At 67.3% G+C, this 54,135-nt stretch carries 61 protein-coding genes and 1 tRNA gene (2 of these 62 running past the window's edge); 34 read left to right on the top strand and 28 right to left on the bottom strand.

Features of this window, described 5'->3' with window-relative positions; genetic code table 11:
• Positions 1-301: the beginning of an aromatic ring-hydroxylating oxygenase subunit alpha gene (locus tag G524_RS0102165; protein ID WP_027442235.1), read on the bottom strand. The gene continues 860 nt to the left of window position 1, outside the view; only the first 301 of its 1,161 coding nucleotides appear in the window; the start codon lies at positions 299-301; its stop codon lies off the left edge, out of view.
• A gap of 88 nt (positions 302-389) precedes the next feature.
• Between G524_RS0102165 and G524_RS14715 the strand changes: the two genes are divergently transcribed.
• Positions 390-2,117, top strand: coding sequence for an AmpG family muropeptide MFS transporter (locus G524_RS14715; RefSeq protein WP_051220838.1), 1,728 nt, complete (start codon positions 390-392; stop codon positions 2,115-2,117).
• Here G524_RS14715 and G524_RS0102155 read toward each other — a convergent pair.
• The 12 genes from G524_RS0102155 to radC all read right to left on the bottom strand — a co-directional run bounded on the left by G524_RS0102155 (position 2,114) and on the right by radC (position 12,944).
• Entirely contained in the window at positions 2,114-3,415 is a 1,302-nt protein-coding gene (locus G524_RS0102155) for a bifunctional folylpolyglutamate synthase/dihydrofolate synthase (RefSeq protein ID WP_027442234.1), read from the bottom strand. The two genes, G524_RS14715 and G524_RS0102155, sit on opposite strands and share 4 nt — an antisense overlap.
• Positions 3,416-3,421: 6 nt before the next feature.
• Positions 3,422-4,273 (bottom strand): acetyl-CoA carboxylase, carboxyltransferase subunit beta, encoded by an 852-nt coding sequence (gene accD, locus G524_RS0102150; RefSeq protein ID WP_027442233.1) that lies wholly within the window; start codon positions 4,271-4,273, stop codon positions 3,422-3,424.
• Positions 4,270-5,064 (bottom strand): tryptophan synthase subunit alpha, encoded by a 795-nt coding sequence (gene trpA / locus G524_RS0102145; RefSeq protein WP_027442232.1) that lies wholly within the window; start codon positions 5,062-5,064, stop codon positions 4,270-4,272. Before trpA ends, accD begins: the two co-directional genes overlap by 4 nt.
• Entirely contained in the window at positions 5,061-6,275 is a 1,215-nt protein-coding gene (trpB, locus tag G524_RS0102140; protein ID WP_027442231.1) for a tryptophan synthase subunit beta, read from the bottom strand. The genes trpA and trpB overlap by 4 nt, the downstream gene beginning before the upstream one ends.
• Positions 6,272-6,901, bottom strand: a complete 630-nt coding sequence (locus G524_RS0102135; RefSeq protein ID WP_027442230.1) for a phosphoribosylanthranilate isomerase — start codon at positions 6,899-6,901, stop codon at positions 6,272-6,274. Before G524_RS0102135 ends, trpB begins: the two co-directional genes overlap by 4 nt.
• A gap of 11 nt (positions 6,902-6,912) precedes the next feature.
• Positions 6,913-7,428, bottom strand: a complete 516-nt coding sequence (locus G524_RS0102130; protein WP_027442229.1) for a GNAT family N-acetyltransferase — start codon at positions 7,426-7,428, stop codon at positions 6,913-6,915.
• Positions 7,429-7,430: 2 nt separating this feature from the next.
• Positions 7,431-7,793 (bottom strand): bleomycin resistance protein, encoded by a 363-nt coding sequence (locus tag G524_RS0102125; RefSeq protein WP_027442228.1) that lies wholly within the window; start codon positions 7,791-7,793, stop codon positions 7,431-7,433.
• A 9-nt stretch (positions 7,794-7,802) separates the two neighbouring features.
• Positions 7,803-8,477 (bottom strand): orotidine-5'-phosphate decarboxylase, encoded by a 675-nt coding sequence (gene pyrF, locus G524_RS0102120; protein WP_027442227.1) that lies wholly within the window; start codon positions 8,475-8,477, stop codon positions 7,803-7,805.
• On the bottom strand, positions 8,474-8,848 hold the full coding sequence (locus tag G524_RS14710) for a LapA family protein (RefSeq protein ID WP_051220837.1): 375 nt from the start codon (positions 8,846-8,848) through the stop codon (positions 8,474-8,476). Before G524_RS14710 ends, pyrF begins: the two co-directional genes overlap by 4 nt.
• Positions 8,849-8,934: 86 nt before the next feature.
• Entirely contained in the window at positions 8,935-10,245 is a 1,311-nt protein-coding gene (gene purB, locus G524_RS0102110; protein WP_027442226.1) for an adenylosuccinate lyase, read from the bottom strand.
• A gap of 78 nt (positions 10,246-10,323) precedes the next feature.
• The gene (locus tag G524_RS16210) at positions 10,324-12,207 is read right to left on the bottom strand and encodes an acyltransferase family protein (RefSeq protein ID WP_051220836.1); all 1,884 of its coding nucleotides are present in this window, start codon (positions 12,205-12,207) and stop codon (positions 10,324-10,326) included.
• A 2-nt stretch (positions 12,208-12,209) separates the two neighbouring features.
• Entirely contained in the window at positions 12,210-12,944 is a 735-nt protein-coding gene (gene radC / locus G524_RS0102100) for a RadC family protein (RefSeq protein WP_027442225.1), read from the bottom strand.
• 74 nt (positions 12,945-13,018) lie between these two features.
• On the opposite strand from radC, the gene G524_RS0102095 reads away from it, so the two are divergent.
• The 8 genes from G524_RS0102095 to G524_RS0102060 all read left to right on the top strand — a co-directional run bounded on the left by G524_RS0102095 (position 13,019) and on the right by G524_RS0102060 (position 19,624).
• Positions 13,019-16,213, top strand: coding sequence for an intermembrane phospholipid transport protein YdbH family protein (locus G524_RS0102095; RefSeq protein ID WP_027442224.1), 3,195 nt, complete (start codon positions 13,019-13,021; stop codon positions 16,211-16,213).
• A gap of 107 nt (positions 16,214-16,320) precedes the next feature.
• The gene (locus G524_RS16475) at positions 16,321-16,488 is read left to right on the top strand and encodes a YnbE family lipoprotein (protein ID WP_084625005.1); all 168 of its coding nucleotides are present in this window, start codon (positions 16,321-16,323) and stop codon (positions 16,486-16,488) included.
• A gap of 31 nt (positions 16,489-16,519) precedes the next feature.
• A complete protein-coding gene (locus G524_RS0102085) occupies positions 16,520-16,903 on the top strand; it encodes a YdbL family probable chaperone protein (RefSeq protein ID WP_027442223.1) in 384 nt (127 codons plus the stop codon).
• A 179-nt stretch (positions 16,904-17,082) separates the two neighbouring features.
• Positions 17,083-17,409 carry an AtpZ/AtpI family protein gene (locus G524_RS0102080; RefSeq protein WP_027442222.1) on the top strand — a complete coding sequence of 109 codons (327 nt, stop codon included), beginning with the start codon at positions 17,083-17,085 and terminating at the stop codon, positions 17,407-17,409.
• A gap of 48 nt (positions 17,410-17,457) precedes the next feature.
• Positions 17,458-18,237 carry a F0F1 ATP synthase subunit A gene (locus tag G524_RS0102075; protein WP_027442221.1) on the top strand — a complete coding sequence of 260 codons (780 nt, stop codon included), beginning with the start codon at positions 17,458-17,460 and terminating at the stop codon, positions 18,235-18,237.
• 45 nt (positions 18,238-18,282) lie between these two features.
• Entirely contained in the window at positions 18,283-18,510 is a 228-nt protein-coding gene (locus tag G524_RS0102070; RefSeq protein ID WP_027442220.1) for a F0F1 ATP synthase subunit C, read from the top strand.
• Between the two features lie 87 nt (positions 18,511-18,597).
• Positions 18,598-19,092, top strand: a complete 495-nt coding sequence (locus tag G524_RS0102065; RefSeq protein WP_027442219.1) for a F0F1 ATP synthase subunit B family protein — start codon at positions 18,598-18,600, stop codon at positions 19,090-19,092.
• Positions 19,085-19,624: a F0F1 ATP synthase subunit B family protein gene (locus G524_RS0102060; RefSeq protein WP_245561264.1), complete on the top strand. Its 540-nt coding sequence runs from the start codon at positions 19,085-19,087 to the stop codon at positions 19,622-19,624. The genes G524_RS0102065 and G524_RS0102060 overlap by 8 nt, the downstream gene beginning before the upstream one ends.
• 75 nt (positions 19,625-19,699) lie before the next feature.
• Here G524_RS0102060 and G524_RS0102055 read toward each other — a convergent pair whose 3' ends face one another.
• From G524_RS0102055 to aroA, 6 genes are all read right to left on the bottom strand, one after another.
• Positions 19,700-20,680: an NADPH:quinone oxidoreductase family protein gene (locus G524_RS0102055; RefSeq protein WP_027442217.1), complete on the bottom strand. Its 981-nt coding sequence runs from the start codon at positions 20,678-20,680 to the stop codon at positions 19,700-19,702.
• Between the two features lie 4 nt (positions 20,681-20,684).
• Complete coding sequence (gene gloB / locus G524_RS0102050) at positions 20,685-21,440, bottom strand: hydroxyacylglutathione hydrolase (RefSeq protein ID WP_027442216.1); 756 nt, start codon at positions 21,438-21,440, stop codon at positions 20,685-20,687.
• Positions 21,441-21,541: 101 nt separating this feature from the next.
• Positions 21,542-23,245, bottom strand: coding sequence for a 30S ribosomal protein S1 (gene rpsA / locus G524_RS0102045; protein ID WP_027442215.1), 1,704 nt, complete (start codon positions 23,243-23,245; stop codon positions 21,542-21,544).
• A gap of 241 nt (positions 23,246-23,486) precedes the next feature.
• Positions 23,487-24,113 carry a (d)CMP kinase gene (locus G524_RS0102040; RefSeq protein WP_027442214.1) on the bottom strand — a complete coding sequence of 209 codons (627 nt, stop codon included), beginning with the start codon at positions 24,111-24,113 and terminating at the stop codon, positions 23,487-23,489.
• Entirely contained in the window at positions 24,110-24,373 is a 264-nt protein-coding gene (locus G524_RS0102035) for a CBU_0592 family membrane protein (protein ID WP_027442213.1), read from the bottom strand. Before G524_RS0102035 ends, G524_RS0102040 begins: the two co-directional genes overlap by 4 nt.
• Positions 24,370-25,692: a 3-phosphoshikimate 1-carboxyvinyltransferase gene (aroA, locus tag G524_RS0102030; RefSeq protein WP_027442212.1), complete on the bottom strand. Its 1,323-nt coding sequence runs from the start codon at positions 25,690-25,692 to the stop codon at positions 24,370-24,372. The genes G524_RS0102035 and aroA overlap by 4 nt, the downstream gene beginning before the upstream one ends.
• A 176-nt stretch (positions 25,693-25,868) precedes the next feature.
• Between aroA and G524_RS0102025 the strand changes: the two genes are divergently transcribed.
• The 14 genes from G524_RS0102025 (at position 25,869) to G524_RS0101960 (ending at position 36,603) form a co-directional block, all read left to right on the top strand.
• Complete coding sequence (locus G524_RS0102025) at positions 25,869-26,210, top strand: TIGR02300 family protein (RefSeq protein WP_027442211.1); 342 nt, start codon at positions 25,869-25,871, stop codon at positions 26,208-26,210.
• A gap of 88 nt (positions 26,211-26,298) precedes the next feature.
• Positions 26,299-26,374, top strand: a tRNA-Ala gene (locus tag G524_RS0102020).
• A 131-nt stretch (positions 26,375-26,505) separates the two neighbouring features.
• Positions 26,506-27,984, top strand: coding sequence for a signal recognition particle protein (gene ffh, locus G524_RS0102015; protein ID WP_027442210.1), 1,479 nt, complete (start codon positions 26,506-26,508; stop codon positions 27,982-27,984).
• A 54-nt stretch (positions 27,985-28,038) separates the two neighbouring features.
• Entirely contained in the window at positions 28,039-28,452 is a 414-nt protein-coding gene (gene rpsP, locus G524_RS0102010; RefSeq protein ID WP_027442209.1) for a 30S ribosomal protein S16, read from the top strand.
• Positions 28,453-28,463: 11 nt separating this feature from the next.
• Entirely contained in the window at positions 28,464-28,967 is a 504-nt protein-coding gene (rimM, locus tag G524_RS0102005) for a ribosome maturation factor RimM (protein WP_027442208.1), read from the top strand.
• Positions 28,968-29,168: 201 nt separating this feature from the next.
• Positions 29,169-29,969 carry a TIGR04222 domain-containing membrane protein gene (locus G524_RS0102000; protein WP_027442207.1) on the top strand — a complete coding sequence of 267 codons (801 nt, stop codon included), beginning with the start codon at positions 29,169-29,171 and terminating at the stop codon, positions 29,967-29,969.
• 23 nt (positions 29,970-29,992) lie between these two features.
• Entirely contained in the window at positions 29,993-30,943 is a 951-nt protein-coding gene (locus G524_RS0101995; protein WP_027442206.1) for a carbon-nitrogen hydrolase family protein, read from the top strand.
• Positions 30,940-31,683 (top strand): tRNA (guanosine(37)-N1)-methyltransferase TrmD, encoded by a 744-nt coding sequence (gene trmD / locus G524_RS0101990; protein ID WP_027442205.1) that lies wholly within the window; start codon positions 30,940-30,942, stop codon positions 31,681-31,683. Before G524_RS0101995 ends, trmD begins: the two co-directional genes overlap by 4 nt.
• The gene (rplS, locus tag G524_RS0101985; RefSeq protein WP_027442204.1) at positions 31,680-32,048 is read left to right on the top strand and encodes a 50S ribosomal protein L19; all 369 of its coding nucleotides are present in this window, start codon (positions 31,680-31,682) and stop codon (positions 32,046-32,048) included. Before trmD ends, rplS begins: the two co-directional genes overlap by 4 nt.
• 172 nt (positions 32,049-32,220) lie before the next feature.
• On the top strand, positions 32,221-34,452 hold the full coding sequence (locus tag G524_RS0101980) for a S9 family peptidase (protein ID WP_027442203.1): 2,232 nt from the start codon (positions 32,221-32,223) through the stop codon (positions 34,450-34,452).
• An 81-nt stretch (positions 34,453-34,533) separates the two neighbouring features.
• Positions 34,534-35,559, top strand: a complete 1,026-nt coding sequence (locus tag G524_RS0101975; RefSeq protein ID WP_027442202.1) for an aspartate-semialdehyde dehydrogenase — start codon at positions 34,534-34,536, stop codon at positions 35,557-35,559.
• A gap of 5 nt (positions 35,560-35,564) precedes the next feature.
• Positions 35,565-35,753 carry a hypothetical protein gene (locus G524_RS17140; RefSeq protein ID WP_027442201.1) on the top strand — a complete coding sequence of 63 codons (189 nt, stop codon included), beginning with the start codon at positions 35,565-35,567 and terminating at the stop codon, positions 35,751-35,753.
• Positions 35,754-35,780: 27 nt separating this feature from the next.
• Positions 35,781-36,134: a hypothetical protein gene (locus tag G524_RS17135; RefSeq protein WP_027442200.1), complete on the top strand. Its 354-nt coding sequence runs from the start codon at positions 35,781-35,783 to the stop codon at positions 36,132-36,134.
• Positions 36,106-36,603: an SAM-dependent methyltransferase gene (locus G524_RS0101960; protein ID WP_051220835.1), complete on the top strand. Its 498-nt coding sequence runs from the start codon at positions 36,106-36,108 to the stop codon at positions 36,601-36,603. Before G524_RS17135 ends, G524_RS0101960 begins: the two co-directional genes overlap by 29 nt.
• A gap of 3 nt (positions 36,604-36,606) precedes the next feature.
• Here G524_RS0101960 and G524_RS0101955 read toward each other — a convergent pair whose 3' ends face one another.
• Genes G524_RS0101955 through G524_RS14700 form a run of 3 tightly spaced genes read right to left on the bottom strand, consistent with a single transcriptional unit; the run spans position 36,607 to position 39,740 of the window.
• Positions 36,607-38,190 carry an MDR family MFS transporter gene (locus G524_RS0101955; protein ID WP_027442198.1) on the bottom strand — a complete coding sequence of 528 codons (1,584 nt, stop codon included), beginning with the start codon at positions 38,188-38,190 and terminating at the stop codon, positions 36,607-36,609.
• Position 38,191: 1 nt separating this feature from the next.
• A complete protein-coding gene (locus G524_RS0101950) occupies positions 38,192-39,304 on the bottom strand; it encodes an HlyD family secretion protein (RefSeq protein WP_027442197.1) in 1,113 nt (370 codons plus the stop codon).
• On the bottom strand, positions 39,297-39,740 hold the full coding sequence (locus G524_RS14700; RefSeq protein WP_036857094.1) for a MarR family winged helix-turn-helix transcriptional regulator: 444 nt from the start codon (positions 39,738-39,740) through the stop codon (positions 39,297-39,299). Before G524_RS14700 ends, G524_RS0101950 begins: the two co-directional genes overlap by 8 nt.
• Positions 39,741-39,818: 78 nt before the next feature.
• On the opposite strand from G524_RS14700, the gene G524_RS0101940 reads away from it, so the two are divergent.
• The 6 genes from G524_RS0101940 (at position 39,819) to G524_RS14695 (ending at position 45,487) form a co-directional block, all read left to right on the top strand.
• A complete protein-coding gene (locus G524_RS0101940) occupies positions 39,819-40,583 on the top strand; it encodes an alpha/beta fold hydrolase (protein ID WP_027442196.1) in 765 nt (254 codons plus the stop codon).
• 64 nt (positions 40,584-40,647) lie between these two features.
• Positions 40,648-42,522 (top strand): M2 family metallopeptidase, encoded by a 1,875-nt coding sequence (locus G524_RS0101935; RefSeq protein ID WP_036857091.1) that lies wholly within the window; start codon positions 40,648-40,650, stop codon positions 42,520-42,522.
• A complete protein-coding gene (locus G524_RS0101930; RefSeq protein WP_245561263.1) occupies positions 42,519-43,514 on the top strand; it encodes a YncE family protein in 996 nt (331 codons plus the stop codon). The genes G524_RS0101935 and G524_RS0101930 overlap by 4 nt, the downstream gene beginning before the upstream one ends.
• Before the next feature lie 35 nt (positions 43,515-43,549).
• Complete coding sequence (locus tag G524_RS0101925) at positions 43,550-43,981, top strand: ATP-dependent zinc protease family protein (protein WP_342662439.1); 432 nt, start codon at positions 43,550-43,552, stop codon at positions 43,979-43,981.
• Positions 43,982-44,005: 24 nt separating this feature from the next.
• Positions 44,006-44,911, top strand: a complete 906-nt coding sequence (gene rimK, locus G524_RS0101920; protein ID WP_027442192.1) for a 30S ribosomal protein S6--L-glutamate ligase — start codon at positions 44,006-44,008, stop codon at positions 44,909-44,911.
• Between the two features lie 63 nt (positions 44,912-44,974).
• Positions 44,975-45,487: a YbjN domain-containing protein gene (locus tag G524_RS14695; protein ID WP_051220832.1), complete on the top strand. Its 513-nt coding sequence runs from the start codon at positions 44,975-44,977 to the stop codon at positions 45,485-45,487.
• A gap of 54 nt (positions 45,488-45,541) precedes the next feature.
• Here G524_RS14695 and G524_RS0101910 read toward each other — a convergent pair whose 3' ends face one another.
• The 4 genes from G524_RS0101910 to rpsF all read right to left on the bottom strand — a co-directional run bounded on the left by G524_RS0101910 (position 45,542) and on the right by rpsF (position 48,324).
• Entirely contained in the window at positions 45,542-46,978 is a 1,437-nt protein-coding gene (locus G524_RS0101910; protein ID WP_027442191.1) for an AMP nucleosidase, read from the bottom strand.
• 138 nt (positions 46,979-47,116) lie between these two features.
• Complete coding sequence (rplI, locus tag G524_RS0101905) at positions 47,117-47,722, bottom strand: 50S ribosomal protein L9 (RefSeq protein WP_027442190.1); 606 nt, start codon at positions 47,720-47,722, stop codon at positions 47,117-47,119.
• 12 nt (positions 47,723-47,734) lie between these two features.
• Positions 47,735-47,959: a 30S ribosomal protein S18 gene (gene rpsR / locus G524_RS0101900; RefSeq protein WP_027442189.1), complete on the bottom strand. Its 225-nt coding sequence runs from the start codon at positions 47,957-47,959 to the stop codon at positions 47,735-47,737.
• Positions 47,959-48,324 carry a 30S ribosomal protein S6 gene (gene rpsF / locus G524_RS0101895; RefSeq protein WP_027442188.1) on the bottom strand — a complete coding sequence of 122 codons (366 nt, stop codon included), beginning with the start codon at positions 48,322-48,324 and terminating at the stop codon, positions 47,959-47,961. The genes rpsR and rpsF overlap by 1 nt, the downstream gene beginning before the upstream one ends.
• Before the next feature lie 223 nt (positions 48,325-48,547).
• On the opposite strand from rpsF, the gene G524_RS0101890 reads away from it, so the two are divergent.
• The 5 genes from G524_RS0101890 (at position 48,548) to G524_RS0101870 (ending at position 52,039) form a co-directional block, all read left to right on the top strand.
• On the top strand, positions 48,548-49,495 hold the full coding sequence (locus G524_RS0101890) for a DUF808 domain-containing protein (RefSeq protein WP_027442187.1): 948 nt from the start codon (positions 48,548-48,550) through the stop codon (positions 49,493-49,495).
• A gap of 11 nt (positions 49,496-49,506) precedes the next feature.
• Positions 49,507-50,154, top strand: coding sequence for a glutathione S-transferase family protein (locus G524_RS0101885; RefSeq protein WP_027442186.1), 648 nt, complete (start codon positions 49,507-49,509; stop codon positions 50,152-50,154).
• Positions 50,155-50,238: 84 nt separating this feature from the next.
• Positions 50,239-50,736 carry a helix-turn-helix domain-containing protein gene (locus G524_RS0101880; RefSeq protein WP_027442185.1) on the top strand — a complete coding sequence of 166 codons (498 nt, stop codon included), beginning with the start codon at positions 50,239-50,241 and terminating at the stop codon, positions 50,734-50,736.
• Positions 50,737-50,884: 148 nt separating this feature from the next.
• Entirely contained in the window at positions 50,885-51,490 is a 606-nt protein-coding gene (locus G524_RS0101875) for a hypothetical protein (protein WP_156893976.1), read from the top strand.
• A 30-nt stretch (positions 51,491-51,520) separates the two neighbouring features.
• Positions 51,521-52,039 (top strand): hypothetical protein, encoded by a 519-nt coding sequence (locus G524_RS0101870; RefSeq protein WP_156893975.1) that lies wholly within the window; start codon positions 51,521-51,523, stop codon positions 52,037-52,039.
• A 204-nt stretch (positions 52,040-52,243) separates the two neighbouring features.
• On the opposite strand, the gene G524_RS0101865 is transcribed toward G524_RS0101870, so the two are convergent.
• Positions 52,244-52,876: a class I SAM-dependent methyltransferase gene (locus G524_RS0101865; RefSeq protein ID WP_027442182.1), complete on the bottom strand. Its 633-nt coding sequence runs from the start codon at positions 52,874-52,876 to the stop codon at positions 52,244-52,246.
• Positions 52,877-53,003: 127 nt separating this feature from the next.
• Positions 53,004-54,135: the 3' portion of a class I adenylate-forming enzyme family protein gene (locus G524_RS0101860; RefSeq protein ID WP_027442181.1), read on the bottom strand. It continues 410 nt past the right edge of the window; 1,132 of the gene's 1,542 nt are visible here — the last part of the coding sequence; the start codon falls outside the window, past its right edge; the stop codon is at positions 53,004-53,006.

Genomic DNA, 54,135 nt, shown 5'->3' with positions numbered 1-54,135 from the left:
TGAGGAACACATGCGCCTTGCCCGCCCCGTCGCGGGTAATGAGCAGCGGGCGCCCGGTGGCATCGTGCGGCAGGGCCATGCCCGGTTCAGGCAGCAGCGCCGAAGGAGCGATTACCTGCGGCAGGCGATCGAATAGCGCTGCCTTTTCGCGGGCGAAGTGATCGGGGCAAGTATAGCGCTGCGCGGGCACGTGCTGCACCGCCCCGGCCTGGCGCGCCGCGCCCGCGCGGATCGCTTCGGCCAAGGCCAACTGGCCGGGGGTGGGCTGCAATCTGGGCAAATCTGTGGTTGCGGCGTTCATTGCTCTTTTCTCATCCTCTCCTTGCCGCTTAGTGTGCCATGAAATCGGGCCAAGGCAAATCGCTGCCTTGCCAAGCACGGGATCGACCATGGCCGAAGCCGCCCCCGAAAACCTGTCCGCCGCGCGCGCGCGCCTTGGGCGCTGGCTCATGCTGCTGGCGGCACTGCGCCACCCCAAGACTGGCTTCATCCTGCTGTTCGGCTTTGCCAGCGGGCTGCCCTATGCTCTGCTGCTGGGCACGCTCTATGCCTGGCTGACCGAGGCCAAGGTCGATGTCGAGACCATGGGCGTATTCTCGCTGATCGGCCTTGCCTATGCCTTCAAGTTCCTGTGGTCGCCGGTGCTTGACCGGGTCGATCTTCCGGGATTGCGGCGTCTGGGCAAGCGCAAACAGTGGATCGTCAGCGCGCAGGTGTTGCTGGGGGCAATCCTGGTGACGCTCGCGGCGCTTGATCCGCTCGCCTCGCTCGGCCTGTTCTCGCTGCTCGCCGGAATCGGGGCCTTCGCCAGCGCCACGCAGGATGTGGTGATCGATGCCTGGCGCGTCGATGTGGCGGACGAGGTGGCAACGATCGACATCCTCTCCACCGTGTTCCAGATGGGCTATCGCATTGCTGCACTGGTGGGCGGGGCGCTGGCGCTGTTCATGGCCGAGCGGCTGGGCTGGCCGATGGTGTATGCCAGCATGGGAACGATCCTCCTGGTCGTGGGCCTGCTCGGCCTGATGGCGCCCGATGCGACCCGCAGCGCTGCGGTGTTGGAGCGGGAGCGCGCCAATCTCAGCACTCTGCGCCGTGCCGGGCAGATCGAGCCGCGGATCCGCGCGCTGGCGCTCGGCGCGGTCGGCCTGCTGTGGGGCTGGGCACTGGTGACGGTGCTGGTGTTCATGGTGCGGTCGCTGACGGCGACCCCTGAAACGCGGCCCGATTCGACCGAATTCGTCAGCCAGATGGGCCCGCTGATCGTGATTGCGACCGTGGTGATCCCCGGCCTGATCGCGGGCTGGCTGGAATCGATGCGCAAGCAGGGGCGGCATGTCCTGACTGCTGATGCACCGGCCCGCACCGGCTTCGACACCGCGCTCGATCACGGCTACCGCGCGCTCATCCTGCCGCTTGCCGAGATCATCGGGCGGCTTGGCTGGGCTGCGGTGCTGGTGATCGCGCTGGTCCTGTCCTACCGCATCACCGATGCGATCTGGGGCAGCTTTGCCTACCCGTTCTATCTGGGCGAATTGCAATATTCCAAGGATGAGGTGGCGATCGCCTCCAAGTTCTTCGGCGTGGCCGCGCTGCTGGTGGGCCTTGCGCTTGGTGGCGCGCTGCTGTCGCTGATCGGGCGAATGACCACGCTGACCTTTGGCGCGGTGATCGCCGCGCTGACCAACCTGCTTTATGCCGATCTTGCCATCGGCGGCGCGCGGATGCAGGCGGCGAGCGACTTCATTGGCTTCACCCGGCTTGCCGGCCTGTTCGGCGCCGATGATCGCATGGCCCGGCTGATGCTCACCATCGGCATGGAAAACATCGCCGTGGGCATCGCCGGGGCGGCCTTCGTCGCCTATCTCTCGAGTGTCGTCGCCAAGGGCTACAGCGCGGTGCAATATGCGCTGCTCTCCTCGCTCACCATGCTGGTGGGCACGTTGGGGCGCCCGGCGTTGGGCCAGATGATCGAGGAGCGCGGCTATTTCGATGTTTTCGTGCTCACCACCGCGATCGGCGGGTTTGCGGTGGTGCTGTGCCTTGTCGAATGGGCGCGCCAGGCCCGATCGGGCCGGGCCGAGAACGCACCCCCGCCCGAGCCGGAACTGGTCTAGAGCGGCAATTCGTCGTTGAGCCGCAGCACCTCGCCGGCAAGATAGAGCGAGCCGGTGATGAGGATGGGATAGCCATCGGTCGGCAGGCGCAGCAGCGCTTCGGCGACATTCGGCGCGGCCCGCGCCTCGGGGCCGAAGGCCTCGGCCGGGTGGCAATCATGCCCGGGCACCGGAACGACCAAAAGGCTGCGGATACGGCCCGCGAGCGGATCGATGATCGCGCGCGGGTCTTTCCCCGCGATCATCCCGATGACGAGGTGGAGCGGCCCATCAAAATGGCCTGCGATGGCAGCGCCGGCGCTGGGGTTGTGCCCGCCATCGAGCCAGACCGGCTGATCAGGGGCAAGCGCGGTGAGCGGGCCGGGACCAAGACGCTGCATCCGGGCGGGCCAGCGCGCGGCGCTTGCCCCCGCAACGATCGCGGCCTCGGACACGGTGAGCCTGTCCTGGATCGCCAGCATCGAGACCGCAAGGCACAGGTTGAGCGCCTGGTGGGCACCCGCCAGCGCGGGGATGAGCGGCACCTCGGTGTAGTCCTCCCGAAGAAGGCTCGCGCGGCCGTCGAACGCGTAGCAGTTGGTGAAGCCCTCGTGCAGCACCGCCCCGGTGCGGGCGGCAACCGCGCGGATCGTCTCCTGCGCTTCGGGCGGATAGGTGTGATGGAGCGTTGCCAGCGGCACGCCCGCCTTGGCGATCCCAGCCTTTTCAAAGGCGATGCGCGCCATCGGCGCTTTCGGCACGCCGTCTTCGGGGGCGAGCAGGAAGCGCTCGTGATCAAGGCCGAGCGCGGCGATCCCGCAGGCGGCAAGCACCTGCGGCTCGAGCACATTGGTGGCATCAAACCGCCCGCCCATGCCGACCTCGACCACGCAGGCATCGGCAGGCACGCGGGAAAAGGCAAGGAAGGCCGCGGCGATGGTCGCCTCGAAGAAACTGGGGCCGAGATCGACGCCGGCATCGAGCACTTCGGCAAGGACGTCCGCCAGCATCGCATCGGAAATTAGTTCGCCCGCGAGGCGGATGCGCTCGTTGTAGCGCACCAGGTGGGGGGAGGTGGTGACGTGAACCTTGTAGCCTTGCGCCTCGAGCATCGCGCGCAGGAAGGCGCAGGTCGATCCCTTGCCGTTGGTGCCGGCGACATGGAAGGTTGGCGGCAAGCGCCGGTGCGGGTTGCCGAGGTGCGCAAGCAGCGCCGTGATCGTCTCCAGCCCGAGCCGCCCCTGTGGCAGGCTCAGGGCCGCGAGACGATCGAGCTCAGCCTGAACGCGCGGATCGTCCGAGCGCCCGAAGTCGCGCATCGGCAGCTAGGCCGCCTTGACCGGCCGCAGATAGTCGAGCAGCTGGCCGAGCGTTGCCTTCAGCTCGCGCCGGTGCACCACCATGTCGACCATCCCATGCTTGTGCAGATATTCGGCGCGCTGGAAGCCCTCGGGCAGTTGCTCGCGGATGGTGTCCTGGATCACCCGCTGTCCGGCAAAGCCGATCAGCGCGCCCGGCTCGGCAATGTGGATATCGCCGAGCATGGCATAGCTTGCCGTCACGCCCCCGGTGGTGGGATCGGTGAGCACCACGATATAGGGAAGCCCTGCGGCCTTGAGCCTGCGGGTCATCACCGTGGTGCGCGGCATCTGCATCAGGCTGAGGATGCCCTCCTGCATCCGCGCCCCCCCGGCGGCGGTCACCACCACATAGGCGCAACCTCGATCGAGCGCCTTTTGCGCGCCCTCGCAGAAGGCCTGGCCCACGGCCATGCCCATCGAGCCGCCCATGAAGCCGAAATCCTGCACCCCCACCACCGCCGGGCGGGTCTCGATGAAGCCCGAGCCGACGACGAAGGCATCCTTGTGGGGGCTTGCCGCACGCGCGGCCTTGAGCCGGTCGGTGTATTTCTTGGTATCCTTGAACTGGAGCGGGTCTTCGGCGACCTCAGGGATCGGCAGCAGCTCGAAGCCCGGATCGAGCAGCAGCGCGAGGCGCGCATCGGCGCTGATGCGACCGTGATGTTCGCACTTGGGGCAGACCGAGAGGTTGCTCTCGTAATCCTGGACGAACAGCATCTCCTGGCAGGACGGGCACTTGATCCACAGGTCCTTCTCGGTGGTCTTCTTCTGCGAGGAAAAGCCGAGCGAATTGCGGACGCGGGTGAACCAGTTCATGCCAGTTGCTCCTGACGGGCGGTGTGGACCGCATGGGCGAGGGCTGCGGTGAGTTCCCTTAGGCGGGCCGGCGCCTCGGCGCCATGCGCGCCGCACAGCTCCACCAGCGCCGAGCCGACCACGACGCCATCTGCGACCCTGGCGATCGCCCCGGCCTGTTCGGGTGTGCGCACGCCGAAGCCCACTGCCACGGGCAGGCTGGTGGACTGCTTGATGCGCGCGACATTGGCGGCGATGCTCTCGATGGCTGCCTGCTGCTTGCCGGTGATCCCTGCGACCGAGACATAGTAGAGGAAGCCTTGCGAGCCTTCGAGCACCTGCGGCAGGCGCGCGGCGTCAGTCGTCGGGGTGGCCAGGCGGATCGGGGCGATGCCACGCGCGCGCAGCGCCGGGCCGAGCGCGTCGTCCTCCTCGGGCGGAATGTCGACGCAGATCACGCCATCAACACCCGCTTGCGCGGCGGCTGAAGCGAACCATTCAGGGCCGCGGCGCACCATCGGATTGGCATAGCCCATCAGCACCAGCGGCACGTGCGGGTGCCGGGCGCGGAACTCGGCGGCGTAGCGCAGCACATCGGCCGTCGTCGTCCCCGCGCTCAAGGAGCGCAGATTGGCGCTCTGGATCGCCGGGCCATCGGCCATGGGATCGGTAAACGGCATGCCCAGCTCGATCACATCCGCCCCGCCTTCCACCAGCGCATCGAGATTGGCCGCGGTGTCGCCATCGCCTGCGGTGATGAAGCAGACGAGCGCGGGGTGGGCCTTGCCAAAGGCAGTGGCAAGGCGGCTCACAGCGCCACCCCCAGCCGCTCCGCCACGGTGAAGATGTCCTTGTCGCCGCGCCCGCACAGGTTGGCGAGGATGATCGCGTCCTTGGGCATCGTCGGCGCGACCTTCTTCACCGCCGCGATCGCGTGGCTCGGCTCGAGCGCGGGGATGATGCCCTCGGTGCGGCACAAAAGCTGGAAGGCATCGAGCGCCTCCTCGTCGGTGACGGCGGTGTAATCGACGCGGCCGCTTTCCTTCAGCCACGCGTGCTCCGGGCCGATGCCGGGGTAGTCGAGCCCCGCGCTGATCGAGTGGCCTTCGGTGATCTGGCCGTCCTCGTCCTGCAGCAGATAGGTGCGGTTGCCGTGGAGCACGCCGGGCGAGCCGCCGAGCAGGCTCGCCGCATGTTCGTCGCCATCAAGGCCATGGCCCGCCGCTTCGACACCGAGCATCTTGACCGACGGATCATCGAGGAAGGGATGAAACAGCCCCAGCGCGTTCGATCCGCCGCCAATCGCCGCGACGAGCAGATCGGGCAGGCGCCCCGTGCGCCCAAGCATCTGTGCGCGGGCCTCGCGCCCGATCACGCTCTGGAAGTTCCTCACCATTTCGGGATAGGGGTGCGGGCCCGCCGCGGTCCCGATGATGTAGAAGGTGTCGTGGACATTCGCGACCCAGTCGCGCAGCGCCTCGTTCATCGCGTCCTTGAGCGTTGCCCGCCCGCTGGTTACCGGCACCACCTCGGCCCCCAGCAGCTTCATGCGGAACACGTTGGGCGATTGGCGCTTCACGTCCTCGGCGCCCATATAGACCACGCAGGGCAGGCCAAAGCGCGCGCAGACCGTGGCGGTGGCGACGCCGTGCTGGCCCGCGCCGGTCTCGGCGATGATGCGCCGCTTGCCCATGCGGATCGCGAGCAGGATCTGGCCGATGCAATTGTTGATCTTGTGCGCGCCGGTGTGATTGAGCTCGTCGCGCTTGAACCACACCTGTGCTCCCCCAAGCTCCTCTGTCAGCCGCGGGGCGAAATAGAGCGGACTCGGGCGGCCGACGTAATGTTCGAGCAGATCGTTGAATTCGGCCTCGAATGCCGGATCGGCCTGTGCCTTGCGGTATTCGCGCTCCAGCTCGAGCACCAGCGGCATCAGCGTCTCGGCGACATAGCGCCCGCCGAAGGGGCCGAAGTGGCCGCGCTCATCCGGCATGGTGCGGAAGGAATTGAGAGGCGTGTTCATGACCGCGCGGCTTTGCAGAAGGCGGCGATCTTGTCCACGTCCTTGATGCCCGGCGCGCTCTCCACCCCCGAGGAGGTGTCAACCAGCGGTGCCCCGGTGAGCCGGATGGCCTCGGCCACATTGGCAGGGTTGAGCCCGCCGGCAAGGCCCCAGGGGGTGGGCCCGCGATAGGCGGCAAGCAGGCTCCAATCGAAACGGGTGCCATTGCCGCCCGGAAGCGCGCTGGCCGGAGCATCGAACAGCAGACGATCGGCCGCGCCGGCAAAGCGATCGGCCTCGGCGAGGCTCTCGGCGCTGCGCACGCCGAGCGCGCGCCAGGCGGCGATGCCGGTCTCGGCGCGGAAGCGGGCGATCAAATCGGGTGGCTCGGCGCCGTGGAACTGGATGATGTCCGGGCGCACCCTTTGCACCGCCTCGGCAAGCAGAGCGGCCGAAGGATTGACCAGCAGCAGCACCGCCTTGACCTGCGGCGGCACCAGCGCGCGCAGACGTGCGGCCTCGGCCAGTTCAAGGTGGCGCGGACTCTTGGCGAAATGGACGAAACCGACATGGCTTGCCCCGGCGCGCAGCGCAGCGGCAAGGGTTTCGGGGGTGGAAAGCCCGCAGATCTTGACGAGGGTGGCCATGCCCCGCGCCTCTAGGCGGCTCGAAGCGGCTTTGCCAGCACCGCGAAGGTGATCGGGGGATCGCGCAGCACCGGGAAGGGGCGGGTTTCGCCGGTGCGGGCATAGCCGCACCGCTCATACCAGGCGATCAGCGCAGCGCGGCTGTCGATCACGGTCATTTCCATCGCCGCAAGGCCGAGCGCGCGGGCATGGGCCTCGGCCGCATCGAGCAGGCGCCGCCCGAGGCCTGCCGATTGCAGATCGGGCCGCACGCACAGCATCCCGAGATAGCCGAGCGCTGCATCCTTGCGGGTCACGGCCACGCAGCCGATCAGCGCTTCGCCATCACGGGCCGTGAGGATGGTGACGGCAGGATCGGCCAGCATCGTCTCGAGCTCGCCCGGAGCGATGCGCTCGTCATCGAGAATATCGGCCTCGTGGTTCCATCCCTGACGCGCCGAATCGCCGCGATAGGCCGCTTCGATCAGTGCCTTGAGAAAAGGTGCGTCGGCAGGGGTGGCGGGGCATATGGCGACGGTTTGCGTCATGGTCAGTCGTTCTGGATCAGGCGCAGCAGGGTGCCGTCCGGGTCGATCAGATAGGCGATGGTCAGCCCGCTCGGGTCAGGCGCGGCGGGGTGATAGCGCGGGATGCCATGGCGCGCATCGGGCACGCCGCTCGCCTCCACCTGCCGCATCATTGCGGCCAGATCATCAAGCCTCAGACAGCAACTGAACGAGGACTGGTAGGGGTCGAGATCGGGGTAGGGGAAGAACTCCAGCTTCACGCCCCCGCGCGACAGAATCATCCACCCGTCCGAGCGGTAGTCCTCCTCGAACCCGAGCTTGGCGTAGAAAGCCGTTGTCGCGCCGAAGTCGCGCGCGGGCAGGTTGGGAGTGGCCTCGTCCGCCATGCGCTGGTTCTAAAGCGTCGCCTCGATCGCCCGGGCCGCTGCCACCGGGTCATCTGCGCGGGATATGGGCCGGCCGATGACGAGCACGCTCGCCCCGTTGTCGCGGGCTTGGCGCGGCGTCACGACGCGCTTCTGATCGCCCGTGCCGTTCCCGGCAGGGCGCAGGCCGGGAACGACGAAGAAACCGTCCTTCCACGCCTTCTTCACTATGCCCACTTCCTGGCCCGAGCACACGATCCCGTCGAGCCCGGCGGCATGGGCAAGCTCGGCGAGGCGCATCACCTGGGTCTCGGCGCTGCCATAGACTCCGGTGCTGGCTAGATCGGCTGCATCGAGGCTGGTGAGCATGGTCACCGCCACCACCTTGCAGCCTTCGGCGGCCGCTGCCTTGGCATCCTCCATCATCGCCCGGCCGCCGCTCGCATGGACGGTGACGATCGCCGGCTCATAGACATGGATCGCCTGCATCGCCCGGGCCACGGTGTTGGGGATGTCGTGAAATTTCAGATCGAGGAAGATCGGCAACCCGCAATGGGCAATCTCGTGCACCCCGTGCCCGCCATGGGCGCAGAAGAACTCGAGGCCCAGCTTGACCCCGCCGATATGCGCCTTGACCTTCTCGACCAGCGCCTTGGCCGGTGCGAGCTGCGGCACATCGAGCGCAAGATAGACCGGATTGCTCACGCGCCCTCGCCCTCGCTGCCGGGGGGAACCGGGGCGAGCGGCCCCGGGCCTTGCCCACCGCTGTTCCCGGCGTTTTCCACAGGGCTTTCATCCGCGGCCGCCTTGGCCGCGGCAGCCTCGTTGGCGCGGGCGAGCGCGGCCTGCTTTAATGAGTTCTCCAGCGTGCGGATGCGGCGGTTGAGGCCCCAGGCGATGCTGCGGTGATAGGCCCACATGGGAAAGAAGCCCGCAGCAAAGGCAATGAGCGCGAGCATCGGCACCTTGGTTTCGAGCACCAGGTTCTGCCACAAGGTCAGCTCGACCGGCTGCCAGTTGTAGATCGCGAAGATCAGGAAGCCCAGGGCTGCCAGAACCCAGGCAATGCTGCGCAATATCCTCACGCCTTGCGGCCCTCCCTATGCTTGCGTCCCCCGTGCCAGCCTAGGCAATTTGCCCGGCTTGTCCAGCGCTGCCCGGTTCAGCCGAAGACCCGCGCGAAGATCGTATCGACATGCTTGAAATGGTAGCCAAGGTCGAACAGCGCCTCGAGCTCTTCGGGTGAAAGCGCGGCGGTGACCTCACCATCGGCCTTGAGCAGATCGAGAAGCTTGAGCCTGCCGCCCGATTCCCACACCTTCATGGCATTGCGCTGGACGAGGGCATAGGCCCCCTCGCGGCTCACCCCTGCCTGCGTCAACGCCAGCAGCACCCGCTGCGAATGGACGAGCCCGCCCATGGCATCGAGGTTCTGCTGCATCCTTTCGGGATAGACGAGAAGCTTCTCGATCACGCCGGTAAGCCGGGCAAGCGCGAAATCGAGCGTGATCGTCGCGTCCGGGCCGATGAAGCGTTCAACCGAGGAGTGCGAGATGTCGCGCTCGTGCCACAGCGCGACATTCTCGAGCGCGGGCAGTGCATAGGCGCGCACCATCCGGGCAAGGCCGGTGAGGTTTTCTGTCAGCACCGGGTTGCGCTTGTGCGGCATGGCGCTCGAGCCCTTTTGCCCGGGGGCGAAATATTCCTCGGCCTCGAGCACCTCGGTGCGCTGGAGATGGCGGATCTCGACCGCGAGCCGCTCGATCGAGCCGGCGATCACCGCGAGGGTGGCAAAGAACATCGCATGGCGATCGCGCGGGATCACCTGGGTGCTGACCGGCTCGACCCTGAGGCCAAGCTTTTCGGCAACATGGGCCTCGACCGCCGGATCGATATTGGCAAAGGTGCCGACCGCGCCCGAGATGGCGCAGGTGGCAATCTCCGCGCGCGCCGCCACCAGCCGCGCGCGGCAGCGATCGAACTCGGCATAGGCCTGCGCCAGCTTCAATCCGAACGTCACCGGCTCGGCATGGATGCCGTGGCTGCGGCCGATGGTGGGGGTGTATCTGTGCTCGAAGGCCCGGGCCTTGAGCGCGGCGAGCAGGGCGTCAAGATCGGCGATCAGGATGTCGCTGGCGCGGGCGAGCTGCACCGCAAGGGTGGTGTCGAGCACGTCCGAGCTGGTCATGCCCTGATGCATGAAGCGCGCCTCCTCGCCCACCTGTTCGGCGACCCAGGTCAGAAAGGCGATCACGTCATGCTTGGTCACCGCCTCGATCGCATCGATCGCGGCGACATCGATCGCGGGGTTGGTTGCCCACCAGTCCCACAGCGCCTTGGCCGCGCTCTTGGGCACGACGCCGAGTTCACCGAGCTTTTCGGTGGCATGGGCCTCGATCTCGAACCAGATGCGATACTTGGCTTCCGGCTCCCACAGGGCGGTCATGGCAGGGCGGGCGTAACGGGGGACCATGCGCGACTCCGGTATGGCGGTTTCGGGCGCGAGCGGTAGGCAAGGGGGGCGCGCAAGGCAAGGCCGCCCGCGGCGCGCCTAGCGGCGCAGCAAGGCCGGATCGATCTGGGAGAGCACCCGCGCGGCGGCGGCATGGGTGAGGTGGCTCTCGTCCCAGAAATTGAGCCGCCCATCCTGGACCAGCAGGCAGTGCCCATCAGGGCACAGGGGCGCGGCGGCATCGACATAGACAAAGCGCGGATGGCGCGCGGCAAAGGCCTCCAGCGCAGCGTTGAGGCGCCGCCCTTCGGCGCGGCTTGCCGGAAAGGCGCGGGGGCAGGCGACATTGGCATAGGCCCGGCAACGCAGCCAGCCCCCTGTGAGGGCTCCGCCGGCGGTTTCCGGGGTGGGGGCATTGCCGATGATCACGATCCGCACATCGGCAGGCAGGCGCGCGGCGAGCCGCTCCATCGCCCGAAACAGGTGCGGCTGGCCGGCACCATAGGTTGTCCCCAGCGGCACGTCGGACCCGGCCGGATAGAGCCAGCGCTGCCAGCGCTGGCCCCAGATCACCAGGCGCACCTGGCGCGTCCTTACCACGGTCTCGAGCGCATCGGGCAGGGCGCGGCAGGCCGGTTCTTTCGGATCGCCGGGCGCGCGGCTTGAAAGCCCACCGGCAGAAAGGCAGCCTAAGGCGCTGACCAGCGCGCCCCTGCCAAAACGCGCGCGGGCCGCGCCGAAATAATGCCCGGCATGGCTGTCCCCATAGAGCACGAAGGCCAGCGCACCGTGCTCGGGCACCACCATTTCCGCCTCGGCATCGGCAGGACGCAGGCCCTCGAGCCGCTGCGCCAGCGCCGTGCTGCGCGCGGGCAGCATGCCGAAATAGGCGGCAAGGCCCGTCCCCAGAGGCATGGCGATTCCCGCGGCGCAAGCCATCACCAGCAAGGCCGGGCGCGCGAGTCGCTGCCGCTGGCGCACCGGCTGTTCGATGAAAATGTGCGAGAGCGCGCCGAGGCCCACCGAAGCGGCGATTCCCGCCAGCAGCAGTCCGGGGCCAAGCGGGCCGAAATGGACATATTGCAGGAAAGCAAGCACCGGCTGGTGCCACAGATAGGTGCCATAAGAGACGAGCCCGAGGCCCACCAGCGGCCGCCAGCCGAGGAGGCGCGCGGCAAGGCCACCCGCTTGCGCAAAGCGCAGCACCAGCGCGGCGCCGATGGTGGGCAGCAGGAACAGCGGCCCCGGCGCTGCCGTGCCCGGCCCGATCAGCGCGAGGCCAAGCGCAATCAACCCAAGCCCGGCAAGCGCGAGGCCATCGCGTGGGCGCTCCGGCGCAGGTGCCAGCGCGAAGGCCGCCCCCAGCATCAACTCCCACATGCGCGTGGGCAGCAGGTAGAAGGCCCCGAGCGGCCAGCGCGGCGCCAGCCACAGTGCCAGCGCGAAGCTCGCCAGCCCCAGCGCCGCGATCGCCGGCAGCACCATCCGCGGCCGCCAGCGCCACAGCCCGAGCAGCAATAGCGGAAAGAGAATGTAGAACTGTTCTTCAACCCCCAGCGTCCAGGTGTGGAGAAGGGCCCGGTCGCCCTCGGCGCTGTAGAAATAATCGGTGCCGCGCGCGAATTGCAGGTTCGAGGCAAACAGCGCGGCGGCCACCAGGGCCTTGGCAAACTGGCGAAAATCGAGCGGGGTGAGGATCGCCCAGGCCGCGATGCTGCTGACCATCAGCATCACCGCCAGCGCCGGCACAATCCGCCGCAGCCGCCGCTCCCAGAAGCGCCACAGGCTGAACCTGCCTTCGGCAAGCTCGGCGGCGATGATCCCGGTGATGAGATAGCCGCTGATGACGAAGAACAGATCGACCCCGGCATAGCCGCCGGGCAGCCAGGCGGGATCGGCATGGTGCACCACCACCGGGGTGATCGCCAGCGCTCGCAGCCCGTCGATCTCCGGCCGGTGGCGGGCGGCGGCCGGGGCGCCCACCTTCAGATCAGGCCCTTGGCCCTGAGGCTCACATGGCCCTCGCGCCCGATGATCACGTGATCGTGAACGGTAACGCCGAGCAGGCGCCCGGCCTCGGCGATGCGCTGGGTGATGTGGATATCGGCCCGGCTCGGCTCGGGGCTGCCCGAGGGATGGTTGTGGACGAGGATCATCGCGGTTGCCCCAAGGTCCATCGCCCGGCGGATCACCTCGCGCGGGTGTATGGCGGCCTCATCGATCGAGCCATCGCCGACATGATGATCCTCGATCAGGCGGTTTCTGGCATCAAGATAGAGCACCCGCACCCGCTCCACCGTCAGATGCGCCATGTCGGTGGCAAGATAATCGAGCAGCGCCTGCCAGCTCGAGAGCACCGGCTTGCCGACAATCGCGCCGCGGGCCATGCGGCGCGCGGCGATTGCGACGGCCTTGAGGGCAGCGGCGCTGCTTTCGCCCACGCCTTTGACGCGCTGGAGCGCCTTGGGATCGGCATTCAGCACGCCGGCCAGACTGCCGAACTGGGCAATCAGCGCCTTGGCGATCGGCTTTGTGTCCCCCCGCGGGATCGCGGCAAAGAGCAGATATTCGAGCACCTCGTAATCGGCGAGCGCCTCGGCCCCGCCGGTGAGCAGCCGGGCGCGCAGCCGGGCGCGGTGGCCTTCTCCCGCCGCCTTGCCGGCCTCGCTGCGGGCGGGCGGCGGCGTGCCGAAATCGAAACCCTGTTCCGCCTCAGCCATTTGACCTCCGGATCAGCCGCGCCACCGTCTCGCTCATTGCCTTTGCGCGATGATGCGCGCAAGAGTGGCCGGCGATGGCGGCGCCTGATTTGCAAGCTGAAACCTCTCCGCCAGCGGCCGCGCACCGGCCCGCGCGCGGCCACAGGCGGCGCTGGCGCAGGCGGCTGGCCGGCGGCGCGGCGGGCATCGCCCTCTTTGCCGCAGGCGGCCTGTGGCTGGCGCGCGAGGACATCGCCCGCGACGTGATCGACGACTATCTCGGCAGCGCCGGGGTGCCGGCCCGCTATGACATCATCGCCATCGGCCCGCGTGAGCAGGTGATCGCCAATCTCGTGATCGGCGATCCGGCACGGCCCGATTTCACCGCGCGCCGGGTGGTGGTCACCACCGGGGTGGGCTGGGCAGGGCCGGAGCTGCGCCGCCTCGAGGTTGAAGGCGCGCGGGCCTATGCGAGCTACCGCGGCGGGCGCTTCAGTCTTGGGGCGCTCGATCCGCTGGTCTTCACCAAGAGCGACGCGCCGCCCGCGCTCCCGGCGATCGATCTCGTGCTGAAAGATGCGCGCGGGCTGATCGAGAGCGATTATGGGCACATCGGGGTCAGGCTCGAAGGCGCGGGGCGGCTCGATGATGGCTTTGCCGGCGTGCTCGGGGCGACAGCGCCCGGGTTTGGCAAAGAGGGATGCCGGGCCGAACGCGCGACGCTCTATGGCGAGCTTTCCACCCGCAAAGGGGTGCCGCGCCTTTCCGGGCCGTTGCGGCTTGGCGGGCTTGCCTGTGAAGGCGTGCGGGCGGCGCAGCTGGCAGCGCAAACCAAGGCTCAGCTGAGCCGCGATCTTGCCGGCGCGAAGGGCGACCTCGCGATCGAAGGCAGCGGCCTGTCGCTCGAGACGCTCACTGCCGCGCGCATTGGCGGCACGGCGCGCTTTTCCTGGAACAAGGCGGCCGCCGCGCTGGCGCATGACCTCGCGCTTGCTGGCCTGCGCATGCCGCAGGGGCGGCTCGATCGCATGCGCGCCGAGGGCCGCTGGCGCGGGACGGGCGATCTCGCCCGCGGCCAGTGGGAGGGGCAGGTGCGGGCCAGCGGGATCGCTCCGGCACACCCTCTTGGCGTCAGCCTCGCCTCCGCGCGCGCCAGCCTCGAAGGCACGCTGCTTGCCCCTCTGCTTGCGCAGGCCAGCGCCGCCTTTGATCGGGCCATCAACCGCGCCAGCCTTGCGGCCGAGGCGATCATCCGCCACCGCGCCGGTGCGGCGCGGCTGATCGTGCCCGAGGCCCGGCTCACGGCCGCCGGCGGCGAGCGAATCGCGGCGCTTTCGCAGGTGAGCGCCGATCTTGGTGCAGCGGGCCTTGGGGCGCTGCGCGGCAATCTGCTGATCGGCGGCGAGGGCCTGCCGCAGCTCAACGCGCGGATCGACCCGGCGCCGGGAGGCGGCTGGAGCGCGCGGCTTGCCATGGCCGATTATGCCGCCGGCGCCAACCGGGTGGCGATCCCGCGGCTGGCGCTCACGCAGGAGCGCGGCGGCGTGCTGCGGTTTAATGGCCTGCTGGCCGCCAGCGGCGCCTTGCCGGGCGGGATGCTCAGCGATCTGTCCCTGCCGCTCGAAGGCAGGTGGTCGCAGGCGGGCGGCCTTGCGCTCGGCACCCGCTGCACCGCGATCCGCTTCGCCGCGCTGGCGCTTTCGGGGCTTGCGCTCGAGGGCCAGAGCATCACCCTGTGCCCGGAGCGCGGCGCGCCGATGCTCGCCTATGATCGCGCCCTCCGCCTTGCTGCGCGCAGCGGGCCGATCACGCTTGCCGGAACGCTGGGCGAAAGCCCGGCGCGGATTGCCGCCAAGGGCCTCGCCTTGCGCTATCCTTCGCCCTTTGCGGCCACCGGCCTTACCGTCGAGATCGGTGCCGAGGGCAGCGCGGTTGCTCTTTCCGCCGCGAGTCTGACCGGCCGGATGGATGGCGGGGTCGGCGGGGCCTTTGCCGGCGGCACCGCCCGGATCGCGGCGGTGCCATTCGATCTTTCCGCCATCTCCGGGCGCTGGCGCTTTGCCGATGGCGCGCTCAGGATCGATGAGGGCGCCTTCACCCTGACCGACCGGCCTTCCGGGGGCATCGCGCGCTTCGCGCCGCTCAGCGCGCAAGGCGCCGCGCTCAGCCTGGCTGACAATCGCATTGCCGCCACGGCCACGCTCGCCCACTCCGGATCGGGGCGCAGGGTGGTGGAGGTTAACCTCAGCCACGATCTGGCAAAGGCCAGCGGGCGGGCGCTGCTCACCGTCCCGGGCATCGCCTTTGGCGACGATCTCCAGCCCGAGGATCTCACCTATCTGGCCAAGGGCGTGGTGGCCCTGGCCAAAGGCACGATCAGCGGCGAGGGCGAGGTCGCCTGGCGCGGCGATGATGTCACCAGCCGCGGGCGCCTGCGCAGCGACGGGTTTGATTTCGCCGCTGCCTTCGGCCCGGTGCGCGGGCTCAAGGGTGAGGTGGTGTTCACCGATCTCCTCAATCTCACCACCGCACCCGACCAGACCGTCACCATCGCCGCGATCAATCCCGGGGTCGAGGTGCTCGACGGCCATGTGCGCTTCGACCTGTCGGGCGGCAGTCGCCTTGCGCTGCACGAGGCGCGCTTTCCCTTCATGGGCGGCAGCCTCAGCCTGCGCCCGCTGGTGATGGATTTCAGCCGGAGCGAGGAGCGCCGCTATGTCTTCGAAATCACGGGGCTCGATGCCGCGACCTTCGTGGCGCAGATGGAACTGACCAATCTCGGCGCCACCGGCACCTTCGATGGCATCGTGCCGGTGGTGTTCGACGCCAATGGCAACGGGCGGATCGCGCGCGGGGTGCTGGTGAGCCGCCCGGGCGGGGGCAATGTCGCCTATATCGGCGAGCTGAGCTACGAGGACCTGGGCGCAATCGGCAACTATGCCTTTGCTGCGCTGCGCTCGCTCGATTATCGCCGGATGGAGGTGGGGCTGAACGGCGATCTTGCCGGTGAAATCGTCACCAATTTCGATTTCGACGGCGTGCGTCAGGGCGCGGGCACCAGCCGCGATTTCCTCACAAGGCAGCTTGCGCGCCTGCCGATCCGCTTCAAGGTCAATGTCCGCTCGGAGAATTTCTACGAGCTTGCCACCATGGTGCGCTCGTTCTGGGATGCCGAATATCTCGGCAATCCGGTGGACAAGGGCCTGCTCACCACCAAAGGCGGTCGCCTCGTGCCCGCCCGGGAGCGCCAGCCATCCGTTCAACCTTCCGAAAGCGAAAGCCAGCCATGATGAGCCAAGATCTGATCGCGCCACGCCGTCTTGCGACGCCTGCCGGAGCCTTCCGGCGAGACACAGGGCTGCAGGCGCGGTCAGGCCGGGCAAGGCGCCGGTGGCTGATGGCGAGCGCGGCGGTCCTTTCGGTGCTCGGCGGCGGATGCGTCAACATCGCCGCGCCGAGCGAGCCGATCGTGATCGAGCTCAACATCAACATCCGGCAGGAAGTGATCTATCGGCTGGCCGAGGATGCGGCCAACACGATCGAGGAAAACGCGGAAATCTTCTGAAGCAGGAAGGCCCGCGGGACAGGAGTGAGGGATGATGCGCACTGCAATGATTGCCGCGAGCACGGTTCTGGTGGCGCTCGGCCTGGTGGTGGCCCCGGCGCTGGCGCAGCGCGATCCGGCCTATGCCGCCGCGCGCGCCGAGGGCAAGGTGGGCGAGCAGGCCGATGGCTATCTTGGCATTGTCGGCCCGGCCGATCCGGTGCTGCAGCGGCTGGTTGATGACATCAACATCAAGCGCCGCGCGGTCTATGCCGAGAAGGCCAAGGAGAACAACGTCACGCTCGAGGCCTATGCCCTGACCGCCGGGTGCCAGGCCGTGCTGCGCACCGTGCCGGGCGAGAAATACCGCGCGCCCGATGGCACCTGGCACACCCGCACCAGCGCCCCACCGATCCGCGATCCGCGCTGTCCGTAAGCGACGCAAGCTGCCCCCGCAGCGCAGCGGCGATCCTGGGCCGAGCGGACGCAATTCGCACCTGCACAAAAGTCTCGCCGCACGATGTTGACACATTTCTGCCCCCCTTCTAAGGGGGCGGCGCCCTTGGCGGGGTGGCTTGTTGCAACCGACCTGGCCTTGCCTCTAAAGGCCGGTTCATGAGCGATGAGACACCCGGTCGGGAACCCGTTGAGGAGGATGCGCGCATCGACGCGCTTGAGGCGCGGCTCAAGGCCGCCCGCGAGCGCGAGGAACAGCGCAGCAGCCCGCAGCAGGGGGTCGATGCGAATTACCGCAGCGGCAACCGTGTGCTGGCGGATCTTCTGGGCGGGATCCTGGGCGGGCTCGTGTTTGGCTGGCTGTTCGATCGCCTGGCCGATACGGCGCCCTGGGGCTTGATGGTCGGGCTGTTCCTCGGAATAGCCGTGGCCTTCAGGAACATCTTCCGGATGGCGAACACGCGCTCCGACGATCCTCCCCGCTAAGGGGGCGTGGAGCGCGCGTGTTCATCAGGCACGAGGGACACAGCGCAAGTGGCAGCCGAACAGGGCAAAGTCGACCCGATGCACCAGTTCACCATCGAGCCGGTGGTGCCGTTCCAGTTTGCGGGTTACGATCTTTCCTTCACCAACAGCGCCGCCTGGATGCTGGTCACCGCGGTGGTGCTGACGATCTTTGTCGCGGGTGGGCTGAGGCGCGAGCTGGTGCCGGGCCGCTGGCAGATGGCGGTGGAGACCTTCACCGGCTTCATCGACAACATGCTTGAAGCCAATATCGGCAAGGAAGGGCGCAAATATGTGCCCTATGTCTTCTCGCTGTTCATGTTCATCCTGCTCGCCAACCTGCTCGGCCTTCTGCCCCTGGGCGTGGTGGGCATTCATCCCTTCACCTTCACCAGCCACTTCACCGTGACCGGCGTGCTCGCGGCGATCAGCTTCGGCATCGTCCTGGTGGTGGGCTTCTGGAAGCACGGGTTCCATTTTTTCAGCCTGTTCGTGCCGCACGGGACCCCGGCGGTGATGGTGCCGCTCATCTTCCTCATCGAGCTGTTCTCCTTCATGATTCGCCCCTTCAGCCTGGCGCTGCGGCTGTTCGTGGCGATGATGGCGGGGCACGTGCTGCTCAAGGTGCTCTCGGGCTTCGTCATCAACGGCGCCAATGCCGGCCTCGGCATCGGGGCGCTGGTGGGCTTGCCGAGCTTTGCCCTGATGATCGCCATTTCCGCGCTCGAAATCCTCGTCGCGGGCATCCAGGCCTATGTCTTTGCGCTGTTGACCTCGCTTTACATCAACGACGCCGAGCATCTCCACTAAGGTTCATCTTTCGAGTTCAACCGTTTCAATCCAAAGGAGTTTATAATGGAAGCAGAAGCTGCAAAGCTGGTCGGTGCGGGCCTGGCTGCGATCGGTGCGGGCATGGCCGCGATCGGCGTGGGCAACGTCTTCGGCTCGTTCCTTGAAAGCGCGTTGCGCAACCCCGGTGCGGCGGACGGCCAGCAGGGCCGCCTGTTCATCGGCTTCGCCGCGGCCGAACTGCTCGGCCTGCTGGCCTTCGTGGTGGCGATGATCCTGATCTTCGTCGCCTGACGAGCTGTTGCGGCAGGCGGGCGGCGCACGCGCGCCCCTTTCGCCTGCCGCGCCTTACCGGTTTGTTCGCGCGCAAGGCCTATCACCATGCCCCAGATCGCCCAGTTGGCGCAGACCTATGCCAGCCAGATCTTCTGGCTGCTGATCTTCTTTGGCGCTGTCTATTTCATCGTCGGACGGGGGATGGTGCCCAAGGTGCTCGCCACCGTCGAAGCGCGCGAGAACCAGATCGCGGCTGATCTGGCTGCGGCCGAGGCGGCACGGGCCGCGGCCGATGCTGACGAAGCGGCGTGGCGGGCGCGCGAGAATGCCAACCGCGCTGCGGCCCAGGCGATCATCGCCAAGGCCAAGGCCGAGGCCGCCGCCGCCCGGGAGGCACGGCTTGCCGCGGCTCAGGCCAAGATCGACGCGCGCCTTGCCGAGGCCGAGGCGGCGATCGCGGCGGCGCGCGATTCTGCCCTCGCCGAAATCGAGGATGTCGCGGTCGAGGCGGCGCAGGATATCGTCCGCCGCCTTGCCGGCGCGAAGGTGACCAAGACGGCTGCCCGGGCCGCGGTGAAGGAGGCGCTTGCCCATGTCTGATCCCATGTCTGATCCGGCCAGCACCGCTGCGCATGGCGCGGCCCATCTCGAGCCGACCCTGTTCGGGCTCGAGGCCTATCAGATCGTCTCGATCGCGATGCTGGTGCTGATCGCGGTGATGGTGTGGAAGAAGGTCCCGGCGATGATCACCGGCGGGCTTGACGCCAAGATCGCCGAGATCCGCAAGGCGCTTGACGAGGCGCGCGCCCTGCGCACCGAGGCCGAGGCGCTGCGCGCCGAATACGCCGCACGCATCGCCAGCGCCGAGAAGGACGCCGAGGCGATCCTTGCCGGCGCCCGGAGCGAGGCCGAGGCGATCCTGACCCGCGCCGAGGCGGAGAGCGAGGCGATGGTGGCGCGGCGCACCGCCATGGCCGAAAGCAAGATCGCCGCGGCCGAGCGGGCCGCGCTTGCCGAAGTCAAGGCGCGCGCCGTGGCTGCGGCAACCGCCTCCTCGAAGGCCTTGATCGGCAAGCTCCACGACGAGGCTGCCGACCGCAAGCTCGCCGACGATTTCATCGGCTCGCTCTGAGCCCGGCTTCCACAGGCATCACGCGAAGGGGCAGCCTTGCCGGGCTGCCCCTTGTGTTTGCTGGACCCACGCCGCTCACCCGCCGGGCGCAAACACCACCTTGCCCACGAGTTCGCGCCGTGCCATCGCATCGAAGCCCTCGCGCCAACGGCTGAGCGGCAGGACACGGTCGATCGCGGGGGCGATCTGTCCCGCTTCGGCAAGCCTGCGGATCTCCGCCGCGATCGCCTCGCCGCGTTCGGGAAAGCGCCGGGCATATTCCCCGGCGCGCAGGCCGATGATGCTGAAACCCTTGATCAGCGGGATATTGGTGGAAACATTGGCGATCCGGCCCGAGGTGAAGCCCACCACCACCAGCTTGCCGCCGAAGGCGACGCAGCGGGTCGATTCGTCGAACACATCGCCGCCGACCGGATCGAAGACGATATCGGCAAGATGTCCGCCGGTGAGCGCCGCCACCTCCCCGCGGAACCGACCCTCGGCGATCAGCACCGCGTGCGGCCGGGCGAGCGCGGCGATTCTCTCGCACTTGGCAGGCGATCCGGTGGTGGCGATCAGCCGCGCGCCAAGCGCCCGCGCCAGATCGCAGGCGGCAAGGCCCACCCCGCCGCTCGCCCCGTGCACGAGCACCCATTGGCCGGGTGCGAGCCGGCCCAGCTCGACCAGGCCGGTATAGGCGGTTGCATAGGCAGCGCCCATGGCCGCTGCCGGGACAAAATCCATGCCGGCAGGCATGGGGGAAAGCCTGTCTGCGGGCAGGCAGGCAAGCTCGGCAAAGGCGCCGGTCTTGTTGCCGCCCATCACCCTGTCGCCGGGGGCAAAGCCGCTGCCAGGATCGGCCTCGACCACTTCCCCGGCAAGCTCGAGGCCGCTGGTGAAAGGCACCTCGGGCTTGAACTGATAGGCCCCCCGGGTCATCAGCAGATCGGGAAAGTTGAGCGAGGCTGCCCGCACCTTCACCAGCACTTCGCCGGGCTGGCGGGTGGGGGCAGGCCAATCGACCAGCGCCACCCCGGACAGGTCGTCCGACAGGCGTTCGACACGCAGGGCCTGCATGGTCCTAGAAATTGTCCTTGGCCGCGCGCAGGGCTGCAAAGGTCTCGTGCGGGGCGCTGCCACCCCAGCGCGCCATCATCGCCGGATCGTCGGCGCGCAGGAAGGGATTGGTGGCAAGCTCGCGTTCGAGCCGGGTGGGCACCGTCCATTCGCTGCGCGCGCGCTTGGCGGCGATCTCCTCGGCATAGGCCTTGAGCGCGGCATTGTCGGGATCGGCATGGAGCGCGAAGCGGGCGTTCGATTCGGTGTATTCGTGCGCGCAATAGAGCAGCGTTTCGGGCGGCAGGGCCTTGATGCGGGCAAGGCTGGCCCAGAACTGCCGCGGCTCGCCCTCGAACATCCGACCGCAGCCGAGGGCAAAGACGCTGTCGCCGACAAAGGCCACCCCTTCGCTCGCAAAGTGATAGGCGATGTGGCCATTGGTGTGGCCCGAGACATCGATCACCGCCGCTTCAACCGCGCCAAGGCGCAGCGTCTCGCCATGGCCTACGATCCGGTCGATCGGGAACTTGCCCTCGATTTCGGCCGGGCCGGTGATGGTGCAGCCGGTGGCGGCCTTGATCGCCTCATTGCCGCCGGCGTGATCGGGGTGCCAATGGGTGTTCCAGATCTGGGTGATGCGCCAGCCCTTGGCCTCGGCCTCGGCAAGATAGGCCCTGGCATCGGGCGTATCGATGGCAAGGGTCTCGTGGCTCTCGGTGTCGTGAACGAGATAGCCGTAATTGTCGCTGAGGCAGGGGAACTGGTGGACGTGCAGCATGGCGGCGAGCCTAGCGGCTTGCGCCGCACGAGAAAAGGCCCGCCTGCGCCGGGCAGACGGGCCTTCCTGCGATCTTGGATAGGTCCCTTGCGGGCCAGGTCTTATTCCTGGCCCTTCTTGAGCGCGGCGCCAAGGATGTCGCCGAGCGAGGCGCCCGAATCCGACGAGCCGAACTGGGCCACGGCTTCCTTTTCCTCGGCGATCTGGCGCGCCTTGATCGAGAAGGTGGGCTTCTTGGAACGGTCGAAGCCGATCACCATGGCATCGACCTTCTGGCCGACCTGGAAGCGATCGGGGCGCTGCTCGTCGCGGTCGCGGCCGAGATCGGAGCGCTTGATGAAGCCGGTCGGGCCGTTCTCGCCGACCTGCACCTCGAGCCCGCCGTCACGCACCTCGAGCACGGTGACGGTGACGGTCTGGTTCTTGCGCAGGTTGCTGGCCGCGGCCGCATCGGGCGAGGGCGCACCCTTTTCAAGCTGCTTCATCCCGAGGCTGATGCGCTCCTTCTCGATATCGACATCGAGCACCACCGCCTTGACGATCTCGCCCTTGCGGTGAAGCGCCAGCGCATCCTCGCCCGAGATGCCCCAGGCGATATCGGACATGTGCACCATGCCATCGACATCGCCATCAAGGCCGATGAACAGGCCGAATTCGGTGGCGTTCTTGACTTCGCCCTCGACCACCGAGCCGACCGGGTGCTTCTCGGCGAAGGCTTCCCAGGGGTTCTGCTGGGCCTGCTTGAGGCCGAGGCTGATGCGGCGCTTGTCCGAATCGACCTCGAGCACCACGACCTCGACTTCCTGGCTGGTCGAGACGATCTTGCCGGGGTGGACGTTCTTCTTGGTCCAGCTCATTTCCGAGACGTGGACAAGGCCCTCGATGCCCGGCTCGAGCTCGACGAAGGCGCCATATTCGGTGATGTTGGTGACCTGGCCCTTGAGCTTCATGCCCACCGGATACTTGGCCGAGACGCCTTCCCACGGATCGCTCTCAAGCTGCTTCATGCCGAGGCTGATGCGCTGGGTTTCGGCATTGATGCGCACGATTTGCACGCGCACCGTATCGCCGATGTTGATGACCTCGTTGGGGTGGTTGATGCGCTTGTAGCTCATGTCGGTGACATGGAGCAGGCCGTCGATCCCGCCGAGATCGACAAAGGCGCCGTAATCGGTGATGTTCTTGACCACGCCATCGATGATCTGGCCCTCGAACAGGTCGTTGATCAGTTCGCTGCGCTGCTCGGCGCGGGTTTCCTCGAGCACGGCGCGGCGCGAGACCACGATATTGCCGCGGCGGCGATCCATCTTGAGGATCTGGAAGGGCTGCGGCACGTCCATCAGCGGGGTGACGTCGCGCACCGGGCGGATATCGACCTGGCTGCCCGGGAGGAAGGCCACGGCGCCATCGAGATCGACGGTGAAGCCGCCCTTGACCCGGCCGAAGATGCGCCCTTCAACGCGCTTGCCTTCGCCGAACTCGGCTTCGAGCTTGTCCCAGGCGGCCTCGCGGCGGGCGCGGTCACGGCTGAGCATGGCCTCGCCATCGGCGTTCTCGACCCGATCGACATAGACCTCGACCTCGGCCCCTACGGTCAGGCCGTGATCTTCGCCATCGCGGGCAAATTCCTTGAGCGGCACGCGGCCTTCGCTCTTGAGGCCGACATCGATCACGGCAAAGCCGTTCTCGATCGCGGTGACGGTGCCCTTGACGACGCGGCCCTCAAAGCCTTCATCGCCGGCGCCGCCGAGCTGTTCGTTGAGAAGCGCCTCGAAATCGGCGCGGGTGGGCATCTGGGTTGCCATGGGCAGGTCTAGTCCTTGGTTCGTTGTGCTACCGGCCACCGGTTTTTCCGGGGTCTTTTGCCGCTTCCCGTGCACCATTGCGCGGGCTGGCGGGGCAAGAGGCAGACTGCTCCGCGCGGCCCCATGCCGACGCGAAGGTTCCTTCAACCAGTTCTGATTGGCAAGAACGCCGGCGCGCCTAGGCGAGGGCGGGCCGAAAAGCAAGGAGAATCGCCCCTTGGCGCGCGGGACAGCGCGGTGCTCAGCGCGCGGCGAGCCGGGTGCGCACCGCCTCGATCGCCGCCTCGATGGCGGCCTCGCGGTTGAAATGCGTGGTGTCGAGCACCAGCGCGTCGGCGGCGGGCCTCAGCGGCGCGTCCTTGCGGCCCATGTCACGGGCGTCGCGGGCAGCGATGTCGCGCTCGATCTCGGCGAGGGGCACGTCGATCCCGCGCCCTTGCATCTCGAGCCAGCGGCGGCGCGCGCGCTCGGCCACGCTGGCGGTGACGAACAGCTTCACCTCGGCCTCGGGCGCGATCACCGTGCCGATATCGCGCCCGTCGAGCACGGCGCCGCCCGGCTGCAGGGCAAAGGCGCGCTGGCGGTCATAGAGCGCGCGGCGCACATCGGGATGCACCGACACGCGGCTTGCGAACCCGCCGACCTCCTCGGAGCGCAGGATCGCATCATCGAGCAAGGCATCGGGAAAGGCGCAGGCGGCGCGCGCGGCATCGGCATCGTCGGGATCGCCGCCGTTCAGTTGCACCTGCCGCCCGACCGCGCGGTAGAGCTGCCCGGTATCAAGATGCGGCAGGCCGAAATGGCTGGCGAGCGCCTTGGCGATGGTGCCCTTGCCCGATGCGGTTGGCCCGTCGACCGCGATGATCATGGCGATGCCCCGCTGCGGCTGCGCCAGGCGCGCACCAGGCCCACAAGCGCGATGCTGGCCCAAAAGAACTCGAGCACCAGGCTCGCCCAATTGGTGTGGTAGATGAGCGAGATGGTGAGCAGCCCCGCACCCAGCAGGTTGATGCCGTGGAGCACGAAGGGATTGGTGGCCTTGGCCAAGGTCAGATAGGCATAGGCGCCGATGATGCAGGCCGTGCCGAAAAGGCCGATGATGCTGGGCAGATCGAGCGGGGTGTTCACGCGGCGGCGGCCTTGGCAAGCAGCCCCATGAAGGTGGGAAAGCTGGTGTTGATCGGTGCGGTGTCATCCACCCGCACGCCGCTGCGGCTCATCAGGCCCGCCACCGCCATGCTCATGGCGATGCGATGATCGAGCCGGGTGGCAACATGCGCGCCTTCGCTCGTGCCGGGCAGCGGCTCGCCGCCGGTGCCGTGGATGACGAGACCATCGGCCTTCTCCTCCACCCGCGCTCCGGCAAGGCCGAGCGCGGCGGCCATGGTGGACAGCCGGTCGCTCTCCTTCACCCGCAATTCTTCGAGCCCGCGGGTGCGGGTCGTCCCTTGCGCGAGGGCAGCGGCGACGAAGAGCACCGGAAACTCGTCGATCATCGCCGGGGCAATCGCCGGATCGACATCGATGCCGCTCAAGGGTGCGTGGCGCACGCGCAGATCGGCGACCGGCTCGCCGCCAACCTCGCGCGGGCTGTGTTCGACGATGTCGGCGCCCATGGCCCGCAGCACGCTGACAAGGCCGCTGCGCGTGGGGTTGAGGCCAACATTCTCGATCACAAGGTCGCTGCCGGGCACGATGCTGGCGGCAACCATGAAGAAGGCCGCCGAGGATGGATCGCCCGGCACCACCACGTCCATCGGCTGAAGGTCAGCCTCGCCGTGGACGGCGATCACCCTCGCGCCATCCTCCTCGCCCAGCTCGAGCCGGGCGCCGAAACCGGCGAGCATCCGCTCGGTATGATCGCGGGTGGGGACAGGCTCGATCACCCGGGTGATGCCCGGCGTGTTCAATCCGGCAAGCAGCACCGCGCTCTTGACCTGGGCGCTGGCAACCGGAAGCCGGTAGGTGATCGGCACCGCCGGCGCGGCGCCTCTCACCATCACCGGCAGGGTGCCGCCGGCGCTGGCGTGGAAACTCGCCCCCATGAGCTGAAGCGGATCGATCACCCGCTGCATCGGGCGGCGCGAGAGGCTGGCATCGCCGACGAAGGTGGCGGTGAGATCGTGGCTCGCCACCAGCCCCATCAACAGCCGCGTCGAGGTGCCCGAATTGCCCATGTCGAGCGCCGCGCCCGGCTCGAGCAGGCTGCCGACGCCCACGCCATCGACCACCCACGTCCCGTCATCCTCGCGCGCGATCACGGCACCAAGGCTTCGCATCGCTGCCGCGGTGGCGAGCACGTCCTCGCCCTCGAGCAGGCCGGTGATGCGGCTGCGTCCGACCGCGAGGCCGGCAAACATCAGCGCGCGGTGGCTGATCGACTTGTCGCCCGGCACGCGGATCGTGCCGCGCAAGGGGCCGAGGGGGGCAAAGCGGTGGCTGGTCATGCGGGCGCGGTCTTTGACAGCGCCCCGCGCTTCTGGCAAGGCGCGCCGCGCTTTGCGGCGCAGCACTTGATAAAGCGCTTGCCGCAGCCCAGTTTTTGCGATCAAGCCACCCGCGAATCGTAACCATGATGCCCGGCCTGCCCGTTTGCGCGGGCGGCCCGACCTGAGGAATGACAATGGCCAAGCCCGAATGGGGTACCAAGCGTACCTGCCCGAAATGCGGCGAGCGTTTCTACGATCTCGGCAAGGATGACCCGGTCACCTGCATCGAATGCGGTGAAACCTGGCTGCCCGAGCCGGTGCTCAAGTCCAAGCAGCCGATTCCCTTCGAGGAAGCCGAGAAGAAGCTCGATGCCGATGCCGACGCCGATCTTGGCGCGGACGAGGATCTCGGCGATCTCGAGGATATCGAGGACATCGACGAGGACGGCGATTCGCCCGACAATGATGTCGATCTGGGCGGCGACGATGATCTTGGCGTTGCCACCTCGGGCGATGATGACGACGAGGAAAGCTGATTTACCGCTTGCAATGGGAGAGCGGCCCTTATAATGGGCGCCTCCCGCGGGCCGGGCGCAATTGTCCGGCTCGCAAGATGACTGGCTCGGGGCCTTAGCTCAGCTGGGAGAGCGCAACACTGGCAGTGTTGAGGTCAGCGGTTCGATCCCGCTAGGCTCCACCAGTCACACAGACGAAGTCGGAACCCATCGCCCCAAGGGGGTGCTTTTCCGCAACGCTGGCCGACGAGGTTTCGTCCGCCGGCGTTTTTGGCATTTTCCGGGCGGTCTTGGCACCCGGCAGGAGAGGTGAGCGATGTTCGACACGCTGTCCGACCGCCTCGGCGGGGTCTTTGACAAGCTCAAGGGCCGCGGCGCGCTGCGCGAGAGCGATGTGCGCGAGGCCATGCGCGAGGTGCGCATTGCCCTGCTCGAGGCCGATGTCGCGCTCCCCGTTGCCCGCCGCTTCATCGATGCCGTCACCGAAAAGGCGGTGGGTCAGGACGTGCTGCGCTCGGTGACGCCGGGGCAGATGGTGATCAAGATCGTCCACGACGAGCTGGTCGCCACCCTTGGCGGCCACGAGGTCGAGGGGCTGAGGCTCGATGCCCGCCCGCCGGTGGTGATCATGATGGTCGGCCTGCAAGGCTCGGGCAAAACCACCACCACCGCCAAGCTTGCCCGGCTGATCCGCGAGCGCCACGGCAAGAAGGCGCTGATGGCCTCGCTCGACGTCAACCGTCCGGCGGCGCAGGAACAGCTCGCCGTGCTCGGCCGCCAGATCGATGTGGCGACCTTGCCGATCGTGCCCGGGCAGCAGCCGGTCGATATTGCCCGCCGCGCGATGGAGGCGGCGCGCCTGCAGAACTTCGACGTGCTGCTGCTCGACACCGCCGGGCGTCTGCATGTCGATGACGCGCTGATGGCCGAGATGAAGGCGGTGGCGGGCGTTGCCACTCCGCATGAAGTGCTGCTGGTGGTCGATTCGCTCACCGGGCAGGATGCGGTCAACGTCGCCCAGTCCTTCGGCAGCGAGGTGCCGCTCACCGGCATCATCCTCACCCGCATGGATGGCGATGCGCGCGGTGGGGCGGCGCTCTCGATGCGCGCGGTCACCGGCAAGCCGATCAAGTTTGCCGGCACGGGCGAGAAGCTCGACGCGCTCGAACCCTTCCGCCCCGGTTCGGTCGCCGATCGCATCCTCGGCATGGGCGATGTCGTCAGCCTCGTCGAAAAGGCCGCGGCGACGATCAAGGAGGAGGATGCCGAAAAGCTCGCCCGCAACATCGAGAAGGGCCGCTTTGATCTCGACGATCTGGCGATGCAATTGCGCCAGATGCGCGGCATGGGCGGGCTGGGGATGCTCGCCGGGCTGATGCCGGGGATGAAGAAGGCCAAGGCGGCGATGCAGGCCAGCGGGCTTGATGACAAGGTGCTCGTCCACATGGAGGCGATCATCTCCTCGATGACGCCCAAGGAACGCGCCAATCCCGAGCTGATGAACGCCAAGCGCAAGAAGCGCGTGGCGGCGGGCAGCGGCACCGATGTGCAGATGGTCAACAAGGTGCTCAAGATGCATCAGGAAATGTCCCGGGCGATGAAGCAGATCCGCAAGATGGGCGGGCTCAAGGGCCTTGCCGCGATGTTCGGCGCAGGCGGCGCGGGCGGGGCCATGGGCGGCCTGCCCGGCGGCGGTGCCGGGGGGCTTCCGGGCCTTGGCGGGGCGGGCGGCCTTCCCGGGTTCGGGGGTGGCGGTCTGCCCGGACTCGGTGGCCCGCCGCGGATCAAGAAATAGCTTTAAGACAGGTATTTGAAGATCATTGTTCCAATCTTGTGAAAGGTAGATAGCATGTCCATTTCGATCCGGCTTTCGCGCGGCGGGGCCAAGAAGCGTCCCTATTACCGCATTGTCGTGGCCAACAGCCGCAGCCCGCGCGACGGCAAGTATCTCGAGCAGATCGGCACCTATAACCCGCTGCTCGCCAAGGATTCGCCCGAGCGCGTCAAGCTCAACGAGGATCGCGCCCGCTACTGGCTCGGCGTCGGCGCCCAGCCGACCGACCGCGTGGCCCGCTTCCTCGATGCCGCCGGGATCCGCGAGCGCGCCCCGCGCAACAACCCCAAGAAGGGTGAGCCGGGCGAGAAGGCCAAGGAGCGCGCCGAGGAGCGCGCCGCCAAGCTGGCTGAAGCCGAGGAAGCCGCCCGCGCCGCGGCCGAAGCTCCGGCCGAGGAAGCTGCGGCCGAGGCTGGGACCGAGGCCTGAGGCACGCTGCCATGTCCCGGCCCGTCACCCTGGCCGCCATCGCCGGCGCGCACGGGGTGACGGGCGAGGTGCGCCTCAAGCTGTTCGGCCAAGGGGTGGCAGCGCTTTCCCGCCACCGCCATTTCAACGACGGGGCGCTCACGCTTGTGAAGCTGCGTGATGATGGCAAGGGCGGGGCGATCGCCCGCTTTGCCGAGTGCACCACCCGCGCCGCTGCCGAGCAGCTGCGCGGCGTGGCCCTCACCGTGCCGCGCGCCGCGCTCCCCCCGCTTGGCGAGGGCGAATTCTACCATATAGACCTCATCGATCTGCCGGTGGTGAGCGAGACGGGCGTGCCCATCGGTCGGGTGGTCGAGATCGCCAATTACGGCGCCAGCGACATCGTCGAGATCGCGCGCGACCCGGCGCCGGCCAAGGGGCCGAAGCGCGTGCTGGTGCCCCTCGTCCCGGCAGCAGTGCTGGGCTGGGATGCCGATCATATGGTGATCAATTCCGCTTTCATCGACGAGCTCTAGCAGCGCTTCGGCGCACCTTTGCGCCTGTTGGAGCGCTGCACCCGCGAGAATCAGCCCCTTGCGCGGGGGTGCTAATGGGCGCGGGCGCGCCTTGGGACTTCGCGTTAACACATTTGCTGTTATCGTTCGCGGCGCCGGGTCGCACTGGCGGTGGGCCTCGTTCTGTGCGCGAGGAATGAGGCCTGCGGAAAGGAAAACATAATGCAGCTGTTCTCGTCCGCGACGGGCAGCGAATTTCTGTTGCTTTATACCGGCTTGCTGGGGGGCTGCTGGCTGGCATCGAAATGGCTCGAGACCCGGCTGCGCAGCCCGGGCAGGAGGGACGATTCGCTCGATCCCGAATCGCTGGCGCTGCTTGCGGGCGGCCCGGCGCGTTACGCCGATACGGTGATTGCCGATCTGTTTGTCAGCGGCGCACTGGTTCAGGGAGAAGATGGCCGGCTTGTGGCGCGCAAGGGGGCGCTTGCCACTGCCCCGGGCGGCCGGGCGCTGCTCGCCGCGCCTGCGCCCTTCGCCAGCGCCGAGGCTGACAGGCTGCTGGCGATCGAGGCAAACCGGGCGATCGCACGGCTGCGTCGCGATGGGCTGATGCTCGCGCCCGATGCGCTTGCCTTTATGCGCTGGGCGGTGGCTGCGCCTTTCATTCCGCTTTTTGCCCTCGGCCTTTATCGCCAGCGTCTGGAAAGCGCCGATGGCGGGCCGATCGGCCTTCTGGGGCCGCTCCTCGCGCTGACCGTGTCGTTGGCAGTGATCCGCATGTTCCACGTAGACAGGCGCACCCGCGGCGGCATCGCCGCGCTTGAGGCAGCGCGCGCCAAGGCCAAGACGCTGCGCGCGGCGCCCGGGGCGGACGAGGCGGCGCGGGCCGTGGCGCTGTTCGGCACCGGGGTGCTCGTCGGCACCGCCTGGGAGCCGGTGCATACCCTGCGCCAGCAGGGCAGCAGCGCCGATGCGGGCGATGGTGGGGGCGGTGACAGCGGCGGGGATGGTTGCGGGGACTGACCGGCGGGCGTAAGCGCGGGCGCATGAGTACGCTTCCCGTCGCCCTGGTGCAGGCCGCGCCCATCCCGCTCGACGTGTCCGCCGGGATCGAAAAGGCCGTACGTCTGGCCCGCGCGGCGGTGGAGAGCGGCGCCAAGGTGGTGGCCTTCGGCGAGACCTTTCTCGGCGGCTATCCGCTCTGGCTCGATGAGGCACCGGGCGCGGCCTTGTGGGATCACCCCGGCGCCAAGGCGCTGCACCGGATCATGCTCGAGCAGGCGGTGGTCGCCAATGACGCGCGCCTTTTGCCCTTGCAGGAACTGGCCGATGCCAGCGGGGCGATCATCAGCATCGGCGCGCATGAGCGGGTGCGGCGCAGCCTGTTCAACAACCAGCTGACTTTCCGCCCCGGCCTTCCGGTGCTGAATCGCCGCAAGCTGGTGCCGACCCACGGCGAGCGGCTGATCTGGGCGCGCGGCGATGGTTCGACGCTGGGGGTGCACGAGGCCGAGTGGGGCCGGCTCGGCACGCTGATCTGCTGGGAGCACTGGATGCCCCTGGCGCGCGCCGCGATGCACAACCTGGGTGAGGACGTGCACATCGCCGCCTGGCCAACGGTGCGCGAGAGCCACGCGATTGCCTCGCGGCACTATGCCATGGAGGGCCGCTGCTTCGTGCTGGCGGCGGGGTTGGTGCAGAAGAAGGACGATCTGCTCGCGGGGCTGGAGCGTGTGGGCGGGTCTGAGGTTGCCCGCGAATTGCTGGAGGCGATCCCCGGCGAGGTGCTGAACAAGGGCGGCTCGCTGATCGCCGCGCCCGATACCCGCGTGATCGCTGAGGCGGGTGAGGGGGAGGAGACGCTGTTCGCCACGCTCGACATGGCCGAAGTGGCCGAAGGCCTCGCCAACCTCGACACCGATGGGCATTATGCGCGGCCGGATGTGTTCGAGCTGACGGTGGATACCCGGGCAAAGGCCGGAGTGATGTGGCGATGACCTTCGCCGCCACCATCCTCACGCTCTACCCCGAGATGTTCCCCGGGCCGCTCGGGCATTCGCTGGCGGGCCGTGCGCTCACCGAGGGCAAGTGGGCCTGCGAGACGGTGCAGATCCGCGACTTTGCCACTGACAGGCATCGCACGGTCGATGATACGCCCGCAGGCGGCGGGGCGGGGATGGTGCTGAAGTGCGATGTGCTGGCGCGCGCGCTCGACCGCGTTGCGGGCGATGGGCGGCCCATCCTTGCCATGACCCCGCGCGGCAAGCCGATCACGCAAACCCGCATCCGCGCACTTGCCGCAGGCCCCGGCGTCATCATCCTGTGCGGGCGGTTCGAGGGCTTTGATGAACGCCTGTTCGAGGCCCGGCCCGAGATCGAGCAGGTGTCGCTTGCCGACATTGTCCTCAGCGGCGGCGAGATCGCGGCGCTGGCCATCCTCGATGCTTGCATTCGCCTCGTTCCCGGCGTAATGGGCGCGCCTTCAAGCGGGGAGGAGGAGTCGTTCGAACACGGCCTTCTCGAATACCCGCACTATACCCGACCTTTGACATGGGAAGGGCGCACGATCCCCGAAGTGCTGCGATCGGGGGATCATGCGAGGATCGCCGCCTGGCGCAAGGCCAGGAGCGAAGAGGATACTCGGTCACGCAGGCCGGACTTGTGGGAACGCTATTGTGGCGATCCGGTCCGTTCTGCCTCTGGCGCGCAGCGTGCAAACGAGGAACCGGACCAGTGAATCTGATCCAGCAGATCGAAGCCGAAGAAATCGCCAAGCTCGCCAAGGACATTCCCGAATTCCGCCCCGGTGATACGGTGCGCGTGGGGGTGAAGGTCAAGGAAGGCAACCGCGAGCGCATCCAGAACTACGAGGGCGTGGTCATCGCCCGGTCGAACCGCGGCATGGGTTCGAACTTCACCGTGCGCAAGATCAGCTTCGGTGAAGGGGTGGAGCGCGTCTTTCCGCTCTATTCGCCGATCGTTGACAGCATCACCGTGGTGCGCCGCGGTGTGGTGCGCCGGGCCAAGCTCTACTATCTGCGCGGCCGCACCGGCAAGAGCGCCCGCATCGCCGAGCGGCGCGAGAACGCCCCCAAGGCCTAAAGGCGACAACCTCACCAGGATCGAAGGGCGGCGCTGCAAGGTGTCGCCCTTTTGCTGTGCGCCGCTGCGTGATCCGGTGCGGGGACATGCGCGCGCAGGGGTTTTGCAATTTCGTCCGCCCTTCGCCATGAACCGGGCCGTTCGTGCCACATGCGAAGGGCCTGTCCTTGACATGCGATCTTGCCTCATTGCCGCTCTCACCCTCTTTCTTGCCGCGCCTGCAGCTGCGGAGGCGCCGGTGAGCGCCGCGCCCCCCGTGCTCAGCTTCGAGCGGGTGTATGCCTCGCCCGGCCTCGATGGCCCGGCCCCGCGTCAGGCGCGGCTCTCGCCCGATGGGCGCTGGCTCACCCTGCTCAGGAACCGCCCGGATGATCGCGAGCGCTATGACCTGTGGGGCTATGAGATCGAGGCCGGCCAATGGCGGATGCTGGTCGATTCCGAGAGGCTCGGCTCGGGGCGCGAGCTGTCCGAGGAGGAGAAGATGCAGCGCGAGCGCGCGCGCATCGGCAATCTCAAGGGCATCATCACCTATCAATGGGCGGCCGATGGGGAAGGGGTGCTGGTGCCGCTTGACGGCGATCTGTTCCTGGCCCGGCTCGATGGCACCGTCACCCGGCTGACCGACTCCGAGGGCACCGAACTCAATCCCCAGCTTTCGCCGCAAGGTCGGTTCGTCAGCTTCGTGCGCGATCGGCGGCTGTGGGTGGGGCCGGTGGGCGGAGCGGCGCGCCCGATCACGCCCGAGGGCGAGGGTGAGGCGGTCCGCTGGGGTGAGGCCGAGTTCGTCGCCCAGGAGGAAATGCACCGGCTCGAGGGCTATTGGTGGGCGCCAGACGAGAAGCGGCTGGTGGTGCAGCGCACCGATGAGGCCCCGGTGGGGATCGTCACCCGCGCGGCGATCGGCGCCAAGGGCACGCGGGTCTATGACCAGCGCTATCCCATGGCTGGCACCGACAACGCCGTGGTCGAACTTTACGTGATGGACCCCGATGGTTCGCGCCCGGTCAAGGTCGATCTTGGCCCCAATGTCGATATCTATGTCGCCCGGGTCGATTGGGCGCCCGATGCTTCCGCAATCTATGTCCAGCGGCAGGACCGCGCGCAGAGCCGGATCGACATGCTCAAGGTCGATCCTGCCACCGGCGCTGCGCAGATCTGGTTCAGCGAAACCGCGGCACGGCCCGATTACTGGGTGAACCTGTCGGACAATTACCGCTTTTTGAGGGACGGCAGCCTACTGTGGTGGTCGGAGCGTGATGGCTTTGGCCATTTCTACCTGTTGAGGGACGGGCGCTGGCAACAGCTGACCCGCGGCGCTTCGCCCACCACGCGGCTGGTGGGGGTGGACGAGGCGGCGGGCACCTTCACCTATCTTGCCACCCATGAGGTGCTGACCCAGCAGCTCTATCGCGCGCGGCTTGACGGCACGGGGGCGCCGGAACTGCTCAGCGATCCCGCCTTCACCCACGGCGCCAGCATGGATGGGGCCGGGCGGATGCTCTATGTCACCCGCTCCAGCCCGAGCCAGCCGCCGCAATCCTATCTCGCCGCGCCCGATGGCACGCGGGTCGCCTGGATCGAGGAGAACCGGGTCGAGGGCGCGCATCCCTATGCCCCCTTCCTTGCCGGCCATGCCACGCCCGAATTCGGGACGATCGCGGCCGAGGACGGCACACCGCTCCACTGGATGATGCTGAAGCCCAAGATGCAACCGGGCAAGCGTTATCCGGTGTTCTTCAGCCACTATGGCGGGCCGGGGCCGCAGATGGTGACGCGCGGCTGGGGCGGTGCGCTCGCCCAGGCGATCGTTGACAAGGGCTATATCTACTTCGTGCTCGACAACCGCGGTTCGGCCAACCGCGGGGTCGATTTCGAGCAGCCGCTCTACCGTGCCATGGGCAGCGTCGAAGTGCGCGACCAGAAGGCGGGCGCGACCTTTCTCAAGAGCCTGCCCTTCGTCGATCCTCACAAGATCGCGATCTATGGCTGGTCTTATGGCGGCTATCTGACGCTCAAGATGCTTGAGGCCGATCCCGGGCTTTATGCCGCCGGCATTGCGGGGGCGCCGGTGACGCGCTGGGAGCTTTATGACACCCATTATACCGAGCGCTACATGGGCGATCCGCGCGAGGTGCCCGAGGCCTATGCCAGGGCAAGCGCCATCGGTGAGGCGAGCCGGATTGCCGATCCGCTGCTGCTGATCCACGGCATGGCCGATGACAATGTGGTGTTCGAGCACAGCAGCGAGCTCATCAGCGTGCTGCAGGAGGCCAACCGCCCCTTCGAGATGATGCTCTATCCTGGCTATACCCACCGCGTCGGCGGGCCGATGGTGGGCCCGCACCTGTGGAACAGCATCTTCCGCTTCCTTGCCGCCCACGGGGTGACGCCGCCTGCCGAATAGGTCTGCAGCCATTGCGGATAGGCGTTGCGCTTGGCCGCGCGCGCGCTATGGCGCCCACGCGAGACAGAAGGAGAAAGCCAGGTGGGTTATCGGGTGGCAGTGGTCGGCGCAACCGGCAATGTCGGGCGCGAGATGATGCAGGTGCTGGCCGAGCGCGAATTTCCCTGCGACGAGGTGGCCGCGGTCGCCTCGCCGCGCTCGACCGGGACCGAGATCGAGTTCGGCGATACCGGGCGGATGCTCAAGTGCAAGAACATCGAGCACTTCGACTTTGCCGGCTGGGACATCGCCCTGTTTGCCGCCGGTTCCGGCCCGGCCAAGCTCTATGCTCCCAAGGCGGCTGCGGCGGGCTGCGTGGTGATCGACAATTCTTCGCTCTACCGCATGGACCCTGATGTACCGCTGATCGTGCCCGAGGTGAACCCGGATGCGATCGACGACTACACAAAGCGCAACATCATCGCCAATCCCAACTGCTCGACCGCGCAGCTGGTGGTGGCCTTGAAGCCGCTCCACGATGTCGCCCGGATCAAGCGGGTGGTGGTGGCGACCTACCAGTCCACTTCCGGCGCGGGCAAGGCGGGCATGGATGAGCTCTTCGCCCAGAGCCGCGCGATCTTTGTTGGCGATCCGGTTGAGCCGGCCAAGTTCACCAAGCAGATCGCCTTCAACGTGATCCCTCACATCGACGTGTTCCTCGAGGATGGATCGACCAAGGAGGAATGGAAGATGGTGGTCGAGACCAAGAAGATCCTCGACCCCGCGATCAAGCTCACCGCCACCTGCGTGCGGGTGCCGGTGTTCGTCGGCCATTCCGAAGCGGTCAATATCGAGTTCGAGAAGGAAATCAGCGCGGCCGAGGCGCAGGATATCCTGCGCGAGGCGCCGGGCGTGATGCTGATCGACAAGCGCGAGGATGGCGGTTACGTCACCCCGATCGAATGCGTTGGCGATGCGGCGACCTTTGTCAGCCGCGTGCGCGAGGATCCGACGGTGGAAAACGGCCTGTCGATGTGGGTGGTCTCGGACAACCTCAGGAAGGGCGCGGCCTTGAACGCGGTGCAGATTGCCGAACTGCTCGGCCGCCGGCACCTGAAGAAGGGTTAGGCGCGATGCGCGCGGGGCTGGCTGTGCTTGCGGCCTTGCTGCTCGCGGCGGGCTGTGACAGCGGCGAGGTGCCGAGCCCGACCGAGCGCGCCGAGGGCGCGGCGGCGGGCGAGGCGCTTGCTGCCGATGTGGTCGAGCTGCGCGGTGAGGGCCTGAGCGCTGGGGCCGAAGCCTTCTATTTCGCCGCCGGGTAGAAGGAGGTCGAGGCTGCGCTCGCCCGCGTGCTCGGCCCGGCGATGCGCAGCGGCGCCAATCCCGATTGCCCGGCAGGCCCGATCACCTTCACCGATTTTCCCGGCGGGCTTACGGCCCATTTCCAGGAAGGGCGGCTGGTGGGCTGGAACTGGCATCAGAGGCAGGATGGCGATGCGCCGGGCCGCGGTAGGCTGCGCCTTTCCGGCAGCAAGGTGGCGCTTGCCAGCCCACGCGCGCTAGTGGAGGCCGCCCCCGGCTTTGCCCCGATCGCCGGCAGCACGCTCGGCGAGGAGTTTGCGCTGGGCGAGAAGATCGGGGGCTTCATCAAGGATGATGCGGTGGAGATGCTCTATGCCGGAACCCAGTGCTTCTTCCGCTGAGGCGCCGGGGGCGATCACGCTCTATCCGATCGGCCATGTCGTGGGCGGGCGCGCGCAGGTGATCGATGACAATTGGGGCGCGGTTGAGGCGGCAATTGCGCTCGATCCCAAGCGCTTTACCCCCGATGCGCTGGCGGGGCTTGGCGATTTCAGCCATTGCGAGGTGATCTTCCTGTTCGACCGGGTGCCCGAGGCGAAGATCGAGACCGGTGCGCGCCATCCGCGCGGGCGCGCGGACTGGCCGCGGGTCGGGATCTTTGCGCAGCGCGGCAAGAACCGGCCCAACCGCCTGGGGCTGACGACCTGCGAGATCCTCGGGGTTGACGGCCTCACCCTGCGGCTGCGCGGGCTCGATGCGGTCGATGGCACCCCGGTGCTCGATATCAAGCCGGTGATGCAGGGCTTTGCCCCGCGCGGGGCGCTGCGCGAGCCGGAATGGGCGCGCGCGATCATGCAGGATTACTGGTAGGCCCTACTCGCTCAGCGCCACCGGCCCTGCCGGCGCCCGGTTGCGGCGCATCAGCAGCGCCAGCGGGGCAGCGGCAAGGGTGATCCACATCATCAGCCAATAGTCATCAATATAGGCGATCATCGCCGCCTGGCGGTTCACCTCGGCATCGATCAGCGCCATCCCCGCATTGCCCAGCGCCTGGAAGCGATCGGTGGTGGAAAAATCGATGATGCTTCCCGTGCCCGCGGTCACATGGCTGGCGAGATCGCCGTGGGCCACCTGGAGGTTGCGCGCCAGCAGCACAGTCATCCACGCAATCCCCGCCGAGGCTCCGAGCGAGCGGAACAGGTTCAATAGGCTCGAGCCATCGGTGCGCAGGGTCGGGCTGAGCGTGGCAAAGGCGCTGACCTGAAGCGGGATGAACACGAGGCCCATGCCCAGCCCCTGGACCAGGCCGCTGATGATGATGTGCCGCGCATCGACCGCGAGCGACCAATGCGCCATCTGCCACAAGGAAAAGGCGCTGATGAGAAAGCCGCTTGCCACCACCGGGCGCGCGTCGATCCCGCGGCGCATCAGCAGCCCGGAAATCTGCATCGAGACGAGGATCCCCACCCCGCGCGGCATCAGCACCAGCCCGGTGTCGATCACGCCATAGCCGAGCAGGTTCTGCAGCATCGGCGGCAGCAGGGCCATCACCGCGAACATCACGATCCCGATCACCACCATGAAGGCGAGCGCCAGGGCAAAGTTGCGATCGGCAAAGAGCGCGCGTTCGAACAGCGGGCTGCGCGCCGTGGCAAAATGCACCACCACCATCCAGGTGGCTGAAAGGGTGATGAGCAGATAGGCCCAGATTTCTGCCGAGGCGAGCCAGTCGCGCTGCTGGCCGCGGTCGAGCATCAGCTGGAAGGCTGCCAGCGCCAGTGCGAGGAGCACAAATCCGGCAAGGTCGAAACTGCGCGCGCGCCTTGGCCGCTGCGGGAGGAAGGCGATCAGCGTGGCGAGCGAGAGCGCGCCCACCGGCAGGTTGACGAAGAACACCCAGCGCCAGTTGGCGGTTTCGGTGAGCCAGCCGCCGAGGATCGGCCCCAGGATCGGGCCGATCATGATCCCCATGCCCCACAGGGCCATCACCTGCGGGTGGCGCGAGGGGCGGGTGGTATCGAGCATGAAGGACTGGCTGAGGGGGGCGATGAAGGCCCCGGCGACGCCCTGCAGCGCGCGGAAGATCACCATCTCCTCGAGGTTCTGGGCAAGGCCGCACAGGCCCGAGGCGAGGATGAAGCCCGCCACCGAGCCGATGAACAGCCGCCGCGCGCCGATGCGGTCGGCCAGCCAGCCAGTGATCGGCAGCGCCACCGCCGAGGCGATGATATAGCTGGTGAGCACCCAGGTGATGGTTTCAACTGTTGCGCCGAGCGAGGATTGCATGTGCGGCAGCGCGACATTGGCGATGGTGGTATCGAGGATCTGCAACAGCGATGCTGCCATCACCCCGATGATCATCAGCGGATAGTTGCGGCTTTGAAGCTCGGCTTGGTCTGGGCGGTGCGGGGGCGCGATCGGCCCGGCCGCCGAGGGATTGGCCGCCGCGCTTGCCATCTCAGCCGCGCCGGCGGCGATCGGTGAACACCGTCACCTCGCACGAAAGCCCCGCGATCAGGCGGCGCGGGCTTTGCTCCTCGAGCGCGATGCGCACCGGCACGCGCTGGGTAACCTTGACCCAATTGCCCGTGGCGTTCTGCGCCGGGAGCACCGAGAATTCCGCCCCCGTGCCGGCGCCGATGGACGCAACGCGGCCCTTGAGCACCAAGCCGGGATAGGCATCGATGCGTATCTCGGCCGGTTGGCCCACCGCCATATCGGCAAGGTCGGTCTCCTTGAAATTGGCCTCGATATAGGCCGATCCGGCGCGCACCAGGGTGAGCACCGGCAGGTTGGGCACCACCTGCTGGCCCACCTGGAGCCGATCGGCCTCGGCGATGCGGCCCGCGGCGGGCGCGCGCACCTCGGTGCGGCGCAGCGCCAGCTCGGCGCTGGCCCGGCGTGCCCGGGCGGCGGCAAGCTGGGGGTTGACCCCGGGCACCGCCGATCCGGTGGCCAGCCGGGCGCGGGCCTCGCGCTGACGATCCTGCGCCCGGGCCACGGCCTCGCGCGCCTGGAGCACCGCCTGTTCGGCCGCCTCGTAATCGGCCTTGGTGGCAAAGCCCTTCTCGCGCAGCGCGCGCACCCGCTCGAACCGCGCTTCGGCAAAGCCGACATCCTTGCGCGCCGCGGAAATCTCGGTGCCGGTCAGATCGGCATCATTGCTCAGCACGACGAGATTGGCCTCGGCCGCGGCGATTGCCGCATCGGCCTCGGCCAGCTGGTTGCGGTAGGGCTCGGGATCGATACGGAACAAGAGGTCGCCCGCGGCGACATCCTCGCCCTCGGCAACCGCGACCTCGACGATCCTGCCGCCGACCTCGGCGCTGACCGAGACAAGATCTTGCTTTACATAGGCATTGTCGGTCGAGACCTGCCCGGCAAGGCTGTGCCAATAGGCAAGCGCGGCGATCATCAGCACCAGCGGCACCGCCAGCATCACCGCCCAGCGCCGCCACCTGCCGCGCGGCGCGGCAGCGGGGGTCGGCCCGGCAGGGGTGGCGGGCGCAGGCGCGGGCGCGCTGGCTTCGCCGGTCTCGGGGGCAGGGCGCAGGGGATCGGCCTCAGCCATGGGCGGCCTCGGGTTGACGTGCGGCGGCCAGATTGTCGGCAATCCGCGCCAGCATGGCGGCAAACAGCGCGCGGTCCTCCTCGTCAAACCCGGCGAGCATGTCTTCTGACAGGGCTTCGACCGTCTGCTCGAGGCGGGTGACGATGCCGCGGCTCTTGTCGGTCAGGTGCAGGATGCGCGCGCGCCGGTCTGCCGGCGCAGCGCGGCGCTCGACCCAGCCGGCATCCTCGAGCCGGTCACAGATGCGGGTGAGCGTGATCGGCTCGATCTCGAGCCGCTCGGCATAGAAGGCCTGGTTGCGGTCTGGATTGCGGGCAAGTGCAAGAAGCAGCCGCGCCTGCGGCCCGGTAAGCCCGAGCGAGCGCACCCGCTCATCGAACAGGCGGCGCAGCTGGCGCGAATTGTCGGCAAGGCGATAGCCGGTGGCAATGCTCATGCGTGAGCTTATAATAAGCAGGCTTACTGTTTTCAAGCACGCTGGCGCTTGCGTCGGCGGCACGCTAGCAGGCGGGCCATGAGCATCACCACGCACATGTTCGACAGCTTCGATGGCACCCGCCTTGCCTATCACAGCGCCGGGGCCGGGGGGCGCACGGCGATCCTGCTGCATGGCCTGTTTTCCTCGGCCGAGATGAACTGGATCAAGTGGGGCCATGCCGCGCGCCTTGCCGAGGCCGGGATGCGGGTGGTGATGCTCGATTTTCGCGTGCATGGGCACAGCGCGGCGCCGCACGATCCGGCGGCCTATCCGCCGGGCGTGCTGGTGCGCGATGTCGCCGCGCTAATCGATCACCTCGCCCTCGAGGAGGAAGGCTATGATCTGGTCGGCTTTTCGCTCGGCGCGCGCACCGCGGCTCATGGCTGCGCCAGCGGCGTCTTTGCCCCGCGGCGCCTGGTGCTGGCGGGAATGGGGGTTTCCGGCCTTGCCGACTGGCAGCGGCGCGGTGCCTTCTTCCGCCGGGTGATCGATGAGTTCGACACCATCACCCGCGAGGACCCAGCCTGGCTTTCGCGCCAGTTCTTGAAATCCCAGGGGGTTGATCGGGTGGCGGCACGGCTGCTGCTCGACACCTTCACCAATCTCGATCCGGCCAGCCTGGTCGCCGTGGAGGTGGAGACGCTGGTGATCTGCGGCGCGCGCGATCAGGACAATGGCTCGGCTCCGGATTTGGCAAGGCTGCTGCCGCGGGCGCGCTATCAGGAAATCCCCGGCGGCCACCTCGACAGCGCCACTCGGCCCGAACTGGCCGAGGGGATTCTTGCCTTCCTCACGGCTTGATTCCCGCCGCAGGGCGGTTCACACCGCCGGGCAGTCCCATGATCAGTTCCGGGAAACCCAACCGATGACCATTACCGCCCATGTTCTGCGCGGCGCTGTCGCTGCGCTCGCCATCGCCGCGGCGGCGCCGCTTGCCGCCGAGGATGACGCCGCGCCTGCCCCCGCCACTACGGCTGCGGCTACGGCCGATGTCGCGGCCCCGAGCGCTGCCGAGGCGCGCGCCTTCGTGGCCCGGGTCGAGGCCGAGCTTGCCCCCTTCCTCGTCGACTATGGCCGGGTGAGCTGGCTCAACGCCACCTACATCAATTTCGATACCGACACGCTCGCCGCGCAATATGGCGCCGAGCTGACCAAGCGCCAGGTCGCCTATGCCAACGAGGCGGCGCGCTATGCCGGACTTGCCAATCTCGATGCCGAGACGCGCCGCAAGCTCGACATGCTGCGCATCGGCATTTCGCTGCCCGCGCCGGCCCGTCCGGGCGCGGCCGAAGAGCTCAACGCCATCGCCACCCGGCTCAATTCGGCCTATGGGCGCGGCCGCGGCACGCTCGGCGGCCAGCCGATCAACGGCTCGGACATCGAGGCGGAGATGGGCAATCTCGCGCGCTCGCCAGAGGAACTCAAGGAAATGTGGGTGAGCTGGCACGACAATGTCGGCGCGCCGATGCGGCAGGACTATGCCCGCATGACCGCGCTCGCCAACGAGGGTGCGCGCGAGCTGGGCTTTGCCGACCTCGGGGCGATGTGGCGTTCGGGCTATGACATGCCGCCCGAGCAATTCGCCGCCGAGACCGAGCGCATGTGGCAGGAGGTAAGGCCGCTCTACATCGCGCTCCACACCTATGTGCGGCGCAAGCTCAACGAGAAATATGGCGATGCGGTGCAGCCTCGTACCGGCCCGATCCGCGCCGATCTGCTCGGCAACATGTGGGCGCAGGAATGGGGCAATATCTATCCGCTGGTGGCCCCCCCGGGGGCGGGCGATATCGGCTATGACCTTGCCGACCTCATCACGAAGAAGAACCTCGATCCGATTGGCATGGTCAAGATCGGCGAGCAATTCTTCTCCTCGCTCGGCTTTGCGCCCTTGCCCGAGACCTTCTGGGAGCGCAGCCAGTTCGTCAAGCCGGCCGACCGCGAGGTGATCTGCCATGCCTCGGCCTGGGATATCGACAATGTCGATGATCTGCGCATCAAGATGTGCATCAAGCCAAATGCCGATGACTTCATCACCATCCACCACGAGCTCGGCCACAATTACTACCAGCGCGCCTACAACAAGCAGGACCTGCTCTATCTGAACGGGGCCAATGACGGCTTTCACGAGGCGATCGGCGACATGATCGCGCTCTCGATCACGCCTGAATATCTGGTGCAGATCGGCCTGCTTGATCCGAAGGACGTGCCGAGCGCCGACAAGGATATCGGCCTGTTGCTGCGCCAGGCGATGGACAAGGTCGCCTTCCTGCCCTTTGGCCTGTTGATCGATCGCTATCGCTGGGCCCTGTTCGACGGCTCGATCCCCGAGGCCGACACCAACACCGCCTGGACGCGGATGCGGCTGCAATATCAGGGCATCGTCCCGCCGGTGGAGCGTCCGGCGGATGGCTTTGACGCTGGCGCCAAGTATCACATTCCCGGCAACGTGCCCTACACCCGCTATTTCCTTGCCCGGCTGTTGCAGTTCCAGTTCTACAAGGCGGCCTGCGATATTGCCGGGTGGAAGGGGCCGCTCCACCGCTGCTCCTTCTATGGCAACAAGGACGTGGGCGCGAAGCTCAACGCGATGCTGGAAATGGGCGCCTCGCGGCCCTGGCCCGATGCGCTCGAAGCCTTCACCGGCACAAGGCAGATGAGCGGCAAGGCGATGATGGAATATTTTGCCCCGCTGATGAAGTGGCTGGAAAAGCAGAACAAGGGCGAGAAGGCGGGCTGGTGAAGCGGCCTTCGCGCAGCCTTGTCGCAGCGATGCTGGCGGTGCTTGCCGCCAGCCATCCTGCCGCCGGGGCACGGGCCGAGGGCGCGCTGTTCGTCGCGGCCAAGCGCGGCAATACGCTCTCGAGGCTCGATCTTGCCAGCGGCGCGGAGGTGCTGCGGGTGCCAAGCTGCGCCAATCCGCACGAGCTTGCCACCTCGCCCGATGGCGAGCATGTGGCACTTGCCTGCTATGGCGGCACCACGGTTGATATCTTCACCACCGCCGAACTGGCCAAGGTTGCCAGCATCGAACTGGGTGAGAACGCGCGTCCGCATGGGATCGTCTGGCATCCATCAGGCGCGATCTATGTCACCGCCGAGGGACGCCGCGCACTGTTTCGCATCAGCGCGCCGCTTTCGGGCGCGCCGCGGCTCGCGGAATTTGCAACCGGAAAGCTGGGCAGCCACATGATCGCGGTTGCGGGCGATGCAAGCGCCGCCTGGACCACCGATTTGGGCTCGCGCACTGTCACCCGGGTGACCTTGGTACCGGGCGTAGCACCGCGCTCCGTGGCGGTGGGCGAGGAGCCCGAAGGCATTGCCTTGTCGCGCGATGGCAAGACCCTGTGGGTCTCGGCGCGTGGATCCAATCAGGCCTTTGTCCTCGATGCCGAAACACTCGAGGTGCGCAAGACCATCGCCACCGGGCGCTTTCCCCTGCGCATCGCCGTCCGTCCGCAAGGCGATGTGGCGGTCACGTCCGATCTGCAGGACGGCAGCCTCACTGTCATCGACACCGCCAAGGCCAAGGTGATCCGCAAGATTGCTGTCTCCGGTCCCGCCGAGGCGCAGAGCCGCTTTCAGGTGACGATCCTGTGGTCGCCCGACGGCAGCCGCATTTATGTCGCCGAAACCGGTACCAGCACCATCGCCGAGGTGGACTATGCCAGCGGCAAGGTGCTGCGTCGGCTCAAGGCGGGCGAGGGCGGCGACGGGTTGGCGATCCTGCCTTGAAGGCGCCCGGCCCCTCGAAACCCAAGCCCCTCATAGTGGTGGGCTGGCGCGAGCTTGTCAGTCTGCCCGAGCTTGGCCTTCATGGCATTCCGGCCAAGATCGATACCGGTGCGCGCACCTCCTCGCTCCATGCCCATGTGCTCGATGAATTCACCCGCAAGGGCGAGCGGTTCGTGCGCTTTGCCGTCGATTGGGGCGGGATGCGCCATTTCTGCGAGGCGATCCATGTCGATCTGCGCGGGGTCACCAGTTCCAATGGCGAGACCCAGCGCCGTTTTGTCATCAAGACGCCGCTTACGATCGGTAGCCTCACCTTTCGGGCGGAAATCAGCCTGGCGGATCGTTCCCAGATGCAGTTTCCGATGCTGATCGGCCGCACCGCGCTGCGGCGGCGGGCAGTGGTGGATAGCGGCCATTCGTGGCTGCAATCCGCAGGGATTGCGGATATGGGGCCGGGCCGCGGCTAGAGCGCCGGCGAGGGAAGACCACAGATGAAGATCGCGATGCTGGCGCGCAACGCCAACCTCTATTCGCACAGGAGGCTGAAAGAGGCCGCCGAGGCGCGCGGCCACAGCCTCGACATCCTCAACACTCTGCGCTGCACCGTGCACATCGCCAGCCACCGGCCCGTGGTCTATTACAATGGTGAGCCGATTGCCGCCTATGATGCGGTGATCCCGCGCATCGGCGCCTCGATAACCAATTACGGCCTTGCCATCCTCAGGCAGTTCGAGATGGCCGGGATCTGGCCGCTCAACGAGAGCGTCGCCATCGGTCGCAGCCGCGACAAGCTGCGCGCGCTGCAGATCCTCGCCAAGCACGGGCTCGGCCTGCCGCTCACCGCCTATGCCAATGATCCCAAGGCCGCCGAGGAGATCATCCGCGCGGTCAATGGGCCGCCGGTGGTGATCAAGCTGATCGAGGGCACGCAGGGCATCGGCGTGGTGCTGGCCGAGACCATGTCGAGCGCCAAGTCGGTGATCGAGGCCTTCCGCGGCGCAAACGTCAACATCCTGGTGCAGGAATTCATCAAGGAAGCCGGGGGCACTGATATCCGCGCGCTGGTGGTGGGGGGCAAGGTGGTCGCGGCGATGAAACGCACCGGCGCGCAGACCGAGTTCCGCTCCAACCTCCACCGCGGCGGTTCGGCCGAGGTGATCCGGATCACTCCCGAGGAACGCTCGACCGCGGTGCGCGCGGCGCGGCGCATGGGCCTCAACGTGTGTGGGGTGGACATGCTCCGAAGCAATCACGGCCCGGTGATCATGGAGGTCAATTCCTCTCCGGGGCTTGAAGGCATCGAAAGCGCCACCGGCAAGGACGTGGCCGGGCAGATCATCGATTTCATCGCTGCCAATGCCGCGGGCGGCAAGACCAGGACCAAGGGCAAGGGATAGTGGTGGACCACTGCCCGGTGGAGGGATAGAAGCGAGTCGGACACGCGATTGGGGGGGAAGATTATGGCATTACGCATCAATGCAGCGCGCGGCGCGCTGGCGCTTGCATCGGGCCTGGCGCTGTGCGCCGCCCTTGCCGTGCCCGCCGCCGCGCAAACGCAGCGCGGCATGGTGAGCGCAGCCCAGCCCGAAGGGCTGGTCGCGGTGCTCAAGGGTGCGGGCTACGAGACCACGCTCGACAAGGACGATCTGGGCGATCCGCTGATCCGTTTCCGGGGCGAGGGCTACCGGGTGACGATGCTGTTCTATGGCTGCGACAAGACCACGCACAAGGGCTGCGATTCGGTGCAGTTTCGCACCGCGTTTGACCGCGAGGAGCCGTGGACGGCGCGCGCCGTATCGGATTTCGCCGCCAAGTATCGCTATGCCTCTGCCTCGCTCGATGACGAGGGCGATCCGGTGTTCACGTGGGACGTCGTGACCGGCGATGGCATTCCTGCGGCCGTGTTCCTCAGCAGCGTCCGGCGCTTCGAGAACACCATCAGCAACGCCGCTGAACTGGTGTTCGGCAAGTAGTGCTTTCAGCGCAGACCCGAGTGGGGTTGCCTGCCGGATCGCTGCGGCTGCGGCTCAGCGGAAAGGCGGCTCGTTGAAGGCGCGCAACTTCCGCGAATGCAGCCGGTCGCCCTCGTCGCGCAGGCGCGAGACCGCGACGATCCCCATCTGCAGGTGCGCCGCGATCGCTTCCTCGTAGAACTTGTTGGCCTGCCCCGGCAGCTTGATCTCGCCGTGGAGCGGCTTGTCCGAAACGCACAGCAGCGTGCCATAGGGCACGCGGAAGCGATAGCCCTGGGCGGCGATGGTGGCGCTTTCCATGTCGATCGCGATCGCGCGGCTCTGCGAGAAGCGCCGCGCCGAGGAGGAATAGCGCAGCTCCCAGTTGCGATCATCGGTGGTGACCACCGTGCCGGTGCGCATCCGCTGCTTGAGGTTGGCGCCCTGGACGCCCGAGACTTGCTCGGCCGCCGCCGCCATGGCCTGCTGCACCTCGGCAATGGGCGGGATCGGCACCTCGGGCGGGAGCACCGCATCGAGCACGTGATCATCGCGCAGATAGGCGTGGGCGAGCACGAAATCGCCGATCTTCTGGGTGGAACGAAGCCCGCCGCAATGGCCGATCATCATCCAGGCATGGGGGCGCAGCACCGCGAGGTGATCGCAGATGGTCTTGGCATTGGAAGGACCGACGCCGATGTTGACGAGGGTGATCCCGCGCCCGTCCTTGCGAATGAGGTGATAGGCGGGCATCTGGTGGCGGCGCCAGGCGGTGTCATTGAGCTGATCCTGCGCGTGGGGCGTGGGCGCGCGGATGTCGAGCCCGGCCGCGCCGGTCAGCGCTTCATAGCCGTCCTTGCCGATTTGCTGCGCACCCCAGTTCACGAATTCATCGACATATCGGTGATAGTTGGTGAACAGGATGAAGTCCTGGAAATCGGCCACCTCGCTGCCGGTGTAATGCTTGAGCCGGGCCAGCGAATAATCGGTGCGCAGCCCATCGAACAGCGAGAGCGGCATGGGGTGATCGCCGTCAAGCTCGATCCCGTCGGCAAGTTCATCGCCAATGAGGGCAAGGTCGGTCGAGGGGAAATGCGCCGCGATCTCCTGCGGGGCCACCCCCACCATCGCCGCGCCGGCCTCGCCATCGAGGACATAGGGAAAGGGGATCTCCTGGCGCGAGCGCTCGACCGTAACCTCGATCTCGTATTCGGCAGCGATCAGCTCGAGCTGCTCGGTGAGATAGGCGGCAAAGCGGTCCGGGCGGGTGATGGTGGTGGCATAGGTGCCGGGCGCCTCGAGCCGCCCGAAGGCGCGGCTGCGATCGCGCGGCGCGCCGATCCCGCCATAATGCAGGGTGATCTGGGGATAGGCATAGGAGCCATCCTCGCGCCGGCTCGGCGGGGGCAGGGTGCCATCACGCCCGAAGGCGATCACGTCCTCGCGCAGGTTGCGCACGGCTTCGTCATAATGCTCCTGAAGCTGGGCGAGGATGGCGGGGATGTCGATCATGGCAGATGTTCTGCTCCCTTGTTGTTATGCTTGTTTGGCAAGGCCGTGGCGCAGGCGGGCGGTGATTGCAACAAGGGCGCGAAGATCGCATCCGACCTTCGCGCCCTGCCGTGTTTTCTGGCCGTGGGGCCGAAAGGATCAGGCCTCTTCGCCGCCCTCGCGCAGTTCGGCCGGGATTTCGCCCGGCTCGAGGCTGGTGTCGATGCGGGTCGCCTCGGCCTGTTCCTCGATCGCGCGCTGCTCGTCGGCGAACATCTGGGCAAGCACGTCCACGCCTTCGCTCTGCAGCTTGGCCTCGTCGTCCGAGCGGGCAACATTGGCCTTGACCGTCACCCGCACCTCGGGGTGCAGGGCGATGGTGACATTGTGCATCCCGATGGTCTTGATTGGCGCGCCCATGATCACCATGCGCTTGTCCACCGTGTGGCCGAGTTCGGCGAGGCCGGCAACGATGTCGCGCACGCTGACCGAGCCGTAGAGCTGGCCGGCGTTGGAGGCGGCGCGGATCAGCACCACCTCGGCGCCTTCGACCTTTTCGCCGAGCTTCTCGGCCGCGGCGCGGCGTTCGGCATTTTCCTTCTCGAGACGCTCGCGGTTGGCTTCGAAGATCTTGCGGTTGGCCTCATTGGCGCGCAGCGCCTTCTTCTGCGGCAGCAGGAAGTTGCGGGCATAGCCGTCCTTCACCGTCACCACATCGCCGATGGTGCCGAGCTTCTCGATCCGTTCGAGGAGAATGATTTCCATGACTGTCCCCTCTTACTTCACGATGTAGGGCAGAAGGCCGAGATGACGCGCGCGCTTGATCGCTTGGGCGAGTTCGCGCTGCTTCTTGGCCGAGACCGCGGTGATGCGCGAGGGCACGATCTTGCCGCGCTCGGACATGAAGCCCTGCAGCAGGCGCACATCCTTGTAATCAATCTTGGGCGCATCCTTGGCCGCGAAGGGGCAGGACTTGCGACGACGGAAAAATGGGCGGGCCATCAGTCACGCTCCTCACGGGTTTCGCGGCGCTTGCGCTCGCGTTCGTTCTTGCGCATCATCACCGAGGGGCCTTCCTCATGGGCATCGACCCGCACGGTCATGTAGCGGATGATGTCCTCATTGATGCGGGTCTGGCGCTCGAGTTCGGCCACCACGCTGCCGGGGGCATCGATATTGAGCAGCACGAAATGGGCCTTGCGGTTGCGCGCGATCTTGTAGGCGAGCGACTTCAAACCCCAGGTTTCGATCTTGGTGACCTTGCCGTTGTTGGCTTCGATGATTTCGGTGGCTTGCGCCGCCAGCGCGTCAACCTGAGCCTGGCTCAGATCCTGACGCGCAAGAAAGACGTGCTCGTAGAGCGCCATCCTTGCGTCCTTTCACTTCCCTGCCGATCGCTGGCTGATCCGGCGCCTGCACCTGATGCGGCGCGCGGGGCCCCTCCGGCTTTCTTCGACAAATCGCCGGGGCGCATCCCCGCCGAAGCGCGGCCCCTTACAGCCTTGCGCGCAAATTGCAAGACTTGTCGCGCGGGAACTGTCGGGGCAGGCGCCGGGATTGGCCACACGATTCGCATCAAGGGGGTTTGCCGTGCCGTCAGGACTGGTCGCATTGCTCGACGACATTTCGGTGATTGCCAAGGCAGCCTCGGCCTCGATCGACGATGTGGCCCTGGCCGCGGGCAAGGCCGGCACCAAGACTGCGGGGGTGGTGATCGATGATGCTGCGGTCACCCCGAGTTATGTGACGGGCCTTTCCCCGGCACGGGAATTGCCGATCATCTGGAAGATCACGCTGGGCAGCCTCAGGAACAAGCTCATTATCCTGTTGCCCGCCGCGCTGCTCCTGTCCGAGTTCCTGCCCCAGGCGATCGTCTGGTTGCTGCTGGTGGGCGGTGCCTTCCTTGCCTATGAGGGCGCGGAAAAGGTGATGGAAAAGCTCGGCTTTGCCAAGCATGGGGCAACGCTCGAGGACGAGATTGCCGATCCGGTCGCCTTTGAAAAGCAGCGGGTGGCAGGCGCGATCCGCACCGATCTCATCCTGTCGGCAGAGATCATGGCGATCGCACTGGCCGAGGTCGCGGCTGAGAGCCTGGCGATGCGCGCCGCGGTGCTCGCGCTGGTGGCGGTGGTGGTGACGGTGGCGGTCTATGGCGCGGTCGGGCTGATCGTGAAGCTTGACGACATCGGCCTTGCCCTTGCCCGCCGCCCCAGCAGCGCGGCACAGGGCACCGGGCGTTTCCTGCTGCGCTTCGTCCCGCAGCTGCTTGCGGTGCTCTCGATCATCGGCACCATCGCCATGCTCTGGGTCGGCGGGCACATCGTGGTCGACAGCCTCCACAAGCTTGGCTGGGACGGGTTCTACGGCCCGATCCACGCCGCCGAGCACTGGGTGCACGCGGGCGCGGGCGCCGCGGGCGGAGTGCTGGGCTGGCTCACCGCGACGGTGCTTTCGGCCCTGGTCGGCCTGGCGCTGGGCGCGGCCATCGCCTTTGCCTTGCACAAAGTGCTGGGTGTGGGCAGCGCCGAAAGCCATTAGGCTAAGCCGTCATGACCAAGCCCATCCTTTACACCTGCGCCCGCTCGCGCGGCCTGCGCGCGACCTGGGCGGCCGAAGAAGCCGAGGTTGATATTGACCTTCGCATCCTGCCCTTTCCGCCGCGCTATCTTGCGCCCGACTATCTCGCGCTCAACCCGCTCGGCACGGTGCCGATGCTGGTTGATGGCGAGGCGAAGATGACCGAAAGCTGCGCCATCGCGCATTACCTTGCCACCCGCGAGGGCCATACCGACCTTGCCATCGCCCCGGGCGCCAGGGATTACGCCGAATATTGCGACTTCACCTATCACGCCGATGCCACGATCACCTTTCCGCAGACGGTCTATATGCGCTTCTGCCTGTTCGAGAAGGACAAGGGGCTGGAAGAGGCGGGCCGGTCTTACGCCAAGTGGTTCCACAAGCGCCTCGTCAAGGTCGAACAGCGCCTCGAGGGGCGCGAATATCTGTGCGCCGATCGCTTCACCGTGGCCGATATCTGCGTTGGCTATGCGCTGATCCTTGCTGAAAATATCGGGCTTGATGAGGGCGTGCCGCAGACGCTCAAGGACTATCGCGCGCGGCTGACCGCGCGCCCGGCCTTTCAGCGCGCCTTTGCCCGCGAGGAAGCCGGCCGCCTCGCGCTCGAGAGCGCCGGCTGAGGCCGCCACCCGCACGATCCGGCTTGCCTTGATCGGGCCAAGTCACCAATCTGCGCCGGCAACGTTCTGGGGGATCACAGGATCATGCGGCACCTGCGCCGTGGCGAAGCGCTGTTCGATGTGCGCGAGGAGATGGTTGCCGAGGCGCCGCTCCCGGTGGCCTACGCCATTGGCAATGCGCTGCTGCAGATCAACATCGAGGTGCGGCACATGTATGGCCTCAAGCCGGTCGACATGCTGGCGCTGCACGTGCTGATTGTGGCCGGAGCGCAGCGGACGATGCGCCTGGCAGGCCGCGGCGTGCCGCTCAAGCGCAAGCTCGCGGTTCCGCCCGAGGAGCGCGGCACGCTGTCGCGCCGCGCGATCGCGCAGGTGCTCGATCTGCCGTTCGAGACCGTGCGCCGCGCAACCGCGCGGCTGATGGCGCAGGGGCTGATCACCGAGCGCTGTCGCGGCAAGCTGGTGGTGACTGACAAGGTGGTTGATCCCGAAAGCTTCATCCCCTTTCTTGCCGAAATTGCCAAGCGCTGGACCGCCACCACCGAAAGGCTGGCCGAACTCGGGGTTGTCAGGCTCATCTGACAGCGCGCAGTGCGTTCCGCGGCCGGCGCGGCAAATCGGACAGGCGCTTGACCAAGATCGGGTCATCTGGCGCCACGAACTCGGCTCGTCTCGCCTAGAGTGCATCCCAGCGGTCCGCCCCAGTTGGTGGACATGATGGAGGGAGCCAATGAGAAAGACTGCCGGATTGGCCGCCAGCATTGCCCTGCTGGCCGGCTCCGTGGCGCCGCAGGCCGCGCTGGCCCAGGATGCGCGCCGGGGAAGTGACGACAAGAAGGACGATGCCGCCGCCGCGGTGGTAGGCTTGGCGATTCTCGGGGCGGGTATCGCCATCGCCTCCAAGCACGGCAAGAAGCGCAAGCACGATCAGGATTGGGACACCAGCTATTACGGCGAGCCCTTCAGCCCGGCCTACGGGGTCACCTGCCTGCCGCAGCAGCGCAAGTGCTATGAAGGCGGACACTTCTCCTATCGCTGGACCAAGCGCATCTTCGGCACTTCGGCCGGGTTTGGCGGTTCGGGCGGTTCGTGGGAAGGCGGCTTTGGCGGTTGGGGCGGCAGCTACGATCCCGATCGCGCCCGCAGTGTCTGCCGTGACCGCGGCGAGCGCAAGGGGCTGCGCAATATCTTCATCGAAAGCGTCACGCCCCATCCGGAGAAGAACCGCATCGACGTGATCATGCAGAGCCGCCGCAGCCAGATGACGGTTAGCTTCGAGCGCTGGCGCTGCAAGTTCTACTTCAACAACAGCACCACCTCGATTGAGCGCATCTGAGCGGCGCGCCCACTGATCATGGAGAAAGCCATGTTGCGTCAATTTCTCGTTCTTGCCGCCACCTGCGCGATCGGGCTTGGCGGCGCGGCCCAGGCCCAGCAGGCCGCTGCCGATAGCGGCGCGATGGTACGCCGCAGCGATGTCCCCGTCTCTGCCCGGATGGGGATGCACGTGCACAGCTATGCGATGAAGGAGCTCGAGGCCGCGGTGCCCGAGCGCGACATCATGCAGCCGCTGTTCCTGCGGCTCATTCTGCTCGCCAAGCAGGAAGCCACGGCGATCAGCTGCGAGGGTTTTGAAAAGGATGGCAAGCGGATGATCCCGGTGATGTTCCGCACCCTGCAGCCGATCCTTCAGGGCGCCGAGCCCGGCAAGCCCAATCCCAAGGTCGAGGCGGCGCTGCGCGCCTATCACACCATGATGGGCGGCGAGCTGGCGATCTTTGCCCAGGATCCTGACGGCTTTTGCGAATACAGCCAGCAGATGGTCGAGGAACTCGGCAAGAGCGAGGACGAAAAGTCGCTCCTGGTGATCACCCAAGCGCCTTGACGCCCCAGGGTGGCACCGGTCCGGCAATGGGAAACGTGAGGCTGCCCATTGCCGGACCGGCTATCCTCGGCGCGGGCCGCCCAAATTCGGGATAGCCGCGCTCACGCCAGCGCGGCCCCCGGCTCGCGAAAAAAGGGGGGGGGCCGGGGTTTCCCCGAAAGAAGATGAATCGCAGCGGCGCAAGTGCCGCTGCTTGGCAATGGCTCAGTCTTTGTCCTTCCAGCCCCAGGCGAGGCGGCAGGGAAGCACGTTGCGCCACTCGAACCCGTCATCGACCTTGCTGAAGAACTGCGCGGTCAGATCGCGCGCGACCCGGCTGAACTGGTAAGTCATAAAGGCGCCGCCCGGGCGCAGCGCCCGCGCCGTGGCGGCAAGGATACGCTCGCCCACCGCTTCGGGCAGATTGGAAAAGGGCAGGCCCGAGAGGATGTAATCGGCATGTTCGTGCCCGTGGGCGCGGATGATCGCCTCGACCTCCTCGGCCGAGCCGTGCACCGCGATGAAGCGGCTGTCACGGATGGTGCGTTTGAGGTAGTCGATGAAAAGCGGGTTGGTGTCGATCACGATCAGCGTGCCATCGCGCCGCAGCCGCTCGAGCACCGGGCCGCAAAAGGTGCCTACACCCGGGCCATATTCAACAAACAGCCGGCAGGCCTGCCAGTCAACCGGCGCCAGCATCCTGGCGATGGTGTAGCGCGAGGAAGGAATGATCGAGGCGACCATGCGCGGGTGCTGGACAAAGCCCTGAATGAACACGCCCCAGGGTCCGAGTATGCGGCGCAGCCAGTGCCGAGCCCGCGTCAGCCGCGCTTGTCTGGTCAGCTCATAACCTGTCATAATGGGGGGTAATCCTCTGCCGCGCCCCCGGCACGAGGAGAGCACTTCCTGGCCGCCAGATTGCAAATCCGTGACCAAGTTGCAAGGCCAGGATCGGGTGGAGCAGCCGTTCCGGCGCGCCTCGGCCTCAGGCGGCCTGATCGGGCGTGACCGGCCGGGCAGCGAGTTCGCGGCGCAGCAGCTTGCCGATCGGGTCGCGCGGCAGGCTGTCAACAAACTCGATATAGCGCGGGCGCTTGTAGCCGGCGATCTGGCCCTTGAACCGGCGGGTGATCTCCTCGCGCGTCAGGCTCATACCGGGCTTGAGCACCACGAAGGCCTTGACCGCCTCGCCCCACTTTTTGTCGGGCACGCCGCAGCAGCCGGCATCGGCCACTTCGGGCATGGCGGCAAAGACGGCATCGACCTCGGCCGGATAGACGTTTTCGCCGCCAGTCTTGATCAGCTCCTTGGCGCGGCCGAGGAGGTAGCTGCGCCCGCGCTCGTCCATGGTGCCAAGATCGCCGGTGCGCAGCCAGCCGTGGCCCAGCGCCGCTTCGCTCGCCTCGGGATTGTTCCAATAGCCGAGCATCACCGAGGGGCCGCGCAAGGCGAGCTCGCCCTCCTCGCCGGGGGGCAGGTGCCGGCCCTCGGGATCGAGCACGGTCATGGTGACATGGGGCAGCGTCCAGCCGATCGAGCGCGGCGCCTCGAGCATGTCGGGATAGTCGATGAAGGTGGCAAAGCCGCAGATCTCGGTCTGGCCATAGCCGCCCACCACCCGCGCATCCCATTCCTTCTCGATGAATTCATACATCTCGGGGCGCCCGGTCCCGGCCCCGCCGGTGTAGTTGGTGAGCGGCATGCGCCCGCCGCGCACCGCATCCATCGCGCGCCACGGAAAGCAGATGGTGGGAAAGGCGCTGGTGGTGGTGCAGCCTTCGCGGTGGAGAAGATCGAGAATGCCTGCGCTGTCATCATCGCGCCCGGCAAAGACGCTGGTGCCCCCGCAGGCGAGCATCGCCGCGACCTGCTGCATCCCCACCACGTGGAACAGCGGGTTGACGGAGAGCAGCACTTCCTCATGCGTGAAGCGGCGGTGCTGGGCAAAGCCGAGCGCGCTTGCCGCCACCGCACTGCCCGCCTGCAGGCAGCCCTTGGGTCGCCCGGTGGTGCCGCTGGTGTACATCATGTAGACGGGCCGATCGGGGGCAAGCGCAAGCCCGAGATAGTAGCGATAGCCGGCCGCGTCATCGCCGCGGGTGACGATGGTCTCGAAC

The organism is Erythrobacter cryptus DSM 12079, from assembly GCF_000422985.1.
In the GTDB taxonomy this organism is placed as follows: Bacteria; Pseudomonadota; Alphaproteobacteria; order Sphingomonadales; family Sphingomonadaceae; genus Erythrobacter; species Erythrobacter cryptus.
Note: the sequence above shows the minus strand (reverse complement) of the source record. Positions and strands in the feature narration are given on the sequence as shown.

Excerpts from the sequence above, each read along its gene's own strand:
- G524_RS14715 (WP_051220838.1), top strand. The coding sequence starts at position 390 with ATGGCCGAAGCCGCCCCCGAAAACCTGTCCGCCGCGCGCGCGCGCCTT.
- G524_RS0102155 (WP_027442234.1), bottom strand. The coding sequence starts at position 3,415 with ATGCGCGACTTCGGGCGCTCGGACGATCCGCGCGTTCAGGCTGAGCTC.
- accD (WP_027442233.1), bottom strand. The coding sequence starts at position 4,273 with ATGAACTGGTTCACCCGCGTCCGCAATTCGCTCGGCTTTTCCTCGCAG.
- trpB (WP_027442231.1), bottom strand. The coding sequence starts at position 6,275 with ATGAACACGCCTCTCAATTCCTTCCGCACCATGCCGGATGAGCGCGGC.
- G524_RS0102135 (WP_027442230.1), bottom strand. The coding sequence starts at position 6,901 with ATGGCCACCCTCGTCAAGATCTGCGGGCTTTCCACCCCCGAAACCCTT.
- G524_RS0102130 (WP_027442229.1), bottom strand. The coding sequence starts at position 7,428 with ATGACGCAAACCGTCGCCATATGCCCCGCCACCCCTGCCGACGCACCT.
- G524_RS0102125 (WP_027442228.1), bottom strand. The coding sequence starts at position 7,793 with ATGGCGGACGAGGCCACTCCCAACCTGCCCGCGCGCGACTTCGGCGCG.
- purB (WP_027442226.1), bottom strand. The coding sequence starts at position 10,245 with ATGGTCCCCCGTTACGCCCGCCCTGCCATGACCGCCCTGTGGGAGCCG.
- radC (WP_027442225.1), bottom strand. The coding sequence starts at position 12,944 with ATGGCTGAGGCGGAACAGGGTTTCGATTTCGGCACGCCGCCGCCCGCC.
- G524_RS0102095 (WP_027442224.1), top strand. The coding sequence starts at position 13,019 with ATGGCGGCGCCTGATTTGCAAGCTGAAACCTCTCCGCCAGCGGCCGCG.
- G524_RS16475 (WP_084625005.1), top strand. The coding sequence starts at position 16,321 with ATGGCGAGCGCGGCGGTCCTTTCGGTGCTCGGCGGCGGATGCGTCAAC.
- G524_RS0102085 (WP_027442223.1), top strand. The coding sequence starts at position 16,520 with ATGATGCGCACTGCAATGATTGCCGCGAGCACGGTTCTGGTGGCGCTC.
- G524_RS0102080 (WP_027442222.1), top strand. The coding sequence starts at position 17,083 with ATGAGCGATGAGACACCCGGTCGGGAACCCGTTGAGGAGGATGCGCGC.
- G524_RS0102070 (WP_027442220.1), top strand. The coding sequence starts at position 18,283 with ATGGAAGCAGAAGCTGCAAAGCTGGTCGGTGCGGGCCTGGCTGCGATC.
- G524_RS0102065 (WP_027442219.1), top strand. The coding sequence starts at position 18,598 with ATGCCCCAGATCGCCCAGTTGGCGCAGACCTATGCCAGCCAGATCTTC.
- G524_RS0102060 (WP_245561264.1), top strand. The coding sequence starts at position 19,085 with ATGTCTGATCCCATGTCTGATCCGGCCAGCACCGCTGCGCATGGCGCG.
- G524_RS0102055 (WP_027442217.1), bottom strand. The coding sequence starts at position 20,680 with ATGCAGGCCCTGCGTGTCGAACGCCTGTCGGACGACCTGTCCGGGGTG.
- gloB (WP_027442216.1), bottom strand. The coding sequence starts at position 21,440 with ATGCTGCACGTCCACCAGTTCCCCTGCCTCAGCGACAATTACGGCTAT.
- rpsA (WP_027442215.1), bottom strand. The coding sequence starts at position 23,245 with ATGGCAACCCAGATGCCCACCCGCGCCGATTTCGAGGCGCTTCTCAAC.
- G524_RS0102040 (WP_027442214.1), bottom strand. The coding sequence starts at position 24,113 with ATGATCATCGCGGTCGACGGGCCAACCGCATCGGGCAAGGGCACCATC.
- aroA (WP_027442212.1), bottom strand. The coding sequence starts at position 25,692 with ATGACCAGCCACCGCTTTGCCCCCCTCGGCCCCTTGCGCGGCACGATC.
- G524_RS0102025 (WP_027442211.1), top strand. The coding sequence starts at position 25,869 with ATGGCCAAGCCCGAATGGGGTACCAAGCGTACCTGCCCGAAATGCGGC.
- ffh (WP_027442210.1), top strand. The coding sequence starts at position 26,506 with ATGTTCGACACGCTGTCCGACCGCCTCGGCGGGGTCTTTGACAAGCTC.
- rpsP (WP_027442209.1), top strand. The coding sequence starts at position 28,039 with ATGTCCATTTCGATCCGGCTTTCGCGCGGCGGGGCCAAGAAGCGTCCC.
- rimM (WP_027442208.1), top strand. The coding sequence starts at position 28,464 with ATGTCCCGGCCCGTCACCCTGGCCGCCATCGCCGGCGCGCACGGGGTG.
- G524_RS0102000 (WP_027442207.1), top strand. The coding sequence starts at position 29,169 with ATGCAGCTGTTCTCGTCCGCGACGGGCAGCGAATTTCTGTTGCTTTAT.
- G524_RS0101995 (WP_027442206.1), top strand. The coding sequence starts at position 29,993 with ATGAGTACGCTTCCCGTCGCCCTGGTGCAGGCCGCGCCCATCCCGCTC.
- trmD (WP_027442205.1), top strand. The coding sequence starts at position 30,940 with ATGACCTTCGCCGCCACCATCCTCACGCTCTACCCCGAGATGTTCCCC.
- G524_RS0101980 (WP_027442203.1), top strand. The coding sequence starts at position 32,221 with ATGCGATCTTGCCTCATTGCCGCTCTCACCCTCTTTCTTGCCGCGCCT.
- G524_RS17140 (WP_027442201.1), top strand. The coding sequence starts at position 35,565 with ATGCGCGCGGGGCTGGCTGTGCTTGCGGCCTTGCTGCTCGCGGCGGGC.
- G524_RS0101960 (WP_051220835.1), top strand. The coding sequence starts at position 36,106 with ATGCCGGAACCCAGTGCTTCTTCCGCTGAGGCGCCGGGGGCGATCACG.
- G524_RS0101955 (WP_027442198.1), bottom strand. The coding sequence starts at position 38,190 with ATGGCAAGCGCGGCGGCCAATCCCTCGGCGGCCGGGCCGATCGCGCCC.
- G524_RS0101950 (WP_027442197.1), bottom strand. The coding sequence starts at position 39,304 with ATGGCTGAGGCCGATCCCCTGCGCCCTGCCCCCGAGACCGGCGAAGCC.
- G524_RS14700 (WP_036857094.1), bottom strand. The coding sequence starts at position 39,740 with ATGAGCATTGCCACCGGCTATCGCCTTGCCGACAATTCGCGCCAGCTG.
- G524_RS0101940 (WP_027442196.1), top strand. The coding sequence starts at position 39,819 with ATGAGCATCACCACGCACATGTTCGACAGCTTCGATGGCACCCGCCTT.
- G524_RS0101935 (WP_036857091.1), top strand. The coding sequence starts at position 40,648 with ATGACCATTACCGCCCATGTTCTGCGCGGCGCTGTCGCTGCGCTCGCC.
- rimK (WP_027442192.1), top strand. The coding sequence starts at position 44,006 with ATGAAGATCGCGATGCTGGCGCGCAACGCCAACCTCTATTCGCACAGG.
- G524_RS14695 (WP_051220832.1), top strand. The coding sequence starts at position 44,975 with ATGGCATTACGCATCAATGCAGCGCGCGGCGCGCTGGCGCTTGCATCG.
- G524_RS0101910 (WP_027442191.1), bottom strand. The coding sequence starts at position 46,978 with ATGATCGACATCCCCGCCATCCTCGCCCAGCTTCAGGAGCATTATGAC.
- rplI (WP_027442190.1), bottom strand. The coding sequence starts at position 47,722 with ATGGAAATCATTCTCCTCGAACGGATCGAGAAGCTCGGCACCATCGGC.
- rpsR (WP_027442189.1), bottom strand. The coding sequence starts at position 47,959 with ATGGCCCGCCCATTTTTCCGTCGTCGCAAGTCCTGCCCCTTCGCGGCC.
- rpsF (WP_027442188.1), bottom strand. The coding sequence starts at position 48,324 with ATGGCGCTCTACGAGCACGTCTTTCTTGCGCGTCAGGATCTGAGCCAG.
- G524_RS0101885 (WP_027442186.1), top strand. The coding sequence starts at position 49,507 with ATGACCAAGCCCATCCTTTACACCTGCGCCCGCTCGCGCGGCCTGCGC.
- G524_RS0101880 (WP_027442185.1), top strand. The coding sequence starts at position 50,239 with ATGCGGCACCTGCGCCGTGGCGAAGCGCTGTTCGATGTGCGCGAGGAG.
- G524_RS0101875 (WP_156893976.1), top strand. The coding sequence starts at position 50,885 with ATGAGAAAGACTGCCGGATTGGCCGCCAGCATTGCCCTGCTGGCCGGC.
- G524_RS0101870 (WP_156893975.1), top strand. The coding sequence starts at position 51,521 with ATGTTGCGTCAATTTCTCGTTCTTGCCGCCACCTGCGCGATCGGGCTT.
- G524_RS0101865 (WP_027442182.1), bottom strand. The coding sequence starts at position 52,876 with ATGACAGGTTATGAGCTGACCAGACAAGCGCGGCTGACGCGGGCTCGG.